Source organism: Aeromicrobium sp. WCS2018Hpa-31, from assembly GCF_031843905.1.
Lineage (GTDB): Bacteria > Actinomycetota > Actinomycetes > Propionibacteriales > Nocardioidaceae > Aeromicrobium.
This window is the reverse complement of record NZ_JAVTJF010000004.1, coordinates 114326-168416: the sequence shown is the minus strand read 5'-3', so window position 1 is coordinate 168416 and position 54091 is coordinate 114326. Positions and strand designations below refer to the sequence as shown.

Genomic DNA, 54091 nt, shown 5'->3' with positions numbered 1-54091 from the left:
GATGCCCGGGTCGGACTCGAACTCCGCGGACCACTCGACGTAGCACGTGGTGCCGGCGCCATCCTGGACCTCGATCGTCGCGCGGTGCTCGGAGATCGGGAACGGCGGCTCAGGCATCGAGTACGACAGCGTGCGGGTCTCGTCGTCCTGGCTCAGCACCGTGACGACCAGGTCGGCGTCAGCCTCCGGGCCTCCGGAGTAGATGCTGAGGCGGGGGTGCCAACGGGCGAAGTCCTGGGCGAGCTCCCACACGAGGTCGGTGGGGGCGGCGACGAAGGTCCTGCGGGAGATGCGGCTCATGCGAACTTTCCGGGCTGGGCGACGTGTGCTCGCCCCATCCAACAGGCCGGGTCCGCACCTGTCTCGCCCGGGGGGTGAGGCATTGCTCACGTCGGCGGGTCGTCAGGTCCGGGCGGTGGGTCCCGTGCCGTCGGACCGCGCGCCGGCGCGCTCCGCCACCTCGGGCGCCGAGGTGGCCGGCCGGGGGGCGAGGTGGGCTGCCGTGAGGTGCACCAGCTCCTCGACGAACATGTCGCGGGCGATGTCGGGTCGCTGGAGCACGTAGTCGACGCTGAGGTGCTCGACCATGCGCACGAGCAGCCACGCCGAGGCCGACGTCGGCAGCGGCGTGGGCGTGCGGGAGACCGTCAGGTACGCCCCGACGAGGTCGGCGACGCGACGCTCGACATGCCCGACGTGGCCGGCGACGCGGGAGAGGGGCAGCTCCTGGGTGACCAGGCGCAGGTACTCGCGGTGTTCTTCCAGCACGTCGAGCAGTCCCTCGTACGCCGCTCGGACGAGCTGGTCGGGCGGCAGGTCGAGCCGGTCGGCGAGCACGGCGGTGAGCTCCTCGCCGATCTCGGCGGAGTACCGGTCGATGACCGCCACCAGGATCGCCTGCTTGTCGGGGAAGTACTGGTAGAGAGAGCCTGGGCTGACCTCGGCACGCGAGGCGATGCGATTGGTGGTCGCGCGCTCGTACCCCTCCTCGACGAGGACCAGCCTGGCAGCCTCGAGGATCCGCTCGACCATCCGGCGCGATCGGTCCTGGCGGGGCGCCTTGCGCAGCGTCTCGGGTGGTCGGCTCATACGCGAATTGTATGCGAGCAATTGCTCGTGTCACGTTCCAGTGCATGACCTCAGCTCCGACCGGCACCGTTCCTGCCCGTCCCGCGCCCGCCGACAGCGCACCCGTGCCCACCCGGCACCGGGCCGCCCAGGCGCGAGGTGCTCGCATGGGTCGCCCCCTGCGGGTGTTCGGTCGGGTGCGTCAGGTCGACGAGTCGCTCCTGCGGTCCATCGGGGAGGGCTACCTGCGCATCGACGACCCCGGAGCGCGGCTGGCCGCGGCGTTCCGTGCGAAGGGCGCGGACCGCGTGACCCACGACCAGCTGCGTCGCGCGCTCGAGGGGGACCTGGAGGGAGCGCCACCGGTGCTCCGCGACCTCCTCGACCTCGTCTCCACGACGCCGGACTGGGTCGACTGGGACTTGTTGGAGGAGGGTGCGCGGGTCTACCGGACGTTCGGCCGCAACGCGGGCGACGTGCTGCTGCAGCTGTCGCTGATCGGTGGCTACCGCTTCGGCGGACCCACCGACCTGCTCGTCGCGACCGGTGGCCTGACGGGCGAGACGACGGTGCGGCGGCTGGCCGAGACCCAGCACTGGACGATCGCCGTCTCCCAGCCCGGCGCCATGCGCCCCGGAGCGCTCGGCTGGCGACTCACCGTGCACGTCCGGCTCATGCACGCGATCGTGAACCAGCGCTTCTCCGAGGGGGACCGCTGGGACACCGGGCACTGGGGCGCCCCGATCAACCAGACCGACCAGGCCGCGACGCTCGGGCTGTTCTCGGGAGCGCTGCTGCTGGGCGTGCGCGCGCTCGGCGTGCCGGTCTCCAAGGACGAGTCTCGAGCGGTGATGCACCTGTGGTGCTACATCGGCTGGCTGCTGGGCGTGGACGAGGCGTGGCTGTTCGACACCGAGCGCGAGCAGCACCACTTCAACTACCACGTGCTGCTGAGCCAGGACGACATCACCGACGCCGGGCGCAGGCTGACGCAGAGCATCGTCGATGCGCAGCCGCACCTGCACTACCGCCGGTTCGCCCGGTTCCATCGCTGGTACGCACCCCGACGGCTGCTCAGCATGCTCCGCCCGTTCCTCGGCACCGCGAGCATGCGCGAGCTCGGGCTGCCGCTGCGCCTGCCGTGGGCCACGGTCAACGCCCTGGTCGGCAACGCCGTGCGGTACCGCGTGCTGGGCAGGACTGAACGGGGTCGCCGCCACATTGACACGTGGTCCGCGCGCTACCGCGACGAGCAGCTGTACCGGTACTTCGGCGACGGCGTGCCCGACGTCGGTGCGCTCTGAGGTAGGGGCGCTCCGAGGTCGGGGCGCTCTGAGGTCGGATTGCGGATCGTCGGCCGGTGCGTAGCGTCGTGGCCATGACTGATCTGAGTGCAGACAAGCTCGAAGCCGTCCAGTTCGTGGTGAACCGCGTGGGCGCGTACCAGGACGGCGCCCCCGAGGGCACGGTCGAGAAGGAGCTCCGCAAGGGGCTCGACGAGGCCGACCTCTCCCTCGACGACGCCCAGGTCACCGCCCTCGCGGACGCCATCGAGGAGAACGACGGCACCGTCGACGCGTCGACGGTGCTTTCCTGACCCCGGCCCCTCCGGTCCGGAGCCCTCGCTGACCGCCGTCCACCGGACGCCGCTGCGCTCGCGCGACGACGCCGTCGACCACGCCGCAGCCGTCGAGTACGCGCTGCGGCGTGGTGTCGTCGGCGTGGGCGGTCGACTCGACGCCCCTGCCTCGGACCTGGACGAGGCGGTCCGCCGGGTCGAGCGCGAGCACGGCGAACGCGTCGCGGCCCGTCTGGAGCGCTTCGCCGCCCTGCCCGTCGGCGACTTCGTGTGGACCCGCGACGCCGACGCGGAGCTGTGGCTCGGCCGGATCGAGGGGGAGTGGCACTTCGACGCGAGTGCGCTGGGATGGGAGGCCGACCTCCAGCACGTCCGTGCCTGTCGATGGACCGACGCGCCCGTGCCTCTGCCTGAGGTGCCGGCTGGGGTGCTCGCCACGTTCGCTCGCGGCGGCCGGAACTTCCAGCGCATTCACGACGCCGAGGCCGAGGCAGCGACCTCTCGCTGGTGGGCCGAGCACGGCTCACCGTGACGTCGGACGACGCGAGCCGATCAGGTCACTCGTGCAGCCAGGGGTCGATCATCGTCATCCCGGCCACGGCCGCCTGGTCGAAGGTGGGCAGCAGGGCGGCCGCAGCCTGAAGGCCGATGGTGCGCTCCACCAGCAGGTCGGGGCGCAGTCGTCCACTCGCCACCAGCTCCATCATCGGCGGATAGTCGACGGCGGCCATGCCGTGGCTGCCGAGGACGTCGAGCTCCCAGGCGATGGCCCGCTCCAGCGGGACGCGCGGATGTCCCGCGACTCCGGGCAGCAGACCGACCTGCACCATCCGGCCCCGACGGCGCAGGCTCAGCAGCGACGTCGCACTCGTCTGCTCGCTCCCCACCGCGTCCATGGCGACGTGGGACCCGCCGCCGGTCAGGTCGGCGACCAGCGCGGGCACGTGGTCGTCGGCCGTCACGGTGTGCTCGGCGCCCAGACGGGCGGCGACGGCCAGGGCCTCGGGGTTGCGGTCGACGGCCACGACGCGCGCACCCAGGGCGTGCGCGACCATGACGGCGCTCAGCCCGACGCCGCCGGCACCGACCACCGTGACCCACTCGCCCTCGCGCAGGCGCGCCCGGGCGACGAGGGCCCGGTAGGCGGTCGCGAACCGGCAGCCCAGGGCGGCGGCGGTCGCGAACTCGACGCCGTCGGGCACGGCGACGAGGTTCGTGTCGGCCGCGTGCAGGGCGACGTGCTGGGCGAACGACCCCCAGTGCGTGAAGCCGGGCTGCTGCTGGTCGGGGCACACCTGCGCATCGCCTGCTCGGCACCAGTCGCAGCGGCCGCACCCGCACACGAAGGGCGTGGTGACGCGGTCGCCGACCGCCCAGCCGACCACGCCGGTCCCGACCTCGCTCACGACACCGGCGAACTCGTGCCCCGGGACGTGGGGGAACGCGAGGTCCTCGTGCCCGGCCCAGGCGTGCCAGTCGCTGCGGCACAGCCCGGTGGCCCGGACCTCGACGACGACCCCGCCGTCGGGCGCGACGGGCCGCGGGACGTCCCGCACGTCGGGAACCGCTCTGACCGCGTCGAGGACCATGGCACGCACCGTCCCATCCTTTCATTCCCGGAAGATCGCTCCGGATGCGTGCCAGGCCGCCCGGTCCTACGTTGACGGGAACGATCGGTCCAACGCGGACCGACCGGGAAGGAGCACCATCATGTGGGACACCATCTTGTGGATCGCCGCCGTGGTCATCGGCATCATCGGCGTGCTGCGCATCGTGCGCGGTGACATCCTCTGGGGCGCGGTGCTGATCGTCGTGGCGCTGCTCGTCGGACCCGGCGGCGTGAGCCTGCTGACCTGACGGTCGTCGGGCGGTGGGGGTTTCGCGGTCCCCGAGAACGGGTAGGTCATGGGCAGTCTGCGAAAGGACATCCATGAGCACCATCACCGAGACCATCGACGTCGACGTGGACGTCACCACCGCCTACGACCAGTGGACGCAGTTCGAGGACTTCCCTCAGTTCATGGAGGGCGTCGAGCGGATCGACCAGCGGGACGACACGCACCTGCACTGGGTGATCAAGGTCGGGCCCGTCACGCGGGAGTTCGACGCGACCGTCACCGAGCAGCACCCCGACGAGCGGGTCGCCTGGCGCTCCGACGACGGACCCGAGCACGCGGGCGTCGTGACGTTCCACCGCCTCGGCGACACCAGCACCCGTGTGACGGTGCAGATGGACGTCGACCCCGAGGGCTTCGTGGAGCAGGTGGCCGACAAGGCCGGCATCCTCGAGCGCCGCACGCAGGGCGACCTGCGCAACTTCAAGAAGTTCATCGAGTCCCGGGGCGGCCAGGAGACCGGCGCCTGGCGGGGCGACGTCGAGCACCCGTGAGCGAGCACGTCCGGTCCTGACCTCCGGTCACGACCAGCAGCCGAGCCGCCCGTCCGATCACTCGGACGGGCGGCTCTTCTGCGCGATCTCGGCGAGGTCCCGCGCGAAGCCGCGGGCGGCCTCGGTCTTGGACTCCAGCTCCTCGAGCCGCTCGACCACCGTCGCCCGGACCTCGTCGAGCCGGTCGAGGGCAGGCTGCGTCTGCTCGGTCGTGGCAGCCGGTTCCTGGAGCAGGTCGAGGATGCCGAGCACCTCGCCGATCTCCTCGACCGAGAAGCCCAGCGGCTTCATCTTCTTGATGAGCTCGAGCCGGGCCACGGCGGCCTCGGAGTACAGCCGGAAGCCGCCGGTGCTGCGCGCGTCGGGGATGACGAGCCCGGCCTCCTCGTAGAAGCGGATGGTGCGCAGGCTCAGGCCGACGCGCTCGGCGATCTCGCCGATCTGCATCTGCACGGCGCTCATCCCTCCGTGGCCTCGCCGTCGGTCATTCCTCGACGACGATGGCGTGGATGATCGGCTCGCGTCGGTAGGTGCGACGCATCCACGAGGCCGCGGTGCGCTCGATGGACTCCTCGGCGTCGGCCGGCGTCTTCCCGTTCGCCTTCTTCAGGCCCGACGCCAGCTGCTGGGTGAGCGGCTCGAAGTCGCGCAGGTCCTCCATGAGGCCGTGCATCACGTACTCCGGCGGCTCGGCGAACGTGCCACGCTCGACGTCGACGATCGCGATGATCGTGAGCATGCCCTCGTTGGCGAGGGTGCGCCGCTCTTCGAGCGTGTGCTCGGTCGTGCGACCGACCACCATGTTCTCGACGTACACGTGCTCGTTCGGCAGGTGTCCGCTGACCCGGGCGTGGCCGTCGACGAGGTCGACGACGTCGCCGTCGGTGCACAGCAGAACCGAGGAGTGGGGGATGCCGGTGCGCTCGGCGATGGCGCCGTTGGCGTGCAGGTGACGCCACTCGCCGTGGACCGGCAGCACGTGCTTGGGTCGCACGATGTTGTAGCAGTACGCGAGCTCGCCGGCGCTGGCGTGGCCCGACACGTGGACCTTCGCGTTGCCGGAGTGCACCACGTTGGCGCCACGGAACGCGAGGCCGTTGATGAGCCGGAAGACCGCGTTCTCGTTGCCGGGGATGAGCGAGCTGGCCAGCAGCACGGTGTCGCCCTCGCCGACGTCGATCTGGTGGGTGCCGTCGGCCATGCGGGCCAGCGCGGCCATGGGCTCGCCCTGGGAGCCGGTGCACACGAGCACGACCTGGTTGGGGGCGAGGTTGTTCGCGGCCTTGAGGTCCACCAGCAGCCCCTTGGGGACCTTGAGGTAGCCGAGCTCCTGGGCGAGGGCCATGTTGCGCACCATCGACCGGCCGACGAACACGACCTTGCGCCGGCTGGCGTGCGCGGCGTCGAGCACCTGCTGGATGCGGTGCACGTGGCTGGCGAAGCTGGAGACGATGATGCGGCGCGGGGCCGTGCGGAACACGGTCTCGATGGCCGGCTGCAGCTCGCGCTCGGAGGTCGTGAAGCCCGGCACCTCGGCGTTGGTCGAGTCGGTCAGGAACAGGTCGACACCCTCCTCGCCGAGCCGCGCGAACGCGCGCAGGTCGGTGATGCGGTCGTCGAGCGGGAACTGGTCCATCTTGAAGTCGCCGGTGTGCAGCACGAGGCCGGCGGACGTGCGGATGGCTACGGCGAGGCCGTCGGGGATGGAGTGGTTGACGGCGATGAACTCCAGCTCGAACGGGCCGAGCTTCATCACGTCGCCGGCTGCCACGGTCTCCAGGGGCGGGTCGACGGTGTGCTCGCGGAACTTGGCGCTCACGAACGCGAGGGTGAGCTTGCTGCCGATCACCGGGATGTCGCCCCGCTCGCGCAGCAGGTACGGCGTGGCGCCGATGTGGTCCTCGTGGCCGTGGGTGAGCACGAGGCCCACCACGTCGTCGAGGCGCTCACGGATGGCCGAGAAGTCCGGCAGGATCACGTCGATGCCCGGCTGGTGCTCCTCGGGGAACAGCAGGCCGCAGTCGACGAGCAGGATCTTGCCTTCGTGCTCGAAGGCCGTCATGTTGCGGCCGACCTCGCCGAGGCCGCCGAGCGGCATGACCCGCAGGCCGCCCTTCGGCAGGCGGGACGGTGCCTGGCGCCTCGGCTTCGTGGCGGAGCGGTTGTTCTTGTTGTTGTTCCCGTTTCCGTTGCGGTTGCGGTTGTTGGTGCGGTTGCCGTTGTTGTTGGCCATGGGGTTCCTCAGGAGGTGGGAGTGCGGTCGTCGACGTCGGCTGAGAGCGACTCGAAGGTGATGTCTGGGTGGTTGCGGGCGACGAACTGCAGCCGCCAGCGGTCGGAGAAGACCGCCAGGGCAGCGCCGTCGCTGCGTTCGAACGTCTCCACGCCGTTGGTGCCGGCGAGGGTCTCGCGGTCGGCCGGCTCGATGCGCCGGGCGACGGTGTAGGGGAGGGGCTCGAGCCTGGTCTCGGCGTTGAACTCGCGGGCCAGGCGGTCGGTCACGACCTCGAACTGCATGGGGCCGACGGCCGCCAGGACCGGGGCCTGGTCGCCGCGGAAGTCGGAGCGGAGCACCTGCACGACGCCCTCACGGTCGAGCTGCTCGATGCCGCGGCGGAACTGCTTGAAGCGCGAGGTGTCGCGCGCCGTGATGGTCGCGAAGTGCTCGGGCGCGAACTTGGGGATCGGCGGGTACACGACGGTCGGACCGAGGTGCAGGGTGTCGCCGATGGCGAGCTGGGAGGCGTTGACCAGCCCGATCACGTCGCCGGGGTAGGCGAGGTCGGTCGTCTCGCGGTCGCGTCCGAACAGGTTCTGCGCGTACTTGGTGGCGAACGGCCGCCCGCTCTGGGCGTGGGTGACGACCTCGCCGCGCTCGAACACGCCCGAGCAGATCCGCGCGAAGGCCACGTGGTCGCGGTGGGCGGTGTTCATGCCCGCCTGGATCTTGAACACGAAGGCGCTGAAGGGGGAGTCGACAGGGCGCGGGTCGCCCTTCGCGTCCAGGCGCGCACGAGGCGCGGGCGCCAGCTCGAGCATGACCTCGAGAAGCTGGGTGATGCCGAAGTTGAGGGCCGCCGCTGCGAACAGCACGGGCGTGGTGCGACCGGCCAGGAAGGACTCGGGGTCGTGGTCGGCGCCGTCCGCGCTCAGGAGCTCGACGCCGCTGACGGCCTCCTGCCACAGGTCGCCGAAGACCTCGTCGGCGCGCTCGGGTGCGTGGACCGTCTCGCCCGCGCGGGTGGCGCCGCCGGAGGTGCGCTCGTACTCGACGGCGTGGCCGTGCCGGCGGTCGAGCACGCCGCGGAAGTCGCCGGCGATGCCGATCGGCCAGGTGATCGGCGTGGGTCGGATGTCGATCCGCTGCTGGATCTGGTCGAGCAGCTCCAGGGGGTCGAGTCCCGGTCGGTCCCACTTGTTGATGACGGTGATGACGGGGATGCCGCTGCGGTGGCAGACGTCGAACAGCTTGAGCGTCTGGGGCTCCAGGCCCTTGGCGCCGTCCAGCAGCATCACCGCGAAGTCGACGGCCGAGAGCACGCGGTAGGTGTCCTCGGAGAAGTCGGCGTGACCCGGGGTGTCGACCAGGTTGATGACGTGACCCTCGTGCTCGAACTGCAGCGCCGTCGAGGAGATCGAGATGCCGCGGGCCTTCTCCATCTCCATCCAGTCCGAGACGGTGGCCCTGCGCCCGGCCTTGCCGTGCGTGGCGCCGGCCTCCGAGATCACCCGGGCATGCAGGGCCAGGGCCTCGGTGAGCGTCGACTTGCCGGCGTCGGGGTGCGAGATCACCGCGAAGGTCCGGCGGCGCGCCGCCTCGGCGAGCAGGGAAGTGGGGGAGGGCATCGACCCGACTCTAACGGCGCGGCAGTGTGCACGGACCGGCAGCGCCGTCCTGCGGGTCGCGCCACGTCGCACCGACGGGGGTCCCGACCAACTCTTCCGTTGCGGTAGGGTTGGCCGAGAACGCCCTGAGCGCCGGGTCACGTACCCGGCCGAGCGGTGCGGCAGCACACCCGCAGCACCCGCTCAGCGGCCCCCGTCGCGCCTCGTGCGCTCCCCAGTCCTCTTCCTCCGCTCGGCTCGTCCGAGCCTGCTCGTGAACGGAGCCCACCGTGGCGCTCGACGCTGTCCGTCCCCCTGAGGTCGACGCACGACACACCGTCCGTGGTGCGCTGTCGTCGCCGAAGCTGCTGCGCACCGAGGTCCTGGCCGGCCTCGTCGTCGCGCTGGCCCTCATCCCCGAGGCGATCTCGTTCTCGATCATCGCCGGCGTCGACCCGCGGGTAGGGCTGTTCGCCTCGTTCACGATGGCCGTCTCCATCGCGTTCCTCGGCGGGCGACCCGCCATGATCTCCGCGGCCACGGGTGCGGTCGCTCTCGTCATCGCACCGGTCATGCGCGACCACGGGCTCGACTACCTGATCGCCACGGTCATCCTGGCCGGCATCATCCAGGTGCTGCTCGCGGTCGCCGGCGTGGCCCGGCTGATGCGCTTCATCCCTCGCTCGGTCATGGTCGGGTTCGTCAACGCGCTCGCGATCCTCATCTTCCTGGCGCAGGTGCCCTACATGGTCGACGTGCCCTGGATCGTCTACCCGATGATCGTGGCGGGCCTGGCGATCATGGTGCTGCTGCCCCGGATCACCAGCGTGGTCCCGGCGCCGCTGGTCGCGATCGTCGTCCTGACCGGCGTCACGGTGGCGGCGAGCCTGACCCTGCCCGACGTCGGCGACGAGGGCGACCTGCCCGAGAGCCTGCCGTCGCTGTTCTTCCCGAACGTGCCGCTGAACCTCGAGACGCTGCAGATCATCGCGCCCTACGCGCTCGCCGTGGCACTCGTCGGCCTCATGGAGTCGCTCATGACGGCCAAGCTGGTCGACGACATCACCGACACGCACTCGAACAAGTCGCGCGAGGCCTGGGGCCAGGGCGCGGCCAACGTCGTCACCGGCTTCTTCGGCGGCATGGGCGGCTGCGCCATGATCGGCCAGACGATGATCAACGTGAAGGCCTCGGGGGCGCGGACCCGCATCTCGACCTTCCTGGCGGGTGTCTTCCTGCTGGCCCTCGTCGTCGGCGCGGGCGACCTGGTCGCCATCATCCCGATGGCCGCGCTCGTGGCCGTCATGATCATCGTCGCCGTGTCCACGTTCGACTGGCACAGCATCCAGCCGGGGACGCTGCGCCGGATGCCGAAGAGCGAGACCACCGTGATGGTCGCGACCGTGGCCGTCGTGGTCGCGACGCACAACCTCGCGATCGGCGTCGTCGTCGGCGTGGTCGTGGCGATGGTGATGTTCGCCCGTCGCGTCGCGCACTTCACGCAGGTGATCGACGTGGCCCACCCCGACGAGGACACCCGCGTGTATAAGGTGGTGGGGGAGCTCTTCTTCGCCTCCAGCAACGACCTGGTCTACCAGTTCGACTACGTGGGCGATCCGAACAACATCGTCATCGACCTGTCCGACTCCCACATCTGGGACGCCTCCACCGTGGCTGCGCTCGACGCGATCGAGAACAAGTACCGCAGCAAGGGCAAGACGGTCGAGATCCAGGGCCTCAACGAGGCGAGCCGGCAGCGGCACGGCCGCCTCGCCGGCCACCTCGGCGGCGAGCACTGACCGAGGCTCCGGCCTCGCGATTCCCATCACCTGATGGGAATCGCGAGCTCACCTGGGTTTCCTGCCACTCACCCTGGCGTGCGCGCCATGGTGAGTGGGGGAGAACCGAGGTGAGTGCGGGTGGTCGCCGACGCACGATCGCCTCGCCCGGCGTCCGCTACGGTGCAGGCCGGGACGCGTCCGAAGGAGGGGTTCGATGGTGAGGTTCGAGGAGCTCGACTGGGCCGAGACCCCGTGGGGCCTCATCGTGCTGCGGCGACGGTTCGACCTCGCCACCCAGCGCGACGTGCACGAGGTCAAGCTGGGCGACGACTACCTCATGTCGAGCCAGTTCACCGTCAGCGAGCGGGCGCTCGCGACCCTGGGCCTCGACGCCGCCGACGGTGAGGACCTGCGTGTCCTGGTCGGTGGGCTCGGGCTCGGCTACACCGCCTTCGAGGCGCTGCGCGACGACCGCGTCGCCGAGCTGGTCGTCGTGGACGCGCTGGCTCCCGTCATCTCCTGGCACCGTGACGAGCTGTTCGACGACACTCGCGGTCTCGCCACGGACCCGCGCACCAGCCTCGTGCAGGACGACTTCTTCGACCTCGTGCGTGCCGAACGGCTCGAGCGGCCGGTCGACGTGCTGCTCGTCGACATCGACCACGCGCCCGACCGCGTGCTGCGCACCGACCACGGCGACTTCTACACCGTCGAGGGCCAGCAGGCGGCCGCGCGCATGCTCACGCCGGGCGGGGTCTTCGCGCTCTGGTCCGACGAGCCGCCGGACACCGAGTTCGTCGCCGTGATGCGCGCGGCGTTCGCCCAGGCCGAGGCGCACGTCGTCACCTTCGACAACCCGCTGACCGGGGGACGTCCACCGCGACGATCTACGTGGCCCGGCGCGACGCCGCCTGAGCGTCGCGCCTGGTCAGTCGGCGCTGGTCAGTCGGGCGTCGCCTCGTGGTGGCGGCGGCCGTGCGTGCGCCGGTCCTCCTTCATCTCGGCCTCGAAGAGGTGCGGCTTGCCCTCCGCGAGGTCGTCGCGGGCGGTGCGCTCGAGGTCGCGGAAGGTGGCGTAGTAGCCCTCGTCGTACTCCTCCACGAGCTGGAAGGTCCACCGGCCCTCGATGACGTTGCGGCCGATGAGCTCGGTCTCGACCCGGTCGGCCAGCTCGGTGTGGCCGGCGTCGCGAAGCATGTCGGCTGCCTCGCCGGCCTGAAGGTCCGCGTGGCCGGAGAGGCGGTGGAACGCGTACAGCGAGCCGCGGGCCTCCTCGACGGCCTCGAGCGCCTCGCTCAGCTTGCCGAGCGCCTCGACCGTGGCGTCGGTGACGCTGTCGGGTCGACGGTGGCGGTCGGTGGGACGGTCCTGCTGCTCGGCGGTCATGGCTCCACCGTCGCACCATCGGACGCACGCGGCATCCGCTGCGAGGTCCGGCAGACCTGCAGACCTTGGCGGGGTCGGCGAGACTCGAGGCATGAGGCTTCTCGGACTGGGACTGGCGGCCGTGCTCGTGGCGGGCTGCTCCAGCGACACCGACCGCACCGACGACGCCGAGGCCTCGCCGGGCTCGTCGCCGGCGTCGAGCGCGAGCGGCAACCCGCCGTTCGAGGTGGAGGAGATCGACTCCTTCGACGCCCCGTGGGCCATGACGTTCCTGCCCGGAAGCGGTGACCTGCTCGTGACCGAGCGCACCGGCACCCTGCACCTGCGCGACGCCGAGACCGGCGACCGCGTCGAGGTCGAGGGCGTTCCCGACGTCGCGGTGGCCGGCCAGGGCGGTCTGGGCGACGTGGTGGTCGGCCCGACGTTCGAGGACGACCAGCAGGTGTTCCTCAGCTGGGTGGAGTCCGGCTCCGGGGGCAGTGGCGCCGTCGTCGGCCGCGCGACGCTCGAGACGTCCGGCGACGAGGCGTCGCTCGCCGACCTCGAGGTCATCTGGCGCCAGACGCCCAAGGTCTCGGGCAACGGTCACTTCTCGCACCGCATCGCCGTGGACCCCGACGGCGAGCACCTGTTCGTGTCGTCGGGCGACCGGCAGAAGAAGACGCCCGCGCAGGACACGTCGAACACGCTGGGCACGATCGTGCGGCTCACGCTCGACGGCGAGCCGGCCGAGGGCAACCCCCTGGCCGACGAGGGCGGCGCCTCGGCCGAGATCTGGAGCTACGGGCACCGCAACCCGCTGGGCCTGGAGTTCGCTCCGGACGGCACGCTCTGGTCCAGCGAGATGGGTCCCGAGGGCGGCGACGAGCTGAACGTGATCGAGAAGGGCGCCAACTACGGCTGGCCCGAGGCGTCCAACGGCAGCGACTACGGCGGTGGCGAGATCCCCGACCACGCCGACGGCGACGGCTTCGAGGCGCCGAAGGCCGGCTGGACGCCGTCGATCTCCCCGGGCAGCCTGATGATCTACACCGGCGACCTGTTCCCGGAGTGGACGGGCGACGCGTTCCTGGGCGCTCTCTCCGGCGAGGCGCTCGTGCGGGTCGACGTCGACGGCACCACCGCCGGCGACGACGAGACGCTCTGGGACGGCGAGCGTGTCCGCGCCGTCGAGCAGGCCCCCGACGGCTCCATCTGGATCCTGGAGGACGAGGGCTCCGGCCGGCTGCTCCGCCTCGCCCCCGCCTGACGGCGGTCGCAGATTCCCAGGTCGACCTGGGAATCTTCGAGCGGTCTGACGCGGCCGGCCCTTCGCTCGCTGCTGCGCTGCTCGGTCGGGCTTCAAGGTGCTGCTGCGACGCTCCGGCCGTCCTTCCACGTGCTGCTGCGTCGCTGTGAGTCCGAGTGGGTGTGGTCTCCGACAGGCCTCGACCGGAGCAGGGGGTCTGGGCTCGGGTGGGTCTGCGGGGCGCGGCCACGATTCTCCCTCTGCGCGTGGATCCTCCACGATTCTTCCTTAACGTGGACCGTGCCACGCGAAGGAAGCATCGAGGCGACGAAAAGGGCCCCGTACGGGCAGGGATTCTCCCTTCTCGTGGAACGGTCCGCGTCAAGGGAGAATCCCTGCCCACCCGCCGCACGAGACGCCCCCGGCGGACGCACGATTCTGCCTTCGCGCGCACAAACCCGAAGGATGCTGCGTTCACGACGGGATCCCGTAGCGAACGCAGCATCCTTCTACCCCTCACGCACGAACGCAGAATCTTGCGTCACCCCAGGCCGCGCTCCGAGAGCCCGGCCGACCCCGGACCCGTCCGCCGGTCGAGGCCCTTTCGGAGCGCAGGTCGACTCGCAGCCACAGCGACGCAGCAGCAAGCGAAGACCCAGCCACAGCGACGCAGCAATGAGCAGGACCCAGCCGAAGCAGCTCAGCAGCGTGCGAAGCCCCAGCCGAGGTAACCGCGCAGCAAGCGAAGGTCCAGCCGAGCGACGCAGCAGCAGTCGAGACCCCAGCCACGACGACGCCCCAGCCGGCGAGAGCCCTTCGACGCTCAGCGCACGGGGTGACCGGCCTCGGCCAGCAGCTCGACCGACCGGTCCCAGAGGGCGCGGGCCGCGTCGGGGTCGAGGGCGTAGGCCCGGACGCCGTGCACGCCGTCGACGATCTGGTCGACGACCTCGGCCTCGTGGCAGTCCTCGAAGTAGCGACCACCCGAACCGACCACGTCGGGATGGACGGCGAGCAGCACCGACGTCGCCGCTCCCTGCTCGGGGGTCTTCACGACGCCCGAACCGGCCGTCTGCCGCTTGAGGTCCTCCAGGTGCGAGGGGTCCCAGTGCTTCTGCAGACCCGTCCAGATGCCGCCGGGCATGAGAGCGTCCGCGGTGATCCCCGCGTCGGCCCACCGGCGGGTCAGCTCGACGGCGAAGAGCACGTTGGCCGTCTTCGACTGGCCGTAGGCGAGTCCCGGGTCGTAGGCGCGCCGCTCGAACATCAGGTCGTCGAGCACGACGGGGGAGGACCCGTGGCCGCTGGAGGAGACGACGACCACTCGAGCTGCGTCGGCGGCGGCGAGCGCGTCGTGCAGACCGAGCGTCAGGGCGAAGTGGCCGAGGTGGTTGGTCGCGAGCTGGAGCTCCCAGCCGTGCTTCGTCGTGCGGTGCGGGGTGTCCATGACGCCGGCGTTGTTCACGAGCACGTCGAGCGGGCCCTCCCAGGCCGCGACGAACGCGTCGACGGAGTCGAGGTCGGTGAGGTCGAGGCGCGCACCGCGCACCAGCGCGTTCCCCGTGGTGCCGGCGACGTCGGCGGCCGCCCGCTCGGCGGCTTCCAGGTCGCGGGTCGCGATCGTCACGGACGCACCGGCCGACGCGAGCGCACGCGCCGTCTCGATGCCGATGCCGGACGCACCCCCGGTCACGACGACGGTGCGCCCGGTGAGGTCGATCCCGTCGACGACCTCGAGGGCCGTGCTGTGGGCGCCGAGGTCGGCGAGTGGGGTGGTCATCGGTGGACTCCCTTGCGCCAGGCGCTGTACGAGGTGAGACGTTGCGAGGTCGGTCGCTCCAGCCACCGCCACGGGTGCACCGCGGCGAGGTCGAGGTGCGCCGCCCGGTTCGTGAACCACGGCACCGGTGCGAAGGTGGCGGCGAGCGGTCGGCCGGCCAGCTCCTCGCCGACGTCGCCGAGCCGCACCTCGACGTCGCGACGGGACGCGAGGTCGGCCAGGCACTCGGCGAGGAACACGAGCCGCTTGCCGGACAGGCGCAGCTCGCGCAGCTTCGGCTCGTCGAAGACGTAGACCACCGGGAGGTCGGGGTGGGCCACGAGGGCGGGGTCGGCGTCGCCGAGCGACTCGGGCGTGAGCCAGACGGCCTCGGGCGTCGCCTCGAGGACCGGTGCGTCCGGACCCGGGCCGGGTGCGCCGGCGGCGTGCCCGACGCGGACGGGAGCGTGCTCGACGTCGGGCCCGGGCGTGGCGTCCGGCCACCCCTGGATCGGACACGCGTCGCGGAGGGCGCACCCCCGACACAGCTCGGGGGCTCGCTTCTCGACCTGCCAACGGCTGAAGCCGTAGGGCTTGCCGGTGCCCGCGCCGACGGTCCACTGCCAGCCGAGCCGATTGGCGGCGCGCGACCCGTCGAGCAGGTGCCGGTAGAAGTGGTCCTCGCCGTCGCGCCAGTCGCGTCCGTGTCGGACGGTCCAGTGGGAGGCGAACCACATGCGCGTCTGGTTCACGAGCCAGCCGTCGGTCTCCAGCGAGCTCTGCACCCAGTCGATGCAGGCCATTTGCTCGTCCCAGTCGGGGTCGACGTCCGGGTGCGGCGGCTCCCGGCGCAGTGGCTCGCGCATCGCGGGTCCGAGCCGGGCGTAGACGTGGCGGGCGTACTCCTGCCAGAGCAGCTCGTCGCGGTAGCGGCGGCGGTCCGCCGCGGGTGCCTCTGCCACGGCGTCCCACATCGTCGGCAGGTCCAGCAGGCCGTGGGTGACGTACGGCGACATCCGACTGGCACCACGCCGCGACTCCGGCAGGACCGTCGAGCGCGAGCGTGCGTACCCCGCGACGTCGAGGCCGGCGAGGGCGACGTCGGCCGCGGTCTGCCCACCTCGGTGTCCGCCTGGGCGCACGCCGTCGGGCCCCTCGAGCGTCAGGCTGCCGAGGTGCTCGGCCACCCACGCCACCACCGCGTCGGTGTCGTCGACCGGCGGCAGCGGGGGGAGTGCGGGCACCTAGCCAGCGTGCCACCGGCCGTGCCGCCCGACGACTCGAAACCCGGCGAATCGGGACGCTCTTCCCAGAGGCGCACCCCGCCGGGCTGTCCTAACCTGGCCTGATGGCCGAACGCTTGAACGACCGCTACGAGCTGGGCGAGGTGCTGGGCTCCGGCGGCATGGGTCAGGTGTACCGCGCCCGTGACCTGCGCCTCGGTCGCGACGTGGCCGTCAAGGTCTTGCGAGGCGACCGCGTCGGCGACGACGCCGCTCGGGCGAGGTTCATGGCGGAGGCCCGGACGTCCGGCCTGCTGAACCACCCCGGCATCGCGACCGTGCACGACGTCGGCGAGGACGACGCGGGCCCCGATGGCGACCCCTTCATCGTCATGCAGCTGGTCGAGGGCGTCCCGCTGTCGGACGTGCTGCGACGGCGCGGTGCGCTGGGCGTCGAGGCCGTCGAGCGGCTCCTCGGTGGTGTCGGCGACGCGCTCGCGGCGGCGCACGAGGCCGGTGTGGTGCACCGCGACGTCAAGCCCGCCAACATCGTCCTTTCCACCGACTCGCGGCCGGTGCTCGTGGACTTCGGCATCGCGCTGGGGGTGTCGCCGGAGCCGCTCACCGAGACCGGTGCCGTGCTCGGGACGGTCGAGTACATCAGCCCGGAGCAGGCACGCGGACGGACCGCCACGGGGGCGTCCGACGTCTACTCGCTCGGTCTGGTCGCCTACCAGTGCCTCACCGGCACGTCCCCCTTCCGCCGCGAGACGTCGGTGGCCGCGGCGCTGGCCCAGGTGAGCGAGGAGCTCCCGGCGCTGCCCGCGTCGGTGCCGGACGAGCTGGCGCGCCTGGTCGTGGCGATGACGGCCAAGGACCCGGCGCTGCGTCCGACGGCTGCGCAGGTCCGCGACACCGTGGAGCGCAGCACCGGCGGAGCGACGTCGGTGATCCCCGCGCTGACCGACGCGCCGACCGGCCCGATGACGGTCGCGCACACCGGCCCGGCGACCGTCGTCTCGCCGGCACCTCTGGCGGCTGCCGGGGCTGCGTCGGCGCAGGTGCCGGCGCAGGACGACGAGCGGCGGCGCGGTTCCACCCGGACGCGGGTCTTCGCCGGTGTGGCCGCCCTGGCCGTCGTCGCGCTGCTGATCGGCATGGGCGGCGGGCTGTTCGGCGGCGTGTTCGGTGGGGACGACCCCACCGTGCCCGACGTCGTCGGCCGGTCGGTCGACGACGCCACCGACGAGGTCGAGGGCGCGGGCGGGCGCGTGCGCATCACGGAGGTCGACGCCCCGGACGGCGAGAAGGGCGTCGTGGTGGCGCAGAGTCCTCGAGCCGGCGGGCCGCTCGCCGACGGTGACGTGGTGACCCTCGAGGTCGCCTCGGGCTTCGTCTCGGTGCCCGACGACCTGGTGGGCGAGTCGGTCGACGACGCCACCGATGCGCTCGAGAAGCTCGGCTTCGACGTGGAGACCACCCCGGTCGCGTCGGCTGAGCCGGCGGGCACGGTGCTGGCGCTCGACCGCACGGGTCGCCAGGAGGTGGGCGCGACCGTCACGTTGTCGGTCTCGTCGGGCTCCGGGTCGGGCACGTCGGGCGGGGAGGACCCGGCCGAGCCCAAGGAGAAGAAGCCCGAGGAGCCGAAGGGCGAGGAGAAGAAGGAGCCCAAGGAGGAGAAGCCGGCGAAGCCGAAGGACGAAAAGCCCTCCGAGACCGTCGAGCCGATCGAGGAGACCGCCGAGCAGGCGGACGCGGCAGTCGGGAAGGGCAAGGGCCAGGGCCGGCCCTGACCGATCGGGGGCGTCGCGGTCAGTCGGTGCTCGAGGACGACAGGCGCAGCACGGGCCAGCCGATCTCGGTGCGCCAGGCGCTCGGGTCAGGCGTGTCGCGCGGGCCGACCAAGTACGTCTCGTGCACCACGTCGCCGATGGTGAGGGCATGCTCGCCGACCCAGGAGCCCAGCTGGGCGTAGGACTCGTCGATGGTCCCGTGGTCGCCCTCGTGCACGACCACGGCCAGCTCGACGGCCGGCAGCTCGAGCACCTCGACGCCCGCCAGGGGGTTCACCCTGGCGTCGTGACCGACGGTGTACTCGAGGCTGACCGAACCCGTGCCGTCGGCGAAGAGCGCATTGGCGTACCGCCCCGACAGCGGGCCGCGGCGCGACGCGGGCGGCACGGCGGCGTCGAGGACCGCGACGGCGCTGTCGTACCAGTCGAGGACGTCGGCGTGGTCCACGCTCGCGCGCACGGAGGCGACGTGACGAGCGGGCAGGGTGCGCAGCTCGACGACGGGGTCGGGCTCGGGCTGCAGCAGTCGGTGCAGGGCGGTCACGGCCGAACGCGTGCGGGCGAGCTCGGCCTCGAGCCGCTGGAGGTGCTCGGCGATGATCGACGACCGCTGGGCCGGGTCGTCGGTGGCCATGATCGTCTTCACCTGGGGGAGCGGCAGGTCGAGCTCACGCAGGCGGTGGATGACGCGCGCCGTGGCGATCTGCTCGTGGGTGTAGCGGCGGTACCCGCTGGAGGGGTCCACCTCGGCCGGCTCGAGCACGCCGGCCTGGTGGTAGTGGCGCAGCGTGCGGATCGACAGGTGCGTGAGGGCGGCGAAGTCGCCGATCGTCATGGCCCCACCCGTGCCCGCCCCGTTCGTGCCCATGCTGCTCATGCCCACACTCTGCACCCTCTCCCCGCTGGAGGGTCCAGTGCTTGACCCTCCAGCAGGGAGAGGGTCCACGGTCGTGCCATGAGCACCTACGAGAACCAGACCGTCACCCTGTCCCTCGACGCGCTGCCGAGCGCCGTGCGCACCTTCGTCACGGCGCACCAGGCCCACGACCGCGAGACCGAGCTGTCGTGCTTCGCCGAGGACGCGACCGTGACCGACGAGGGCCGCACCTACACCGGCCTCGCCCAGCTGCGCGCGTGGCTCGGCAAGGCGGAGAGCGAGTACGCCTACACGACCGAGGTCACGGGCGCCTCGAGCGCGGGCACCGACCGCTACGACGTCGTGCACCACCTCGAGGGCGACTTCCCCGGAGGCGTCGTGGACCTGCACTTCCGGTTCTCCCTCGACGCCGCCGGTCGGATCGCCTCGCTCGTGATCGAGCCGTGAGCTACCCCAGGAGGGGGTAGTCCGGCTCGTCGCTGGGCAGACGGCCGGTGGCGCGGAGCACCTCGTCCGCGCCGTCGGCCGGCAGAGGGCGTCCACGCAGCTTCGCGAGCACGCGCGCGGTGTGCTCCAGCGCGTCGGCCGGGGGAGTGCCGTGCGCGTCGAGCAGGTGCACCGTGGCCTCGACGACCAGCGTCGAGCACAGGTTCTCGACCGTCAGGGAGTGCCCTTGCGTGCTGACCAGAGCCGACGTCGGGCTCGACGCCGCGTGCACGACGGCTGCCGACGTGCCGCGCCACTCCTCGACCAGCTGCTCCTGGTCGTACGCCGCGGCGCACGCGACGACGAACCGGGCGTGAGCGGCACCGCCGTCACCCTCGTCGGGACGGAACGGTCGCCAGTAGGTGATCTCGTCGACGTCCGGCTCGCCGTCCGCAGGCGTGGCGAGCGCGACCAGTGCGCGGCGGGCGTCGAGGAGCTGGTGGAGCAGGAGCTCCTTCACGGTCCACGCCGCGGCCCTCGAAGGACGAGCCAGGCGCTCCGACGTCGACTCGGCGACGTGCGCGGTCCAGGCGGAGTACACGGATGCGAGCGGGTGTGTCACCGATCCATCGTCACACCGGTTCGCGACGGCGTCGCCCCGGTCCACGGACCCGGTCACTGTTGACAGTCGGCGGTCCTCGGAGGTGGATGGACCCATGACGCAGCTGCCCCGACTCGACCACATCAACGTCACCGTTGCCGACCTCGACGCCACGATCGCCTTCTTCACCGGGCTCGGGCTGGAGCTCGACGCGCGGATGACGATCGAGGGGGAGTTCCTCGACACCGTCGTCGGGATGGAGGACGCGAGCACCGAGACCGTCTGGCTGCGCCCGCCGGGCGGCGGGGGAGCGCTGGAGGTCTCGCGCTACGACCGCCCCGGCACGGTGGCCACAGAGGCGGCAGCGCCGAACGTCGTGGGCCTGCGGGCGGTGTGCCTGGAGATCACCGACCTGCGGACCACCGTCGAGCGACTCGTGTCCGAGGGGTACGGGCTCGTCGGCGAGGTGGGCGAGCACGAGGGCACCTGGCTCATGGCCTACGTGCGCGGGCCCGAGGGGATCATCGTGTCCCTGACCGAGCGCATCGGCTGACGCGTCAGCGGCAGGCCGGCGTCTTCGCCGAGGCGAACGCGTCGTCGAGGCGATCGGCGAGGTCGGGGTGGTCGCCCCGGAACGGGTCCAGGTAGCGGTCGTCCGCGAGGCCGCTCCGGGCGAGGGCGACGTTGAGGGAGCGCCCCTCGCCGTCGAGGACCTCGGCCACGACCCGCCCGTAGTCGTCCTCGTCGTAGGCGTCGGCCGTGAAGCCGCCGGCCAGGAAGTCCCGGGTGAAGGCCTCGGCCTCGTCGAAGCACCGCTCGTCGGGCTCGGGGGTGTTCACCATGCCGAGTCGGTACTCGCGGCCGTCGGAGGCCTCGAAGGAGTCGCCGTCCTTCAGGTCGGTCACCGTGAGGCGCCCGGTCGTGCTCGTGCTGGTGGTCGGGGGCTTCGCGGTGCCGCCGTCGTCGGATCTCTCGTCCAGCTCCGAGAAGGCCAGCCACACCAGGGCGAGGATGCCGACGACCCAGACCAGCCGACGGGCGCGGAAGGGGGCGGAGCTCACCGGCCCAGCATGGCAGCGGTCGCGTGCTCGGCGGGTGCAACGACACGGAGCGGCCCCGAGCGCGTGGCTCGGGACCGCTCCGTCAGGTGGTGCTGATCCGCCAGGCAGGTGCTACCGGACGGCGTCGAGGGCGTCGACCATGCCGTTGCCGGCGTAGCTGTTGTTCGCCGCCGACCCCTTGCACGGGGCGCCACCGGCGCCGATCGCCTGCTCGGGCGCGCAGGGCCGCTGGTCGGCCTGCTTGGCCAGCTGCTTCGTCATCTTCGCCGGACCCCACGTGGGGTGCTGCGACTTCATCAGCGCCGCCACACCCGCCACGTGCGGCGACGCCATGGACGTGCCGCTCTTGAGGCCGTAGCCGTTGCCCGCGACGATCGTCGACAGGATCGACGAGCCGGGAGCGGCGACGTCGATGATGTTCAGACCGCGGTTGGAGAAGTACGACAGCTGCGTCTCGTTGGTCGCACCGATCCGCGCGTACGACGACACCGTGACGACGTCGGGCAGCTCGGTCGGGATGTCGAGGCACCCGTTGTTGATGGTGCGCTCGATCGGCGTGCTGTCGTTCGGGCTGGTGTCGTTGGTCGTGTTGTTCGTCAGGTCGGTGCCGGAGTTGCCGGCTGCCGCCACGTGCAGCGCGCCCTGCTTGGTCGACCACTTCACGGCACGGCCCACGGCGTCGAGCACGGCGCCCTGGTCGGCCTGGTCCTTGCACCAGTACTCGAACGGGTCGATGTAGTAGCTGTTGTTGGTGACGTCCATGCCCTTGAGGCCGGCCCACATGAAGCCGCAGATGGCGTACTCGGGGTAGATGAACCCGTCGTCGTTGACGACCTTGACCGAGGCCATGCGCACGTTGGGCGCGACGCCGGTGATGCCGACGCCGTTGCGGTCGGCGCCGATGGTGCCGGCCACGTGGGTGCCGTGGTCGCTGGTGGTCGGCTGCCAGCCGGTGGCCGAGCGGTCGACCGTGCCGGCGTCGGTGCAGTTGACCGAGTTCTTCACGTCGATGTTGGCGGCCAGGTCGGGGTGGTCGGCGTCGATGCCGCTGTCGAGCACGCCGACCAGCACCTTCTTCGACCCGTCGGTGATCTCGTGCGCGTGGTCGGCCTTGATGTGCGCCATGTCCCACTGCTCGCCCTCACGCGGGTCGGGCTTCACGTACTCGTCGGCGGTGTTGGCGAACTCCTCCTTGACCACGCCCTGGCTCTTGCGCAGCGTGGTGGCCTCGGTGCGCTCGCTGACCGGGACGGTGCGGGTGGCGCCGACCGACGCGACGCTCTTGCGACCGAGGCGGTAGACGTCGGCGCGGAAGTCGGCGTGGGTGGAGTGCGCCACGATCACGCCGATCTGCGGCCACTGCTGGATGACCGTGCCGCCGGCCTTCTTCACGATGGCGCGTGCGTCGGCGGTGCCGGTGGCGTTGGCCTTCTTGGCGTTGACCACGTAGCTGCTGACTTGGCCCTCGGGCGTGGCGATCGGCACCGGCGTGGACTTCGCGGTGGTGGCGGCGCCGGCGCTGGTGAGCGTGGTGGCGACGACCCCGAGGGCCAGAGTGACGGCCCCGATGGTGAGCCCGCGTAGGGCTCGAGACATACCTGTGTTCACGTGTTGTCCCCCCTAGGAACTGCCGGCGGCCGCGAGAACGCGACGCAGAGACCGGCCTGTTCACCTCACCACACGGCACGGACAGCGTCCAGGTTCCGGCGGTTGCGACTTGGTTTCGACACGCACCGGTCGTGTGGTGCCGAGCGTCGACGGGGGTCGGGTTCAGCGTCGGCGCAGGCGCAGGTAGGTGACCGCATCGAGCCGTCCCTCGTCGACGAGCTCGAGATCGAGGTCCGCGTCGTCGGGGAAGGCCCGCAGTCCGCCGCCCACGACCTTCGGCACGACGTAGAGGCGGAACTCGTCGACGAGGCCCGCGCGGATGGCGGGGGCGGCCGTGGTGGGGCCGAAGATCTCGACGTCGCCGGGTGCGTCGCGCACGATCTGCTCCAGCTCGTCGAGCTCGAGGTGCGGCACGAGGCGGGCACCCTTCGAGAGCTCGTCCTGCGACAACGTGGACGAGGCGACGATCTTCTCGGTGCCGGCCCACAGGCGAGCCCACTCGTGCTCGGCGGGGCCCCACGCGCCGGGCTCCGGCTCGGCGTCCCAGTAGGCCATCAGCAGGTGGGTCCTGCGTCCGTGCACCTCGGTGGACACCTGGGACAACCGGTCGATGTGCGCGGCAAACACGGCGTCGCCGGGCCCGGCCCACTGGAAGTCGCCGTCGGCGTCGGCCACGTATCCGTCGACGGACATGGTGGCGGTGAACGTCAGGGTGCCCATGGGGCAGCGTACGTCGGCCCACGGTCGGCGGGCACGGGTCCGAGACTCCGCGTCAGGGAGCAGTCGACGGCTCGGGCTCGGTCGCAGGTGTCGAGGCGGAGGTCGTGGGCGTCGGCTCGGGGTCGGGGTTGGTCCCGCACTCGGGGTAGGTGCCGGGCGGCTCGGCGCACGGCCAGAAGATGAGCGTGACGGTCACGCGCACCGTCTCGCCCGGTTCGACGGTGACCACCTTCGCCTGGGACCGGTCGCCCTCGACGGGGTTGGTCTGCCCGTAGTAGGCCGACTCCCAGTCGTCGTCGTCCGACCCCGCGCTCACGACGTAGCGGCCTGGCTTGACCCCCTTCAGGGTCCACGACGGACGGTCGTCACCCATGCCGCTGTGGTAGCCCCGGCCGGTGTCGACGTTCCTGGCAGCCACGCCGCTCTCGATCGGACGTTCGCCGGTGGACGTGGCGACGGTGACCACGATCGTGCCGGTCGACGCGCCACCGGTGCTGGCCGGGCCCACGCCGGAAGGGTCGTCGGAGGCATCGACGTCGTCGGTCGGGCTCGCCGAAGCCGTGGGTGTGGTCGACGTGGTCGGGGCCGCCGTCGTGTCCTTCTCGTCCGACCCGCCCGAGGAGAGCGCGAAGGCCGTCCCGGTGCCGAGCACGAGCACGAGGACCGCACCGACCACGGCGCCCACCCGGGCCCGCCTGCTCAGCTGGTTCCACCACGTCATCGTTCGTCCCCCCTCGCGCGGACGGTGTCGTCGACAGCACCGAGTCCACCACCACATGGGAAGAATGTCCAGGAACTTCGTGCGCCTTGTCGGGGCCCGGGTCGTCGACCACGGTGTCGGAGCCACCTGGCACCGTTCACGGCATGAGTGATCCCGACCAGGCCGGCACCTACGCCGCCGAAGACCTCGTGGCCGAGTGGCTCGACGCCGTCTCGCCCGACGACGGCACCGTGCAGGTCCGGCTGAACCGCGGTGGCGGCACGCGGTGGGCCGTCTTCACGCCCGAGCCCGAACCGCGCTTCACGCGCCCGTCGGAGGTGCAGCGGTTCGTCGACGCCGCCCTCGAGCGGCTCCGCGCGCAGACCAAGCAGTTCGGTTCGGGGTACCGCGGGCGCGAGGCCAAGGAGGTGCGCGTCGTCGCGCACTCGGGCAAGGGACGCGCGTCGTACCGCGACGGCACCATCTGGCTGCCGCAGCGCGAGCGCGGGGGAGCGTGGGCGCTGCGCGGCATGGTCGTGGCGCACGAGCTGGCGCACCACCTCAACACCGGCCTCGACGGCGCGATCATCGACGAGCACGGAGCCGGTTTCCGCGCCACGTTCGTCCAGCTGCTCGAGGACCTCGGGTGGAGCGAGGTCGCGGCCATGCTCCGCGCCGCGTACACCGAGGTCGGCGTCGACCGTCCCGAGGGCGTCGACGACGGCATGGTCGCCAAGGTGGGCAAGCTGTTGCGCCACGCGGAGGGCGCCTCCACCGAGGCCGAGCGCGACGCCTTCCTCGCGAAGGCTCAGGAGCTGGCCACGACCCACTCCATCGGGCTGACGCTCGCGCGCGCCGGGGCCCGCGAGGGTGAGGCGGCGGCGCAGCCGACCTTCGAGGCGGTGCGTCTTGGGCACAGCGGTCAGCGCTCGAACGTCCGGTACGTGAGCCTGATGATCGCGGTGTCCCGCGCCAACGACCTGCGCTGCACGATCCGCGGCGACAACACCGGCGTCACCCTGTTCGGCTTCGCCACCGACATCGAGGTGGCCAAGACGCTCTACGCCTCGCTCGTCATCCAGATGGTCACCGACGGCGACGCCTACCTCCGCTCCGGCGCCCACAAGCCGGTGCACGGCAGCACCGCCCGGGCGGCGTTCTACGCAGGCTGGACCGAGCGCATCGGCGAGCGTCTGCACGAAGCGCAGTCCCGCGCGCAGCTCGAGGCCGGTGCGGCCACGCAGCGCGTCGACGACGCCACGGGCGAGGTCTCGCTCGCCAAGGTCCCGGCGCTCATCGCGAAGGATGTCGAGGTCGAGGACTACTACGGCTACATGCTCCGCCAGCACGGTGTGCGCGGCACCTGGCGCGGCGGCTCGCAGGTCCGTGACGTCGGCTCCGTCGTCCGCGGGATGAGAGCGGCCGACCGCGCCCGCCTGGGAAGGGCGGGGGAGATCTCCGCCTGACCACGTGCCGGTCTAAGCCCGTCTCGAACGGATCGACGACGTACAGACCGTGCCGATGAGCTAGGCAGCGAGCCTCAGGAGGTCGCGCCACGCCGTCACGTCGGGTCGCCGGCGCAGCATCTGCCGCCGCTCGCGCTCCGTGGCGCCTCCCCAGACGCCCCACTCGATGCGGTTGTCGAGTGCCTCGGCCAGGCACGCCGCCTTCACGTCACACCCGTTGCAGATTCGTTTGGCGATGTTCTGCTCCGCGCCCTTGACGAACAGATCGTCCGTCGCTGTGCAGGCGGCTCGCGTCGCCCAGTTCTCGTCCCACATCTTCGTACCCCCCGATCGGCCTTCTGACGGGGATGAGACGCGCGGCATTCCGGGACGTGACGCGATGGCGGACTCATTGTTCTGTCGCGATGAGCTGTCGAGCCGGGGCCGTCTTGCGGCGGGGTGCCAGCTGTCCGCACACGCAACGACCCCTGCCCGCGCAACGCGTCTCCGCGCCGCAGGACAGGGGTCGTTGTCGACCGTCGAGAGGTGGCTCAGTCGTGCTCAGCCACCCCGTCGATCAGATGTCGTAGTACAGCTCGAACTCGTGCGGGTGCGGACGCAGCTGGACCGGGAGGATCTCCTCGGTGCGCTTGTAGTCGATCCACGTCTCGATGAGGTCGGGCGTGAACACGTCGCCCTGGGTCAGGAACTCGTGGTCCTGCTCCAGGTTGTCGAGCACCGCGTTGAGCGACGTCGGGACCATGTCGATCTCGTTGTACTCCTCCGGCGGCAGCTCGTAGATGTTCTTGTCGATCGGGGCCGGCGGCTCGATCTTGTTCTTGATGCCGTCGATGCCGGCCATCATCAGGGCCGAGAACGCCAGGTACGGGTTGCTCGACGGGTCGGGGCAGCGGAACTCGATGCGCTTCGCCTTCGGGTTCGAGCCGGTGATCGGGATGCGGACGCAGGCCGAACGGTTGCGGGCCGAGTAGACCAGCGCGATCGGGGCCTCGAAGCCCGGGACCAGACGGTGGTAGCTGTTCACCGAGGGGTTGGTGAACGCCAGCAGCGACGGGGCGTGCTTCAGGATGCCGCCGATGTAGTGACGCGCCAGGTCGGACAGTCCGCCGTAGCCGGCCTCGTCGTAGAACAGCGGCGAGCCGTCCTTCCAGATGGACTGGTGCACGTGCATGCCCGAGCCGTTGTCGCCGAAGATCGGCTTCGGCATGAAGGTCACCGTCTTGTCCGCGGCCCAGGCCGTGTTGCGGACGATGTACTTGAACTTCATGACGTCGTCGGCTGCCTTGAGCAGCGTGTCGAACTTGTAGTTGATCTCGCCCTGGCCGGCGGTGCCGACCTCGTGGTGGCCACGCTCGAGGACGAGGCCCGCGTCGGCGAGGTTCGACATCATGTCGTTGCGCAGGTCGGCCGTCTGGTCGGTCGGCGCGACGGGGAAGTAGCCGCCCTTGTAGCGGACCTTGTAGCCACGGTTGTCCGTCAGGTCCTCGCCGGTGGACCAGGCCGACTCCAGCGACGTGATCTCGTAGAACGACTTGTTGGCGCTCGTGCCGTAGTTGACGCGGTCGAAGATGTAGAACTCGGCCTCGGGGGCGAAGAAGGCGGTGTCGCCGATGCCGGTGGTGGCCAGGTACGCCTCGGCCTTGCGGGCGATGTTGCGCGGGTCGCGCGAGTACGCCTCACCCGTGATCGGGTCGTGGACGAAGAACTCCATCGCGAGCGTCTTGCGCGCCTTGAACGGGTCGAGGTAGGCCGTGCCGAAGTCGGGGAACAGCACCATGTCGGACTGGTCGATGCTCTGGAAGCCGCGGATCGACGAGCCGTCGAAGGCCACACCGTTCTCGGCGGCGTCGGCGTCGAACGTCCACGCCGGCAGCGTCACCTGCTGCTGGATGCCGGGCAGGTCGGTGAAGCGGACGTCGAGGTACTCGACGCCTTCGTCCTTGACGTACTTGAAGAACTCGTCGGCATTGCCGAACATGGGGCCTCCTCGGCCACGCGTGGGTGGCCAGATCGTCGATGTGGCGGGAGCGGCGCCTCGGCGTCCGCGTCACCGACGCTAGGCAGCGGCAGTTTCCCGGTCGTCACTCCATTGTTTCCGGCATGTTACAAGTCCCTGTGACACGTGAACCAGCGGTGACGGCCCCAGTGGCTCGGGCCGGGCCGATAGGCTCACCGACGTGTACGACGTCTCGTTCGGCCGCCGCCTGGTCTCGCTCCTCATCGACTGGGCCGTCGCGACGCTGAGCGTCGTGGCCGTCACCCGCACGCCGCTGGCGGGGGAGGGGGCGGTCAGCTCGTTCTACACACTCGGCGTGTTCTTCCTCGAGGTCACCCTGCTCACCGGCACGCTCGGCTTCTCGATCGGCAAGCGGATCATGAGCATCGGCGTCGTCGGCCCCGACGGGCGCCCCATCGGGGTGCCGAGGGCCGCGCTGCGCACCGCGCTGCTGTGCCTCGTGGTCCCGGCGCTCATCCAGAACGAGGACCAGCGCGGGCTGCACGAGATCGTGTCGGGCTCGCGGGTCGCGCGTCGCACCCCGCCGTCCGCGTCGCGCACCTGAGTGTGCGCGCGTGACCTACTGGTCGAGGTCGGCGCGGTTGCGCTCGACGGAGACCGCGCGGTCGCCCTCGAAGCAGAAGCGCGCCACGCCGCGGTAGGAGTCGCGGTACGACGTCTTGGCGTACAGGCACTGGGCGCCGGACGGCTCGGGCGCGCCGCCCTCGTCGACGAAGGTCTGCGCGAGCGTCTCGTCGTCCGTGGCGCCCCGGTCCTTCGCCGTCTCCGGCGTCAGCTGGTCGCCGCGCGCCTCGAGCGAGCGGTACGTCTGCGCCGACATCTCACCGGGGGTCGCACTGCCCCCGCACCCGGCCAGCACGGCCGCGGCCGCGAGAGCGGCGGCCAGGCCCCGCCAGCGCGTCGAGCGGTACATCAACCGCGCATCGCCCGGCGCGCACCCTTCATGCTCGTGGGCACGGGCCCACGCGGCATGGGTGCGGTCGGACGCATGGCGTCGAGCGCCTTGAGCTTGTTGATGATCGCCGTCTGCTCGGCCGGCTTGACCGACTTCGGCATCTTGCGCAGGTGCTTGACCAGCTTGGGCAGCGGCACCTCGCCGTCGCCACGGCCCACGACGACCTCGATGACCGGGACGTCGTCGCCGACGATGCGCACGTGCTTCTTGCGCTCCGCCGCGAGCAGGCTGCGCACGCGCGAGCCGTTGCCCTCACCCACGAGGACGATGCCGGGGCGACCGATCACGCGGTGCATGACGTCCTGGTTCTTGGTGAACCCGGCAGCAGGCTTGACGTTCCAGCCGCGCTTCATCATCTGCAGCGCACCGGCGGCGGCACCGGGCTGGCCCTCCACCTGGGCGTAGGCGGCCTTCTCGGCGCGGCGGCCGAAGACCGCCAGCAGCGCGAGGATGCCGATGAGGATCGAGAAGACGACCGTGATGATCGTCCCGAACAGGCCCGTGCCCAGCACGAGCACACCGAGGATCGCTGTCACACCGGCGCCGATCAGGAACGTCAGCAGCAGGATCAACCCGATGTTGCGGTCGTTCTGCTTGGTGATCGTGTACGCCTGGCGCAGCTGGGCCAGGCGTCCCTTCGGTGGCGCGGCGGGGTTGGACATGACCCCATCCTACGATGCGGCTACGCGACGCCGTCCGTGTGGCGCAGCACGACCTCGCCCGTGGTCTGACGCTTCTCGACGGCCTGCTGGTACAGGCGGCCGGCGCGGTACGACGAGCGCACGAGCGGGCCGGACATGACGCCGGCGAAGCCGATCTCGTCGGCCTCGTCCTTGAGCTCGACGAACTCCTCGGGCTTGACCCACCGCTCCACGGGGTGGTGGCGCGGGCTGGGCCGCAGGTACTGCGTGATCGTGATCAGGTCGCAGCCGGCCTCGTGCAGGTCGCGCAGCGCCTGCGAGACCTCCTCGCGGGTCTCGCCCATGCCGAGGATCAGGTTGCTCTTGGTGACCAGCCCGTAGTCGCGCGCCTGCGTGATGACGCCGAGCGACCGCTCGTACGTGAACGCCGGACGGATCCGCTTGAAGATGCGCGGCACGGTCTCGACGTTGTGCGCGAGCACCTCGGGACGGGAGTCGAAGACCTGCTCCAGCAGGTCGGGCTTGCCGTTGAAGTCGGGGATGAGGTTCTCGACGCCGGTGCCCGGGTTCAGCTCGTGGATCTTGCGCACCGTCTCGGCGTACAGCCACGCGCCGCCGTCGGGCAGGTCGTCACGCGCCACACCGGTGATGGTGGAGTAGCGGAGCTGCATCTTCTGCACGCTCTCGGCCACGCGACGGGGCTCGTCGAGGTCCAGCGCGGACGGCTTGCCGGTGTCGATCTGGCAGAAGTCGCACCGCCGCGTGCACTGCTCGCCGCCGATGAGGAAGGTGGCCTCGCGGTCCTCCCAGCACTCGAAGATGTTGGGGCAGCCGGCCTCTTGGCAGACCGTGTGGAGCCCCTCGCCCTTCACGAGCTTCATCAGCTCGTTGTACTCCGGCCCCATCTTGGCGCGGGTCTTGATCCACTCGGGCTTCTTCTCGATGGGGGTCTGCGCGTTGCGGACCTCGAGCCTGAGCATCTTGCGGCCTTCGGGTGCGATCGTCACGCCCTCCACAGTACGCCGCCGACCCAGCTCCATCTCGTCCGCGGGGCTACGCACGCGTAGCACTGGGTAGGGTCGCGGCGTGGGGAGACTCGACCGCTCGTGGACGCGTCCGCGACCGACCCGTGCCCAGGTGCGCACCGACGTCCTGGTCGGCCTCGTCACCGCGGTCGTCAGCGTCGCGTCGGTCGAGGTCTTCGCCAGCGCGTCTGGTGCCTCGACGGGCTGGAAGGGCGTCGAGGCCTACCTGTGGTTCGGGATCTGCGGCCTCGCCCTCTGCGGTCGCCGACGCTTCCCCATCACGGTGCTGCTCGTCGTGTCGGCCGTCTTCATCGTGATCGGCGAGCGGCTTCTGGAGCTCGGGGTCGTCTTCACCGTCCAGATGACGCTCTTCGCCGCCCTCTATGCCGCGTGGGCGTGGTCGCGGCTGCCGAGGGCTCTTTGGGCGGTGACCGGGCTGGTCCTGGTCGGCATGTTCGGCTGGTTGGCGTGGTCGTTGAACAACGGGACCATGGGGCCTCTCGGCGAGCAGACCGGGCTGCTCCCTCCGAAGGTGGCGCTCGTCGTCTACAGCCTGGCCATCAACGTCGCGTACTTCTTCGGTGCCATCGCGTGGGGGCAGTCGGCCTACCTCAGCGCACGCCGCAGCGCCCTCGTCGAGGACCAGCGCGAGCGCGAGCGGGCCGTGCAAGGTATCGAGCAGCAGCAGGCGGTCCAGGCCGAGCGCGTCCGCATCGCCCGCGACCTGCACGACGTCGTGGCGCACCACGTCAGCGGTATCGGTGTCCAGGCCGCGGGGGCCGGGCGACTCCTCGAGGCCCGGCCGGAGCGGGCGCGCGAGGCGCTCACCGCCATCGAGACGTCGTCGCGGCAGGCCGTGTCCCAGATGCACCAGATCGTCGGGCTGCTGCGGTCCGCCGACGAGGCCGGTCCCGCCGACCGCGGCCCCCAGCCGGGGATCGCCGACATCGAGGCGCTCGCCGTCACGACCGAACGCCCCGCGGTCGTGGTCGACGTGGTCGGGACGCCGTTCGCCGTGCCGGACACCGTGGGCCTGTCGCTCTACCGCGTGGCCCAGGAGGCGCTCAGCAACGTGCGGCGTCACTCGGGAGCGCCGTCGGCCAGGATCGCCCTGCGCTACCTCACCGACTCGGGCGAGCGTCCCGCCGTCGAGGTCGAGGTGCTCGACGACGGACCCACCCGCACCGCCCCCGACCAGGCCTCGGGCGGCTTCGGCCTCGACGGCATCCGTGAGCGCGCCGCCATGCACGGTGGCATCGCCGACATCGGCCCACGACCCACGGGCGGGTACCGCGTCCGGGTCCGCATCCCCGTCGACCAGGAGGACGCATGAGCGACCAGACCACCCGGGTGCTGCTGGTGGACGACCAGGAGCTGATCCGCGCCGGGTTCTCGATGATCCTCGAGGTCGAGACCGACATCGAGGTCGTCGGCGAGGCGCGCGACGGAGACGAGGCGCTGCGCCAGGTCGCGGCGTTGAAGCCCGACGTCGTGCTCATGGACGTGCAGATGCCCGGCACCGACGGCATCACCGCCACAGCCCGCATCGCGCAGGACCACCCCGACACCCGGGTGCTCATCCTCACGACCTTCGACGACGACGAGTACCTGTTCGCCGCCCTGCAGGCCGGTGCCAGCGGGTTCCTGCTGAAGAACTGCCCGCCCGAGGACCTGGTGAGCGCCATCGGGCTCGCGGCCCAGGGTCACGCGCTGCTCGCCCCCGAGGTGACGCAGCGCGTCATCGCCCGCTCCACCGGCCGGTCCCGGGGCGACGCGAGCGTGCTCGACGAGCTCACCGAGCGCGAGCGCGACGTCCTGAAGGCGCTCGGACGCGGACTCAGCAACGCCGAGGTCGCGGCCGAGATGTTCGTCAGCGGCGCCACGGTGAAGTCGCACGTCTCCCGCATCCTCACCAAGCTCGGTGCCCGCGACCGCGTGCAGGCGGTCATCGTCGCGTTCGAGTCGGGGTTGATGGACGACTGAGTCGGGCCCGCGAGGCTCGGGCCGGGTCACGCAGGATTCTGCGTTCGTGAGTGCACGCCCGAAAGATGCTGCGTTCACGACGGGATCCCGTGGCGAACGCAGCATCCTTCGGCCTCGCGCACCCAGATGAAGAATCGTGCGCCGATCCCTCCCGAACGCAGAATCTTGCGTCCTCGGGCCCGCTTCCCGGGAAGAGCCGTCCGGACGACGTGACCACCCGACGACGCACCCAGGTAGCCGCGTGGGGGAGGGAGGTGTGGCCGTGCGGCCGATGTGCCGGCACCCCTCGGCTCCCTAGCGTGGACGCATGATCACCGTCGAGAAGCTCACCAGACGCTATGGGGACACCACCGTCGTCGACGACGTCTCCTTCGAGGTCCGACCGGGGCGCACCACGGGATTCGTGGGGGCCAACGGCGCGGGCAAGACCACGACCATGCGCATGATCATGGGCGTGCTCGCACCCAGCGCGGGGGAGGTGCTCTGGAACGGCGAGACCGCCACGGCCGAGGTTCGCCGCTCCTTCGGCTACATGCCCGAGGAGCGTGGCCTCTACCCACGCATGAAGCTGCGTGACCAGCTCGTCTACTTCGCCCGGCTGCACGGCATGACCGCCGACGAGGGACGCCGCCGCACCGACGAGCTGCTCGGGCACTTCGGCCTCGAGAGCCGCGCCGACGACCTGCTCGACGAGCTGTCGCTCGGCAACCAGCAGCGCATCCAGATCGCTGCCTCCCTCGTCCACCGGCCCGCAGCCCTCGTGCTCGACGAGCCGTTCAGCGGTCTCGACCCGCTCGCCGTCGACTCCATGGTCGACCTGCTCCAGCGTGAGGCGGGCGACCTTTCCCTGCTGTTCTCCAGCCACCAGCTCGACCTCGTCGAGCGCCTCTGTGACGACCTCGTCATCCTGTCCGGCGGTCGCCTCGTCGCCGCCGGCCCCGTCGAGGAGCTCCGCGGTCGCGGCGCCGACCGCTACCGCGTGGTCCTCGACGGCGAGGACGCCGCCTGGCTCCGTGACCTGCGCGGCGTCGTCGTCCGCGACGTCGACGGTCCGACCGCCCTGCTCGATCTCGACGGCCTGACCGCGCCCGAACTCGTCCGCCACGTGGGGGAGCGCAGCGCCGTCATCGAGATCGCCCGCGACCACCAGCCCCTCTCCGAGATCTTCAAGGAGTCCGTCCGATGAGCACCTCCAGCCCCCGCGGCACGCGCAACCTCTGGCGCGTCGTCGCCCAGCGTGAGATCACCACCCGTGTGTGGGAGAAGTCGTTCCTGATCACCACGGTCCTGTCCTTCGTCATCATCCTCGGCGGCATCATCGGTGCCGACTTCTTCCAGGGACGCGACCAGGACCGCACCGTCGCCGTGGTCGAACCGGCCGCCGCCGAGGTGGTCGACGCCGCGTCGGCGGTCGCGACCAACCTCGACGACCGGGTGACGATCAAGGCCGACCGGGTCGACGACGCCAGGGCGGCCGAGCGTCTGGTCGAGGACGGGGACGCCGACGCGGCGCTCCTGGCCACCAGCGACGGCTACGAGGTCGTGGGCGACCGCGACGTCGACTCCACCGTCTCCCAGGCCCTTGAGATCGCCGTGTCCTCCCAGGCGCTGGAGAGCAACGCCGCCGCGCAGGAGGTCGACCTGAGCGCCCTGCAGTCCGGGACCACCACGCAGGAGCGTCTGCTCGACCCCGCGTCGAAGGACGCCGGCCTGCGGCAGGCGGCCGCCTTCGGCTTCATCCTGCTGTTCTTCCTGACGGCGATCGGGTTCGGCATGGCCATCGCCGGCAGCGTGACGCAGGAGAAGGAGAGCCGCGTCGTCGAGATCCTCGCCGCGGCCGTCCCGATCCGTCAGCTGCTGTGGGGCAAGATCGCCGGCAGCACCGTGCTGGCGATCGGGCAGATCGTGCTGTTCGTCGCCGCGGCGGCGATCGGGCTCGCGGTCACGGGCCAACTGTCCGGGCTCGAGGTCGTGGCCCCGGCGATGATCAGCTACATCGGCTTCTTCGTGATCGGCTTCGCCGCGCTGGCGAGCCTCTGGGCCGTCGCCGGCTCCCTCGCGTCGCGCCAGCAGGACCTGCAGTCGACCACGATGCCGGCCCAGATGCTGCTGATGGTGCCGTACTTCGTGTACTTCTTCGCCGGAGACGCGGTCAAGGAGGTCCTGTCGATGGTCCCGATCATCTCCACGATGCTCATGCCGGCGCGGATGGCCGAGGGAGCGGTCCCGGCCTGGCAGATCGCGCTGGCACTCGGTGGCACGATCGTGGTCGCCGCGATCATGGTGCGCGTCGGGGCAGCGGTCTACGAGCGGACGCTGCTGCGCACCGGGGACAAGATCTCGTACCGCGAGGCGCTGGCCAGCTCCGACGCCTGAGTCGTCGGCGGCTAGCCGGGCAGGCCGAGCACGGGCACCTCCGGGGGGTGCCCGTGCTCGGCCGTCTGCAGGTCCGGCGACGGCGTGTAGGGCTCCCACGCGAGCAGGTCCACCAGGTGCGAGCGGACGGCCGCCGCGGCCTCGGGGACGGTCACGTCGCGCCCGAGCTCCTTCGACAACGTGGTGACGCCGGCGTCGGCGATGCCGCACGGGACGAACCGGTCGTACCAGTCGAGGTCCACGTCGGCGTTGAGCGAGAAGCCGTGCATCGTGACGCCACGGGTCACGCGGATGCCGATCGCCGCGACCTTGCGCTCCGGACCACGGGCGTCGGCCGAGAGCCACACGCCCGAGCGGCCCTGGACCCGGCCGGTGGCGACGCCGAGGTCGGCGACGGCACGGATGAGGGCCTCCTCCACGCGCCGGACGTAGTCGACGACGAGCACGTGCGACGGGAGCTTCGTGATCGGGTAGCCGACCAGCTGGCCCGGGCCGTGGAAGGTGATCTTGCCGCCGCGGTCGACGTCGACGACAGGGGTGCCGTCGAACGGACGCTCGTGCGGCTCGGTGCGCTTGCCGGCCGTGTAGACGGCCGGGTGCTCGAGGAAGAGCGCGGTGTCGTCGATCTCGCCGGCCACGCGCTGGGCGTGCAGCTCGCGCTGCAGCTCCCACGCCGCCTCGTAGTCCAGAGCGCGCTCGCCGTACCAGTCGTCGATGATCTCCAGGGTCACGCTTCCTACGGTAGCCCGCCTGTGGACACGCGTTCGACCCTCGTGGCTGCGCCGGGCACGCTGCGGGGATGACTGCGTGGTTCGCTGCCCTCGTCACCTGGTGGGGCACCCTGCTCGGGCCGGGCGACACCGCCGAGGAGTGCCTGCTGCTCGGTCGTCTCGACGCCGAGCGTGCGCAGGCGTTCGTGCACGCCGAGGTCGACCGGCTCGCGGCGGTCTACGCGTCCGACGCCCTGCGCGAGCGCGACGTCGAGGTGCTGGAGGACTACGCCGCCCGTTCGCTGCGGCTCGAGGGCATGGCCCAACTGCGGTCGTCGTGCCAGGCTGTCGAGCGCGACGACGACCGCGTCGTCCTCGACGTGGTCGACCGCCTCGGGCCCACGAGGGCCGTGAACGCGGGCGGGGCCGTGCCGCTGCCGACGGACGAGCCCACCCGACGTCGGGTCACCCTCGAGGAGACCGCGAGCGGCTGGCGGGTCGTGGCCTCACGCTGACGCGTCCTCGCCCACCGCGCCGTCGACCAGCTCGCGCACCACGTCGAGATGACCCACGTGCCGGGCGTACTCCTGCAGCACGTGGAAGCCGATGGCGTGCAACGTGGGCGGGTCCGCGTCGAAGCGACCACCGAGGGCTGCTCGTGCGTCGAGCGGGTGCTCGCGCAGCACGGACTCGGTGCGCGCCGCGCCCGCCTCGAGCCGTGCGAGCAGCGACTCCGACGAGTCCGTGGTCGACCAGCGTCCGTCCGGTCCCTGGTCGCCCCAGGGGTCGGGCAGCGGCTCGCCGAGGAAGCCCCACACGAACCACCGTCGCTCCATGTGCACGAGGTGCGACAGGAGCTCGAGCGGCGTCCAGCCCGACGGCAGCACGGTCGTGCGGAGCGCGTCCGGCTCGAGGCCGTCGAGCTTGCGCCGGACCTCGGCCCGGAAGAAGGCGAGGTACCGGACCAGCGAGCCAGCGGTGTCGGGGTGCGTCCCGGAGGGCTCAGGAAGCACGGTCGTCGGCGAGTGCCGACGCGAGTGCACTGCGCAGGTCGGGGTCCTCGAAGACGAACCCGGCCGCCTGCAGGGCGGCGGGCACCATGCGCAGCGAGCCCAGCAGGTCGTCGGACAGCGCTCCGAGCGCCACCTTCAGTGCGGGCGCCGGAGCGACGAGGAACGTCGGCCGGCCGAGGGCGTCGCCGAGCGCGTCGGTGAACTCCGCGTTGGTGGGGGCGTCGGGCAGGGAGAGGTTGACGGGACCGGAGAGGTCGTCGCGCTCGAGCAGGAACGCCACGGCGCGGACCCAGTCGCGCCGCGACATGACCGACATGCGCTGCGTGCCCTTGCCCAGCCGCGGACCCAGCCCGGCCTTGAACGGCAGCAGCATGGGGCCGAGCAGGCCGCCCTCGTCGTCGAGGGGCAGGCCGGTGCGTAGCAGGCAGACCCGCTGCCCGGCCTGGACGGCAGGCTCGGCGGCGGCCTCCCACGCCACGCACAGGTCGGCGAGGAAGCCGTCGCCGTGGGCAGCGCCCTCGGTGAGCGGCTCCTGACCACGGTCGGCGCCGTAGATCCCCATGGCCGAGCCCGACAGCAGCACGGTGGGGGACTCGGAGGCGGCCACGGCCTTGGCCAGCGTGGTGGTGGCGTCGACGCGCGACGACCACAGCTCCTTCTTGTAGGAGCTGGTGCGCGGCCACCGGGCGATGGACGCCCCGGACAGGTTGACGACCGCGTCGGCCCGGTCGATCAGCACCTGGTCGACCCGACCCTGGCTCGGGTCCCACAGGGAGGCGTCCGGGCCGGGGCTTCCCGACCGGACGAGGCGGGTCACCTGGTGACCCTCGTCCCGCAGGTGCGAGACGAGGGCCGAGCCCAGGAAGCCCGAGGCACCGCCGATGACGACGTGCATGTCAGCCGATCACAGCTCGCCCTCGAACGAGCCGCTCTGCAGCCGCTCCTTGACAGCGGTCAGGAACCGGCCGGCGTCGGCACCGTCGATGAGGCGGTGGTCGTAGGTGAGCGCGAGGTAGGCCATGCTGCGCACCGCGATGCTGTCGCTGCCCTGCGCGTCGGTGATGACGACCGGACGCTTGACCACGGCACCGACACCCAGGATCGCGACCTGCGGCTGGTTGATGATCGGCGTGTCGAACAGGGCGCCGTTGCTGCCCAGGTTCGTGATCGAGAACGTGCCACCGGAGAGCTCGTCAGGCGAGATCTTGTTGGTGCGCGTGCGCTCCGCGACGTCGGCGATCTTGCGGGCCAGGCCCGCGATCGAGAGGTCGCCGGCGTCCTTGATCGTCGGCACGAGCAGACCGCGCTCGGTGTCGACCGCGATCCCGAGGTGCTCACCGGACGGGTAGGTCACGGTGCCCTCATCGAGGTCGAGGGCGGCGTTGAGCGTCGGGTGGGCCTTGAGCGCCTCGACGACGGCCTTGGCGAAGAACGGCAGGAACGTCAGCTTGACGCCCTCGCGCTCGAGGAACGCGTTCTTGTGCTTGGCGCGCAGTCGCGCGATCTCGGTGACGTCGACCTCGTGCACCTGCGTGAGCTGGGCCGAGATCTGCAGCGACTCGGTGAGCCGCGAGGCGATGACCTTGCGCAGACGGCTGACCTTCTCGGTCTTGCCGCGCAGGGGCGACGGCTCGGTCGAGGCGGCGGCCGCCGCGGGTGCCGAAGCGGCCGCAGGTGCCTGTTCCGCGGGCTTGCTCTGCTCCTCGGCCTTCTTGGCCGCGTCGAGCACGTCCTGCTTGCGGATGCGACCGCCCACGCCGCTGCCGGTGACGGCGGCGAGGTCGACGCCGTGCTCCTTGGCCAGCTTGCGCACGATCGGCGTCACGTAGGTGTCGCCACCGCTCTGGGTCGAGGCGCCGGAGCTCTGCTGCGGGGCGTCCTTCGTCGGCTCGGGGCGGGCCTCGTTCTCGGGGTGGGCCTGCTTCTCGGGCTCTGCGGTCGGGGCGGGTGCGCTGGAGCCCGAGTCGGACTTCGCGACCTCGTCGGCCTTCTCCGGCTGGCTCTTCTCGGCCTCGGCGGCCTCCTCGAGCTCCTCGGCCTTCTGCGGGTCCTGGGCGGGGTCGGCGTCACCGGAGTCGGCCGGAGCCTCGTCCTGCGTCGAGCCCGAGTCGCCACCGGACGAACCGGCCGCGGAGGCGTCGCCGACGATGGCGAGCACGGCGCCCACCTCGACGGTCTCGTCCTCGTCGACCTTGATCTCGAGGATCGTGCCGGCGACGGGGGAGGGGATCTCCGTGTCGACCTTGTCGGTGGAGATCTCGAGCAGGGGCTCGTCGACCTCGACGGTGTCGCCGACGGCCTTGAGCCACGTGGTGACGGTGCCCTCGGTGACGCTCTCGCCCAGCTCGGGCAGCTTGACCTCGGTGCCCTCGCCGGTCTGGTTCGTCTCCAGGTGGGGCTCCTCGCCGTCCTGGTTGGTGGGCGTGCCGTCGGACTCGCGTGCCGGCTCCTCGCCGGGCTGCTCGGCCTGCGCCTGGTCGTCGGACGAGCCCTCGTCGTCGGAGGAACCCTCCTCGACGTCGGCGTCCTCGGTGTCCTCCGGCTCGGCGGGCGCCTCGTCGGAACCACCGTCGTCGGACGGGCTCTCGTCGGCGTCACCGATCACGGCGAGGTCGGCGCCGACCTCGACGGTCTCGTCCTCCTCGACCTTGATCTCGAGGATCGTGCCGGCGACGGGAGAGGGGATCTCCGTGTCGACCTTGTCGGTGGAGATCTCGAGCAGGGGCTCGTCGACCTCGACGGTGTCGCCGACGGCCTTGAGCCACGTGGTGACGGTGCCCTCGGTGACGCTCTCGCCGAGCTCGGGAAGGGTGACGGTCGTTGCCATGATGTCGTCCTCGTTCGGGTCAGGCGTGCGAGTGGAGGGGCTTGCCGGCCAGGGCGAGTGCAGCCTCGCCGAGAGCCTCGTTCTGCGTGGGGTGCGCGTGGATCAGCTGCGCGACGTCCTCGGGGTAGGCCTCCCAGTTGACGATCAGCGAGGCCTCACCGACCTGCTCGCCGTAGCGGGCGCCGATCATGTGCACGCCGACGATCGGGCCGTCCTTCTCGCGCACCAGCTTGATGACGCCGGCGGTGCCGAGGATCTGGCTCTTGCCGTTGCCGCCGAGGTTGTACTCGACGGTCTCGACGTTGTCGTCGCCGTACTTCTCCTTGGCCTGCGGCTCCGTGATGCCCACCGAGGCGAGCTCGGGGTCGCAGTAGGTGACGCGCGGGATGCCCGGGTCGAGCACGGGCTGGGGGTTGAGGCCGGCGATCTCCTCGGCCACGAAGATGCCGTGGGCGAAGCCGCGGTGGGCCAGCTGGAGCCCGGGCACGAGGTCACCGACGGCGTAGACGCCGTCGACGTTGGTGTGCAGGCGCTCGTCGGTGGGCACCCAGCCGCGGTCGACGGTGACGCCGACCTCCTCGAAGCCGTTGCCGTTGCCGTTCGGGCCTCGGCCGACCGCCACGAGGACGAGGTCGGTCTCGATGGTCTTGCCGTCCTCGAGGGTGACGGTCACACCGGAGTCGGTCTGCTCGACACCGGAGAACTTGGTGCCGGTCTTGAAGGCGATCTTGCGCTTGCGGAACGCGCGCTCGAGGTTCTTCGACAGCGTCGGGTCCTCGAGGGGCACGAGCGTGGGGAGGGCCTCGATGATCGTGACGTCGGCCCCGAAGGACTTCCAGACGGAGGCGAACTCGACACCGATGACGCTGCCGCCGATGATCACGACACGCTCGGGGACCTCGCTCATCGTGAGGGCCTCCTCGCTCGTGACGACGCGACCGCCGATCTCGAGACCGGGCAGGCTGCGGGCGTAGGAGCCGGTGGCCAGGACGACGTTCTTGCCGGTGTACCGCTGACCGTCGACCTCGACGGTGTCCTTGGCGACGAGCACGCCCTCACCCTCGACGACGGTGATGCCGCCGGACTTGATGAGGCCCTGCAGACCCTTGTAGAGACGGTCGATGACGCCGTCCTTGTAGGCGTTGACGGCGGCCATGTCGATGCCCTCGAACGTGGCCTTGACGCCGTAGTTCTCGCTGTGGCGGGTCTCGTCGGCGACCTCGGCCGAGTGCAGGAGCGCCTTGGTGGGGATGCAGCCGTTGTGGAGGCACGTGCCCCCGATCTTGCTCTTCTCGACCAGCGCGACGCTGAGGCCGAGCTGCACCGCGCGGAGGGCGCAGGCGTAGCCGCCGCTGCCGCCGCCCAGGATGACGATGTCGAAGGTGTTCTGGTCGCCCGGGCTGTCCGCCACAGTGTCCTCCCGCGTGGATGAGTCGTTCTCCGTCATCTTGTCACCCCCGCGTGCGACCGCACCACGGGGGGAGCGACCGGTGAGTAGGTTGCGGCGTGACCTGTCGGGCGACCGCCCGGCGGCCTGCGCGCGGGTCGCTGCGCGATTCGCCCGGCCGTCCACCAGTCGTCGGGCAGAATGTCGCCATGGCTCTGTTCGGCCGCCGACGCGGCAGCTCCGATCGTCGCGCGACGCGTGACGACATGGCCACGCTGCGCGCCTGGGCGGGGGAGCGTGACGGCGTCGAGGCGTACGTCGAGCCGCGCACCTCGTTCAACGAGCCGACGGTCGTCCTGGTGGCGTCGGACGGGGAGTCCATCCGCCGACGCGTCGAGTCGCCCAAGGCGGCCGCCGACCTCGCCCGCAAGCTGGCGATCCCCGTCTACGACGCCAACCGGGTGGGGTACCCGCAGCGCATGCGCGACTACGCGGTGCGCAAGCAGGCCCGCGACACCGGTCGGGCGCGAGCGTCCTCCCCGGGACCGCGTCGCTCCACGCCCGGTGGCTCCACAGCGCCGGCCCCGTCGGGTCCGCGTCCGCTCTCGCCGCGCGAGCGCGATGCGATCGCCACCCTCCAGGTGTCGGCCGACGTCACGGGCGACGCCACCGTCCGTCCCGACGACGAGGTGCTCCGTCGCTGGTGGAAGCAGGCGCGTGCCCGTTCCCACCCCGACCGCCGCGGTGGCGACCGCAGCGAGTGGGACGAGGTCGAGCAGGCCGCCCGCACCCTCGGCCTCGCCGGCGACTGACCCGCACGTCTCTGCGAGACGGAGAGGCTGCGTGGACCTCAGTCGGCGTGCTCGGGGGGCCACACGACGGCGAAGCGCTCGAACCGTGTCTCCACGTCGTCCACGTCCGCGTCCGGGGCCAGCCCGAGCACACGACGCAGGAAGTCGCGGTGGGCGTCGAGCCACCACGCCCGGGTGAGGTCGCCCTCTCCCTCGTCGCGCGCGAAGGCGTCGTCGACCGAGTCGAGTCGTCCCGTACGGACGTCGGTGGTCCGCAGGACGACGCGGGCCCGGTCGGAGCCGTCGAGCACGACCCAGTGGTCGCCGACCCGCACCGGGTGGTCGTCGGGAGTCACCGGCCCGGCCGTGGCGCGCTTGCCGCCCGCCACCACGAGCGCGAGGAGCGCGTCGGCCATCGCGGGGGAGTCACCGAAGGGCTCGACGGCGGGCTGCTGGTCGGAGACCTCGGGGTGCGCCGCGACGTAGGCGGCCCAGAGCGGGTCGGCGCTCACGACCATCCCGCCTCGTCGAGCCCGCCCGGGACCTCGACGTCGGGCGCCGGGTCGTACGGGGTCCGGGTGAACGCGAACGTGGCGAGGTCCAGCTGGACGGGTCGGCCGTCGGCGTCGCGGCGCACCGCGAGCCGCTCGTTCTCGTAGTAGCCCTCGAGACCGACCCACGCACCGTCGGCGGTGGGGGCGAAGCGCGCACCGCGGCCCTGCCCGGGCTCGCCCAGGACGAGCCGGTCCCCGTCGAGCCGGACGGTGTAGCGGGACGTTCCCCAGAACCAGTCGCCCACGAGGTCGAGCAGGTCGTGCTGGGCGGGCGCGCGGCGCCACGGCGGCGAGACGACCGGCTCGCGCTCGCGCACGAGGTCGAGCAGGTCGGTGCCGACGGGGCCCAGCCCCGAGGTGGTGTTGGCCAGCACCACGACGCCGTCACCGGACTCGACGTCGACGCGCAGCGAGGCCAGGAAGCCCGGCATGGACCCGCCGTGGCCGACGTACCGGCGGCCCGCGACGTTCCAGACCTGCCAGCCGAGCGCGTGGGCGCCCGTCCACGGCTGTCCGGTGACGTCGCTCACCGCGACGGGCCGGAGCATCTCGCGCAGCGTGGCGTCCTCGAGCAGCCCGGCGGTGTGGCCGGCGGCGAAGGCGGCCCACCGGGCCAGGTCCTCGGCGCTCGACCAGAGCTGGCCGGCCGGGGCCAGGGCAGCGGCGTCGTGCTCGGGCTCGACGTGCGCCAGGTCGGCGAACGGGTGGACCGCGAGTCCGGGGGCGGCGTCGTCGGTCGGCCGGTGGCTGGTGGCCGCCATGCCGAGAGGATCGAGCAGGTCCTCGTGCACGGTGTCGTGCCAGGGCCGACCGCGCAGCCGGGAGACGAGCTCACCGAGCACTCCGAAGCCGGTGTTGGAGTAGTGGAAGCGCGTGCCGGGCGTGAAGAGCAGGCGCGGTCCCGCCGCCAGCAACTCGTCCCAGGCCTCGCCAGGGGTCCGCTCCCACCACGGTCCGTTGGTCTCGGCCTGCAGGCCCGACGTGTGGCTCAGGAGCTGGGCGACGGTGACCGGGAGGTCGGTGCCGTTCGCCGCCCGGGGCCCGGCACCCCCGCCCGCGTCCCCGCCGAGCTCGGGCAGGTGGTCGCCGATCCGGTCGTTGAGGTCGAGCAGACCGGCGTCGCGCAGCTGCAGCACCTGGGTGCCGACGAACGTCTTGGTGATGGACCCGATCCGGTACTGGGTCCGCGGCGTGGCGAGCGGGGAGTCCGCCGTGCCGTCGAGGTGGCCGGCCGCACCGCTCCACACCACCGCACCCCCGCGCACGACGGCCGCGGTGACCGAGGGGACGCGGCGGCGGACCTGCTCCTCGGCGAGACGGGCGTCGAGCGCGCGCCGGGTGCCCTCCAGCAGTGGTCCGTCGTCGGTGGCGGGTCGGTCCTCAGGCACCGGCTGCGGCCAGGTCGCTCGCCAGACGCACGAGCGTGCGGACCGACACCCCGGTCCCGCCCGACGGCGTGTAGCCGTGCTCGGCACCGTCGTTGAACGACGGACCGGCGATGTCCAGATGGGCCCACGGGGTCTCGCCGACGAACTCGCGCAGGAAGGCGGCCGCGAAGAGCGTCCCGCCGTACGGCTTCGGGTTGTGCTGGCGGATGTCGGCGATCTTGGAGGACGTGACGGCGGACTTCATCTCCTCGACGATCGGCAGCGGCCACATCGACTCCCCGGTGGCCTTCGCGGCGTCGAGGACCGACTCGCTCAGCGCGTCGTCGTTGCCGAGCACGCCGCTGGTGCGCTCACCCAGCGCCACGACGCACGCACCGGTCAGCGTCGCGACGTCGATGATGCGGTCGGCGCCGGCCTCCACCGCCAGGGACAGACCGTCGGCGAGCACGAGGCGACCCTCCGCGTCGGTGTTGTGCACCTCGACGGTGGAGCCGGAGCGCATCGTGAGCACGTCGCCGGGGCGGGTGGCCGAGCCGCTGGGCATGTTCTCGGCGAGGCAGGCGAACGCCGTGACCTTGATCGGCAGCCCGAGCTCGGCGATGGCCAGGGTCGCGGCCACGACCGCGGCCGCGCCCGCCATGTCGATCTTCATCGTCTGCATGCCGGCGCCGCTCTTGATCGAGAGGCCGCCCGAGTCGAAGGTGATGCCCTTGCCCACGAGGGCGAGGTGGGTGACGGGCTTGCGGGGCTCGTAGCTGAGGCGTACGAGGCGGGGCGGCGCGTCGGACCCGGCGCCCACGCCGAGGATGCCGCCGCAGCGCTCCTTCTCGAGGCGCTTCTCGTCCCACACCGAGACCTTGACGGGGGTGCCACCGGCGCGCTCGACGATCTGCTCGGCGAAGGCCGGCGGACGCAGGTCGCCGGGCGGGGTGTTCACCCAGTCACGCGCCAGGGCCGTCGCACGGGCCACCACGGCGGCGCGCTCGACGGCGTCGACGACCGTCGACTGGCGGGCGAAGGCGGACAGCACGGTGAGGGTCCGCACGCGATCGTCGTCGGACGTCGGCTTGGTCTTGTAGGCCTCGTAGCGGTAGGCGCCGAGCAGGGCGCCCTCCGCCACGGCCGTGACCTCGTCGCCCTCGGCCGGGTGCAGGGCCAGCGCCACGGACGTGGCCTTGGTGCGGGCCGCGGCACGCACGCCGCTCGCGGCCGCACGGCGCAGCTCCTGGGCATCGGGCTCGGCGCTCAGGCCCACGGCCACGACCGTCGAGACCTTGGCGGCCTCGCCGGCAGGGACGGTGACGACCTGGCCCTTCTCGCCGGTGAAGCCCAGCAGGGCCAGCGTCGAGGCGTGGTCGCCGGCGTCGTCGTCGTTGCGCACGCCCAGCACGAGGACGTCGGCCTTGACCGACGACGGCTTGGCTGTGCTGACCGAGACGTCAGGCAGAAGGGACTCGTTCACGCGCGACGGCGTCGAAGGGGCCATGGATCCCATGTAATCACGCAGGCCGCTAGGTTGAGTCGCATGGACCTGCTCCGCTCGCCGCTGCACGACCACCACGTGGCCCTGGGGGCCAAGATGGCCGAGTTCGGCGGGTGGACGATGCCGCTGGAGTATCCCTCGGAGTCCGGCGGCGGGGTGCTCGCCGAGCACGCGGCCGTGCGCGAGGCTGCGGGCCTGTTCGACGTGAGCCACCTGGGCAAGGCCAGCGTGCGGGGGGCGGGCGCCCTCGACCACGTGAACGCCGTCCTCACCAACGACCTGCGGCGCATCGGCCCCGGCCAGGCCCAGTACACGCTCTGCTGCGACGAGACGGGTGGCACGGTCGACGACCTCATCGCCTACGTCCGCAGCGAGTTCGACGTCTTCCTCGTGCCGAACGCCGCGAACACCGCCGCCGTGGTCGCGCAGCTGCAGGCGTCGGCGCCAGAAGGGGTCGAGGTCGTCAATCGGCACCGCGAGCTCGCCGTTCTGGCGGTCCAGGGTCCGTCGAGCGAGGCCGTCCTCGAGGCGGTCGGCGTGCCAGTCGACCACGCGTACATGTCCTTCGTCGAGGCTCCCGTGGGTGGAGCCGAGGCCATCGTGTGCCGCACCGGCTACACGGGCGAGAAGGGCTACGAGCTCGTGGTCCGGGCCGACGACGCCCCCGCGGTGTGGGAGGCGCTCCTGGAGGCCGGCGCGCCGCACGGTCTGCGGCCCTGCGGCCTCGGCGCCCGCGACACGCTGCGCACCGAGATGGGGTACCCGCTGCACGGCCACGAGCTGTCCCTCGAGATCTCGCCGGTCATGGCGCGCGCGGGCTGGGCGGTGGGCTGGGACAAGCCCACGTTCGCCGGCAAGGACGCCCTGACCCGCCAGCGCGAGGAGAAGACCGTGCCGCTGGTGCGCGGCCTCGTGGCTGCAGGACGCGGCATCCCGCGTCCTGGCATGGTCGTGCGGTCCGTCGGCCCCGACGGCGAGCCCGGCGACGTGGTCGGCGAGGTCACGTCGGGGACCTTCTCGCCGACGCTGCGCCAGGGTGTCGGGCTGGCCCTCCTGGACCGGTCCGTCGGCGACGGTGACGACGTGGTCGTGGAGGTCCGCAGGCGTGCGGAGCGCTTCACGGTCACCAAGCCGCCGTTCGTCACGACCTCGACCTGACGACTCCCGACGCGACACGGGCCGTGGCCTGCGCGACGATGACCGGACCGAACGACTGCTGGACCGAACGAGGAGGACGGCGATGAGCTGGAGCTGGGTGCTGGAGACCGCCGACGGGCAGGACAAGGGCCGGTCGGAGGAGTTCGACAGCCGCGGTGACGCGGAGTCGTGGGTGGGGGAGACGTTCTCCGAGCTGATCGACCAGGGCGTCGACCAGGTCCGTCTGCTCGACGGCGACACCGAGGTCTACGGACCGATGTCGCTGCACAGCGCGTAGCGGTCCCGCACAGGCGGGGGCCGCCACACGGTCAGAGCGCCTCGGCGCCCACCCTCAGTAGCGGTCGCGCAGCGGGGCGCCGCGATCGATGGAGACGGCCGGCAGCCGGAAGCGACGCAGCTGGGTGCTGCGCAGCACCGTGTAGCCGACGGCACCCTTCGTGGGGGTGTCGGGGAAGCGCTCGCGCAGACCACGCTTGAGCCCGCGGACCAGGACGACCTCGTCGAGGATCGTGAGCAGCAGCATGACCGCCCACGCGTAGAACACGACGAGCTGGGCCCAGGGCTGGTTGATGAAGCTCAGCACCAGCACGAGCAGCAGGATCGGGAGCAGGTACTCGGCCACGTTGCGACGGCGGTCGACGAAGTCGCGGGCGAAGGCGCGGACCGGGCCACGGTCACGGGGCGGCAGGTCGGAGCCCTTGCCGGCGCGGAGCGCCTCCTGCTGCCGCTGGCGCAGCTGCGCGCGGGCGTCGCGCTCTCGACGCATCTGCTCCTTGCGCGTCAGGGGCGTCTTCATGGCCTTCTTGCGGGCGGCCTCGGCCTCCTTGCGACTGGGAGTCGCGCGGCCCTTGGCGTTGTTGCTCTGGCGGTCGTCCGGGGCGGCGTTGTCCTGCGTCACGGCGTCACCCTACACAGGACGACCTCGCCCGCCTCACCCCTGCAGGCGGTCGTCGACGTCGCGTGCGATGGTCGCCTGCTCCTGCGTCGGGACCGACGTGTCACCCGTCGCGACGAGGACCACGACGACCTCGGCGCGCCGGAACACGACCACGCGGAACCGGTTGCCGGCGCCGTCGTCGTAGTCCCAGCCCACCTGCTGGTCGCCGAGCCCGTCGAGCTCGTCCTCGGGGACGGGCTCGGTCGTGAACCCCTCCTCCTCGCACGTGGTCCGGACCGCCACCAGCGCGTCGAGCGTGTCGGTGGCGGCCTGCTCGTCGGCGACCATCCCGTACTCGAGCACGGAGCGCGGCAGCCCCTCCTGCTCGTAGTAGGAGACGCGACCCTCCTTCACGCCCTGGGGCTCGGCGGGGACGCCGCAGTAGCGGGGCTTGCCGGGGTTGCCCGAGATGCGCTCGCTGGCCGGCACACGGACCCAGCCCTTCGGCAGCCCGTCCTCCGGCAGGATCGTGAGGTCGGCGCGCTGGTCGGCGGACGTCCGCTCGGGAGCGGCGGGCTCGTCGCCGCCCGTGCAGCCGCTCACCGTCACCAGGAGGGTGACGGCGAGCAGCGACGCGACGCGGGTGAACGGGTCACGGACCATTGCGGATCGCCTCCTCGAGGATGGCGGCCATCTCCTCGTGTCCTCGGTCGTTGGGGTGGTAGCTGCCGTTCTTGTCGGGCTTGCCGTCGGCGATGCGGACCTCGATGTTGTTCATGCAGGCGTTGGAGGTGCCGATCTCGCACCCGTTGAAGGCGTCGTACATGTCGACGTACTGGAAGGCACCCGGGTTCTCCTCGTTGAGCTCGTTCACGAGGTCCTCGATCTGGCCGTCCATGTCCTCGACCAGGTCGTTGATGGCCAGGATGTCATCGGTGTCGATCTGCGTCCCGTCGCTCCACGCGCTGCCCGGGTCCTCGGGGAAGAATCGCGGGTAGCCGAGCACCAGGATCCTCGCGTTCGGGGCCTGCTCGCGGATCTGCGGCAGCAGCTCGCGCATGTTCTCGATGGCCTGGGCGATGTTCTCGTCGGCCTCGTCGCGCTCGGACTGGTTGTCGAAGCAGCTGTGGAACGGGTTCATCCCGTCCTTGATGCACTGCTCGAGCGTGTTCGCGAACTTCGCGTCGTTGCCACCGATGGTGAAGGTGACCAGGCTCGTGTCCTCGTCCAGGTTGTCCAGCTGCGCCGGTTCGTCGTCGTTCCCGCTGTTGGGCTCGGTGAAGTCCTCGGTGACGGCACCGGAGCAGGCCGCGAAGGTGTAGCCGCCGGCGAAGTCGAACGTGTCGTTGATCTGCTGGGAGTACGCGCCCTCGGACCGGTGGCACATGTTGTTGTACGGCGCCTCGGTCTGGGTGACGGGGACCTCGACGCAGCCGTACTGGTGGCAGTAGAGCTGCGGCTGGGGATTGCCGTCCTCGTCGAGGTTCTCGTAGTAGTCCTCGGCCTCGGAGGCGTAGTTCTCGTCGGTGTCGGGGTCGTACTCCGAGCCGCCCTCGCCGGAGGAGAAGGAGTCGCCGAGGGCGACGTACTCGCCGGCCTCGGCCTGCTCCTGCGGTGTGAGCGAGGGGTCGAGATAGGTCGGCACCGTCGAGTCGCCGGGCAGGGGCGCGGTGGGCTCCGGCACCTCGCCGCAGTCGCTGCCGCCGGTGATCTCGCAGATCTTGGTGCTGACGGTGGCCCTGATGGGCTCGCTGTTGGCCGTGATGGTCCAGACGATCCCGCCGACCAGGATCGCGGCGAGGACGATGACGCCCACGAGCTCGAGCGAGCCTTGGCCCCGCTCGACGCGTCGTGGTCGTCCTGTCTGCATGTCCCCATGCAAGCGAGACGGGTACCCGGGCGCCCAGGGCCCTGGGACCCAGATGCTCCGCTGCGGCGTCCGTCGGTCGTGCAGCCCCGGTCGTGCACGGTGCCCGTACTCTGGCGCCATGGGGATCGGACGCAGGATTCGCGACATCTGGCGGTCGCGGTCGCACCAGGAGCTCGACGGCGACGCGTTGCGCAGCTCGCTCGACGACACCTACCGCGGTCAGCTGGCCCACCTGCAGCGCGTGCGTCGCGGCGTCGCGGACGTCACCACGAGCCGCAAGCGCGTCGAGGTGCGGCTCCGCCAGCTCGAGCAGCAGTCCAGCACCTTCGAGGGCCAGGCGCGCGAGGCCGTCGCCCGGGGTGACGACGACGCGGCCCGCGCGGCACTCGGGCGCAAGGTCGGGCTCGAGGAGGCCCTGGCGGACCTGCGCGAGCGGCACGCCGCCCTCCAGAAGGAGGAGGCCACGATCACCGACGCGGCGACCCGCCTGGAGCAGAACATCGAGGACTTCCGGCTCCGCAAGGACACGCTCACGGCCCGCCAGTCCGCGGCCGAGGCCCGTTCGCAGCTGACCAGCGCCGACTCCGGCATCACCTCCTCGCTCAGCACCGTCAACCAGCAGATGGAGGCGGCCGAGCGGCACACCCGAGAGCTCGAGGCCAAGGCCGACGCCGTGGACGAGCTCGTCGCCGACGGGGTCGTCGCGCGGCCGGGCGAGGACACCGCCGACCTCGAGGCGCGCCGCTTCGACCGCGAGCTCGGGATCGACCCGTCCTCCACGGACACCGAGTCAGGGGAGGATGGCCGTGGCCCGCACCAGATTCAGGCCTGACGCGGGGCTCTCCCGACGGATGTTCGGGGTGAGCCTCGGGCTCGGCGCCCTCTACGTCGCCTTCGGCGCGATCCTGATCGCAAACACGAACCTCGTGTTCGGGCTCGTCATCGTCCTCGGTATGTCGTGGGGCCAGTGGTACTTCTCCGACAAGCTCGCCCTGCGGTCCATGGGCGCGAAGGTCGTGACCCCGGAGCAGGCCCCCGAGCTGCACGCCATGATCGACCGGCTGTGCGTCATGGCCGACATGCCCAAGCCGACGGTGGCCGTCGCGGTCACGGACATGCCGAACGCCTTCGCGACCGGCCGCACGCCCAGCCACTCCGCGGTGTGCGTCACGACCGGCATCATGCAGCGCCTCGACGCCGACGAGCTCGAGGGCGTGCTCGCGCACGAGCTGGCCCACGTGGCCAACCGCGACGTCTCGGTCATGACGGTCGCCTCGTCGCTCGGGCTGCTGGCCGGATTCATCACCCGCTGGGGCCTGTACTTCGGCCGGGGCGGCAGCAACCGCAACGGCAACAACCTGCCCTTCATCGCCGTGTTCCTCGTGAGCATGGTGGTGTACTTCATCAGCTTCCTGCTGACCCGGGCGCTGTCGCGGTACCGCGAGCTCAGCGCGGACCGCAGCGGCGCGTACCTCACGGGGCGTCCCTCGAAGCTGGCGTCGGCCCTCACCAAGATCTCGGGCGACATGAGCCGCATCCCCAACAAGGACCTGCGCGACTCCCAGGCCCTGAGCGCGTTCTTCTTCGCGCCGGCCATCAGCCGCGCGTCGGCCGGTGCCCTCATGGCCACCCACCCGCCGCTGGAGCAGCGCCTGGCGCAGCTGGCCAAGGTCGGCGCCGAGCTCTCGGATCCGATCTGATGGGCCCGATCTGATGGGCCCGATCTGATGGGCTGGCTCGACGGGATCCTCGGGCGCTCCAAGCCGCCGGAGGCCGACCTCGACGTGCTGTTCGGCGTGCCCCAGGCGGGGTTGTCGCTGCAGGCTGCCGGCTTCACGGCCACGGGCGCCGGAGCCGTGTGCTTCCGCGACGTCGACGGCGTCAGCGACGACCAGGTCGTGGCCGAGGTGCAGCAGGTCATCGGGACCGACGCCTCGGCGGCGGTCGAGCTGAGCGACGACGGGCGAGGCTTCCGCTGGATGCAGGTGACCCGGTCGCCGGGCGACCTCACCGGCCTGGTCACCGACCTTCACGCGGCGAACTCCTCGCTCGCCGACGCCGGGTACGGACCCCAGCTCCTGTGCTCCACGGTCCTGTTCACGGCACCTTCCGGCGGAGCGCTGGCGCTGGTCTACCTGTTCAAGCAGGGCACCTTCTACCCGTTCGCGCCGGTCGCCGGCCAGCGTCGGGACAACCCGGTCGAGATCCAGGTCCGCGCCCTCGTGGAGGGTGACGTCCCGGTCGAGCCGAAGCTCGAGCGGTGGCTCGCGCTGTGGGGTGCGCCGGGCCTGTCCGCCTAGGGCACTCGGGCGCGCACTGCGGCTGGGGCGTCCGGGTCGGCCGGTCTTGGGTAGGTTGGGACCGTGAGCCTCGACACCCTCTCGACCGCAGAGATCAGCGCCCTCCACGACGAGCAGACGGCCGCCTACGAACGCCTCAAGGCAGCCGGCCTCGCCCTCGACATCACGCGAGGCAAGCCGTCCGCGGCCCAGCTCGACCTGTCGAACGCCCTGCTCGACCTCCCGGGCCAGGACTACAAGGACGGCGCGGGCACCGACACCCGCAACTACGGCGGCATCGTGGGCAACGCCGACCTGCGCGGGATCTTCGCCGAGCTGCTGCACGTGCCGGTCGACCAGGTGGTCGCGGGCGACAACGCGAGCCTGGCGATCATGCACGACCTGGTGGTGCTCGCCATGCTCAAGGGCACGGTCGGCTCGACGCGTCCGTGGTCGCAGGAGGACGAGGTCGTCTTCCTCTGCCCCGCGCCCGGCTACGACCGCCACTTCGCGATCTGCGAGCAGTACGGCATCACCATGCGCACCATCGAGATGCACGACGACGGCCCCGACATGGCCGCCGTGCGCGAGGCCGTCACCGACCCGGCCGTCAAGGGGATCTGGATCGTCCCCACGTACGCCAACCCCACGGGCGCCGTCGTCAGCGAGGCGAAGGCCGCCGAGCTGGCCGCCCTCGAGACCGCCGCACCCGACTTCCGCATCTTCTGGGACAACGCGTACGCCGTGCACCACCTCACCGAGGAGCGGACCAAGACCGCCGACATCGTCGGCCTGTGCGCCGCCTCCGGGCACCCGGACCGTCCCTTCGTGCTCGCGTCGACCTCCAAGATCACCTTCGCCGGGTCCGGCGTCAGCTTCTTCGCCTCGTCGCCGGAGAACGTCGCCTGGTACACCGGCCTCATCGGCAAGCGGACGATCGGTCCCGACAAGGTCAACCAGCTGCGCCACCTGCGGCACCTCGTCGACGTCGACGGCGTGCACGCGCTCATGGACCGGCACCGCGAGATCCTCGCCCCGAAGTTCGCGGTGGTGCTCGAGGTCCTGTCCGAGCGACTCGGCGGACACGACGTGGCCACGTGGACCGAGCCCAAGGGTGGCTACTTCGTGAGCCTCGACGTCCCGGACGGCTGCGCGACCAGGGTCGTGCAGCTGGCCAAGGAGGCCGGCATCGCCCTCACGCCGGCCGGTGCCTCGTTCCCGTACGGCAAGGACCCGCGCGACCGCAACATCCGCATCGCGCCGTCGTTCCCGCCGATCGAGGAGCTGCGGACGGCCATGGAGGGGCTCGCCACGTGCGTGCTCCTCGCGGCCACCGAGCAACGACTGGCCTGACGGCCGTGCGGGTGCTCGTGGCGCCGGACACGTTCGCCGGGACGCTGGGCGCCCCCGAGGCGGCCAGGGCGATCGCGCGCGGCTGGGCCCGTGCGGCCCCCCACGACGAGATCGTGCGGCTGCCCATGGCCGACGGTGGCCCCGGCTTCGTCGACGCGCTGCACGACGCCCTCGGCGGACGCCTGCACGTCGTGACGGTGACCGGGTCGACCGGGGTCGACGTCCCGATGACGGTCCTCGTCGTCGACGACGTCGCGTACCTGGAATCGGCACAGGCCTGCGGGCTCCAGCTCGGACCGCCGTCGGCGAGGTCGGCGAGCACGTGGGGCGTGGGTCAGGCGATCGCGGCCGCGGTGGAGCTCGGCGTCGAGTCGGTGGTCGTCGGTCTGGGCGGCAGCGCCACCAACGACGGGGGCGCCGGACTCCTGGGCGCGCTCGGAGCGGTGGCCGACCGCCCGCTCGACGCCGGGCCCGACGGGCTCAGCGGCATCACACGGGTCGACCTCGAGCCGGCCCGCGCGGCGGTCGGCCAGGTGCGCCTCGTGGCGGCGAGCGACGTCGACGTTCCCCTGCTCGGGATGTTCGGTGCGACCAAGACCTTCGGCCCGCAGAAGGGCCTCTCCGACGCCGACGTGGTCGAGGTCGACGGACTGCTCGACCGGTTCGTCGAGGCGGCCTGCGGCTCGACCCCGGCGGAACGGCGGGTCGCGGACTCGCCGGGCGCCGGCGCTGCGGGCGGTCTCGGGCTCGCGCTCCTCCTCCTGGGCGCGGAACGCCGGCCCGGTGTCGCGGTCGTGGCCGACGCCGTGGGTCTGGACGCCGCGTGCGCCGCGGCCGACCTGGTGGTCTCAGGGGAGGGTGCCTACGACCACACGTCGCGCAGCGGCAAGGTCGTGCACGGTGTGGCGCAGGTGGCAGCACGCCACGCCCGTCCGTGCGTGGCGATCGCCGGCCAGGTCACGGTGGGCGCGCGCGAGATGCGCGCCATGGGCGTGGAGTCGGCGTACGCGGTGCTCGACGTCGTGGGGGAGGAGCGTGCGTTCGCCGATCCGGTCGGCTCACTGAGCGAGGTGGCCGAGCGGGTCGCCCGCACCTGGTCCAGGTGAGACCGCGCCGGAGCACGTGGTGATTGCCTCCAGGTCGAGCACGTACGATGGAACAGAACCGGCCTCCTCCTGGTTTGCACCAGGGAGACCACCCGAGACCGACGGAGATGACATGAGCGTCGACAGCAGCACGACCCCCGACACGGCCACCACCGCCACCGACGGCGTCACCGCGCCCGCCGAGGGCGTGACGTTGTCCGCCAACGCCGCCGACAAGGTCCGGAGCCTGCTCGCGCAGGAGGGTCGCGACGACCTCGCCCTGCGGATCGCCGTGCAGCCCGGTGGCTGCTCCGGCCTGCGCTACCAGCTCTTCTTCGACGAGCGCACGCTCGACGGCGACGAGGTCCGCGACTTCGACGGCGTCAACGTCGTCGTCGACCGCATGAGCCTGCCCTACCTGGGCGGCGCCACCATCGACTTCGTCGACACGATCGAGAAGCAGGGCTTCACCATCGACAACCCGATGGCCACCGGTTCCTGCGCCTGCGGCGACTCGTTCCACTGACCTTCCGAGGGGTCGCCCACGAGCGGCGGCGCCCGAGGTCACGCACGACCTCCTCACACGACGGCCTCCTGCGCACGCAGGGGGCCGTCGTCTAGTCTCGTCGGGTGCATCTCGCGATCGCCGGTTCCGTGGCCACCGACCACCTGCAGGTCTTCACGGGAAGGTTCTCGGACTCCCTGGTCCCCGACCAGCTGGACAAGCTGTCCGTCTCCTTCCTCGTCGAGGACCTCGACATCCGTCGAGGAGGGTGTGCGGCGAACATCTCCTTCGCCCTGGCCGCACTCGGCCACCGACCGACGCTCG

The 54091-nt window shown here is 71.5% G+C and carries 58 protein-coding genes (2 of these 58 cut by a window edge); 27 read left to right on the top strand and 31 right to left on the bottom strand.

Going from position 1 to position 54091, the window contains the following annotated elements; translation table 11 throughout:
* Positions 1–300: the 5' portion of an SRPBCC family protein gene (locus RQG84_RS06425; protein ID WP_311209341.1), read on the bottom strand. It extends 105 nt beyond the left edge of the window; only the first 300 of its 405 coding nucleotides appear in the window; it begins with the start codon at positions 298–300; its stop codon lies beyond the left edge, outside the window.
* A 102-nt stretch (positions 301–402) separates the two neighbouring features.
* Positions 403–1089 (bottom strand): TetR/AcrR family transcriptional regulator, encoded by a 687-nt coding sequence (locus RQG84_RS06420; RefSeq protein ID WP_311209340.1) that lies wholly within the window; start codon positions 1087–1089, stop codon positions 403–405.
* A 44-nt stretch (positions 1090–1133) separates the two neighbouring features.
* Between RQG84_RS06420 and RQG84_RS06415 the strand changes: the two genes are divergently transcribed.
* The 3 genes from RQG84_RS06415 to RQG84_RS06405 all read left to right on the top strand — a co-directional run bounded on the left by RQG84_RS06415 (position 1134) and on the right by RQG84_RS06405 (position 3179).
* The gene (locus tag RQG84_RS06415) at positions 1134–2372 is read left to right on the top strand and encodes an oxygenase MpaB family protein (protein ID WP_311209339.1); all 1239 of its coding nucleotides are present in this window, start codon (positions 1134–1136) and stop codon (positions 2370–2372) included.
* Between the two features lie 74 nt (positions 2373–2446).
* Complete coding sequence (locus RQG84_RS06410; protein ID WP_311209338.1) at positions 2447–2665, top strand: hypothetical protein; 219 nt, start codon at positions 2447–2449, stop codon at positions 2663–2665.
* A gap of 124 nt (positions 2666–2789) precedes the next feature.
* A complete protein-coding gene (locus RQG84_RS06405; RefSeq protein ID WP_311209337.1) occupies positions 2790–3179 on the top strand; it encodes a GAF domain-containing protein in 390 nt (129 codons plus the stop codon).
* Between the two features lie 25 nt (positions 3180–3204).
* Here RQG84_RS06405 and RQG84_RS06400 read toward each other — a convergent pair whose 3' ends face one another.
* Complete coding sequence (locus RQG84_RS06400; RefSeq protein ID WP_311209469.1) at positions 3205–4236, bottom strand: zinc-binding dehydrogenase; 1032 nt, start codon at positions 4234–4236, stop codon at positions 3205–3207.
* Between the two features lie 121 nt (positions 4237–4357).
* Between RQG84_RS06400 and RQG84_RS06395 the strand changes: the two genes are divergently transcribed.
* Both RQG84_RS06395 and RQG84_RS06390 read left to right on the top strand, forming a co-directional pair.
* Positions 4358–4504 carry a GPGG-motif small membrane protein gene (locus tag RQG84_RS06395; protein ID WP_164468781.1) on the top strand — a complete coding sequence of 49 codons (147 nt, stop codon included), beginning with the start codon at positions 4358–4360 and terminating at the stop codon, positions 4502–4504.
* 73 nt (positions 4505–4577) lie between these two features.
* Complete coding sequence (locus tag RQG84_RS06390; RefSeq protein ID WP_311209336.1) at positions 4578–5036, top strand: SRPBCC family protein; 459 nt, start codon at positions 4578–4580, stop codon at positions 5034–5036.
* A gap of 57 nt (positions 5037–5093) precedes the next feature.
* On the opposite strand, the gene RQG84_RS06385 is transcribed toward RQG84_RS06390, so the two are convergent.
* From RQG84_RS06385 to RQG84_RS06375, 3 genes are all read right to left on the bottom strand, one after another.
* Positions 5094–5498 carry a MerR family transcriptional regulator gene (locus RQG84_RS06385; protein ID WP_311209335.1) on the bottom strand — a complete coding sequence of 135 codons (405 nt, stop codon included), beginning with the start codon at positions 5496–5498 and terminating at the stop codon, positions 5094–5096.
* Positions 5499–5520: 22 nt separating this feature from the next.
* Entirely contained in the window at positions 5521–7134 is a 1614-nt protein-coding gene (locus RQG84_RS06380) for a ribonuclease J (protein WP_311209468.1), read from the bottom strand.
* A gap of 143 nt (positions 7135–7277) precedes the next feature.
* Positions 7278–8882 carry a peptide chain release factor 3 gene (locus RQG84_RS06375; RefSeq protein ID WP_311209334.1) on the bottom strand — a complete coding sequence of 535 codons (1605 nt, stop codon included), beginning with the start codon at positions 8880–8882 and terminating at the stop codon, positions 7278–7280.
* 329 nt (positions 8883–9211) lie between these two features.
* Here RQG84_RS06375 and RQG84_RS06370 point away from each other — a divergent pair, with 329 nt between their 5' ends.
* Positions 9212–10660 (top strand): SulP family inorganic anion transporter, encoded by a 1449-nt coding sequence (locus RQG84_RS06370; protein WP_396135256.1) that lies wholly within the window; start codon positions 9212–9214, stop codon positions 10658–10660.
* A gap of 924 nt (positions 10661–11584) precedes the next feature.
* Here the strand turns inward: RQG84_RS06370 and RQG84_RS06365 are convergent.
* Positions 11585–12028: a hypothetical protein gene (locus RQG84_RS06365; protein ID WP_311209332.1), complete on the bottom strand. Its 444-nt coding sequence runs from the start codon at positions 12026–12028 to the stop codon at positions 11585–11587.
* Positions 12029–12119: 91 nt separating this feature from the next.
* Here RQG84_RS06365 and RQG84_RS06360 point away from each other — a divergent pair, with 91 nt between their 5' ends.
* Positions 12120–13277, top strand: a complete 1158-nt coding sequence (locus RQG84_RS06360) for a PQQ-dependent sugar dehydrogenase (protein WP_311209331.1) — start codon at positions 12120–12122, stop codon at positions 13275–13277.
* A gap of 802 nt (positions 13278–14079) precedes the next feature.
* On the opposite strand, the gene RQG84_RS06355 is transcribed toward RQG84_RS06360, so the two are convergent.
* Both RQG84_RS06355 and RQG84_RS06350 read right to left on the bottom strand, forming a co-directional pair.
* The gene (locus RQG84_RS06355) at positions 14080–15036 is read right to left on the bottom strand and encodes an SDR family NAD(P)-dependent oxidoreductase (protein ID WP_311209330.1); all 957 of its coding nucleotides are present in this window, start codon (positions 15034–15036) and stop codon (positions 14080–14082) included.
* Positions 15033–16259: an FAD-binding domain-containing protein gene (locus tag RQG84_RS06350; protein WP_311209329.1), complete on the bottom strand. Its 1227-nt coding sequence runs from the start codon at positions 16257–16259 to the stop codon at positions 15033–15035. The genes RQG84_RS06355 and RQG84_RS06350 overlap by 4 nt, the downstream gene beginning before the upstream one ends.
* 104 nt (positions 16260–16363) lie before the next feature.
* Between RQG84_RS06350 and RQG84_RS06345 the strand changes: the two genes are divergently transcribed.
* On the top strand, positions 16364–18031 hold the full coding sequence (locus RQG84_RS06345) for a protein kinase domain-containing protein (protein ID WP_311209328.1): 1668 nt from the start codon (positions 16364–16366) through the stop codon (positions 18029–18031).
* A 19-nt stretch (positions 18032–18050) separates the two neighbouring features.
* Here RQG84_RS06345 and RQG84_RS06340 read toward each other — a convergent pair whose 3' ends face one another.
* A complete protein-coding gene (locus RQG84_RS06340) occupies positions 18051–18908 on the bottom strand; it encodes a MerR family transcriptional regulator (RefSeq protein ID WP_311209327.1) in 858 nt (285 codons plus the stop codon).
* 78 nt (positions 18909–18986) lie between these two features.
* Between RQG84_RS06340 and RQG84_RS06335 the strand changes: the two genes are divergently transcribed.
* On the top strand, positions 18987–19355 hold the full coding sequence (locus tag RQG84_RS06335) for a nuclear transport factor 2 family protein (protein WP_311209326.1): 369 nt from the start codon (positions 18987–18989) through the stop codon (positions 19353–19355).
* Between the two features lies 1 nt (position 19356).
* Here the strand turns inward: RQG84_RS06335 and RQG84_RS06330 are convergent, their stop codons facing one another.
* A complete protein-coding gene (locus RQG84_RS06330; protein WP_311209325.1) occupies positions 19357–19956 on the bottom strand; it encodes a maleylpyruvate isomerase N-terminal domain-containing protein in 600 nt (199 codons plus the stop codon).
* Positions 19957–20050: 94 nt separating this feature from the next.
* On the opposite strand from RQG84_RS06330, the gene RQG84_RS06325 reads away from it, so the two are divergent.
* Complete coding sequence (locus RQG84_RS06325; protein WP_311209324.1) at positions 20051–20488, top strand: VOC family protein; 438 nt, start codon at positions 20051–20053, stop codon at positions 20486–20488.
* A gap of 4 nt (positions 20489–20492) precedes the next feature.
* Here RQG84_RS06325 and RQG84_RS06320 read toward each other — a convergent pair whose 3' ends face one another.
* The 4 genes from RQG84_RS06320 to RQG84_RS06305 all read right to left on the bottom strand — a co-directional run bounded on the left by RQG84_RS06320 (position 20493) and on the right by RQG84_RS06305 (position 24045).
* Positions 20493–20996 carry a thermonuclease family protein gene (locus RQG84_RS06320; protein ID WP_311209323.1) on the bottom strand — a complete coding sequence of 168 codons (504 nt, stop codon included), beginning with the start codon at positions 20994–20996 and terminating at the stop codon, positions 20493–20495.
* A gap of 111 nt (positions 20997–21107) precedes the next feature.
* Entirely contained in the window at positions 21108–22592 is a 1485-nt protein-coding gene (locus RQG84_RS06315; protein WP_311209322.1) for a S8 family serine peptidase, read from the bottom strand.
* 174 nt (positions 22593–22766) lie between these two features.
* The gene (locus RQG84_RS06310; RefSeq protein WP_311209321.1) at positions 22767–23324 is read right to left on the bottom strand and encodes a dihydrofolate reductase family protein; all 558 of its coding nucleotides are present in this window, start codon (positions 23322–23324) and stop codon (positions 22767–22769) included.
* 52 nt (positions 23325–23376) lie between these two features.
* The gene (locus tag RQG84_RS06305; protein ID WP_311209320.1) at positions 23377–24045 is read right to left on the bottom strand and encodes a hypothetical protein; all 669 of its coding nucleotides are present in this window, start codon (positions 24043–24045) and stop codon (positions 23377–23379) included.
* A 143-nt stretch (positions 24046–24188) separates the two neighbouring features.
* Here RQG84_RS06305 and RQG84_RS06300 point away from each other — a divergent pair, with 143 nt between their 5' ends.
* A complete protein-coding gene (locus RQG84_RS06300) occupies positions 24189–25490 on the top strand; it encodes a DUF2786 domain-containing protein (RefSeq protein ID WP_311209319.1) in 1302 nt (433 codons plus the stop codon).
* 60 nt (positions 25491–25550) lie between these two features.
* Here the strand turns inward: RQG84_RS06300 and RQG84_RS06295 are convergent, their stop codons facing one another.
* On the bottom strand, positions 25551–25805 hold the full coding sequence (locus RQG84_RS06295) for a WhiB family transcriptional regulator (RefSeq protein ID WP_055965630.1): 255 nt from the start codon (positions 25803–25805) through the stop codon (positions 25551–25553).
* Between the two features lie 241 nt (positions 25806–26046).
* A complete protein-coding gene (gene glnA, locus RQG84_RS06290) occupies positions 26047–27468 on the bottom strand; it encodes a type I glutamate--ammonia ligase (protein ID WP_311209318.1) in 1422 nt (473 codons plus the stop codon).
* A 199-nt stretch (positions 27469–27667) separates the two neighbouring features.
* Here glnA and RQG84_RS06285 point away from each other — a divergent pair, with 199 nt between their 5' ends.
* Positions 27668–28051, top strand: a complete 384-nt coding sequence (locus tag RQG84_RS06285; RefSeq protein ID WP_055965635.1) for an RDD family protein — start codon at positions 27668–27670, stop codon at positions 28049–28051.
* Between the two features lie 15 nt (positions 28052–28066).
* Here the strand turns inward: RQG84_RS06285 and RQG84_RS06280 are convergent, their stop codons facing one another.
* From RQG84_RS06280 to lipA, 3 genes are read right to left on the bottom strand one after another with little or no spacing between them, the layout of a single operon-like run.
* On the bottom strand, positions 28067–28420 hold the full coding sequence (locus RQG84_RS06280; RefSeq protein WP_311209317.1) for a hypothetical protein: 354 nt from the start codon (positions 28418–28420) through the stop codon (positions 28067–28069).
* On the bottom strand, positions 28420–29124 hold the full coding sequence (locus RQG84_RS06275; RefSeq protein ID WP_055965639.1) for a DUF4191 domain-containing protein: 705 nt from the start codon (positions 29122–29124) through the stop codon (positions 28420–28422). Before RQG84_RS06275 ends, RQG84_RS06280 begins: the two co-directional genes overlap by 1 nt.
* A 20-nt stretch (positions 29125–29144) precedes the next feature.
* Entirely contained in the window at positions 29145–30083 is a 939-nt protein-coding gene (lipA, locus tag RQG84_RS06270) for a lipoyl synthase (RefSeq protein WP_200914523.1), read from the bottom strand.
* A 106-nt stretch (positions 30084–30189) separates the two neighbouring features.
* Here lipA and RQG84_RS06265 point away from each other — a divergent pair, with 106 nt between their 5' ends.
* The 4 genes from RQG84_RS06265 (at position 30190) to RQG84_RS06250 (ending at position 34487) form a co-directional block, all read left to right on the top strand.
* Positions 30190–31461 carry a sensor histidine kinase gene (locus tag RQG84_RS06265; RefSeq protein WP_311209316.1) on the top strand — a complete coding sequence of 424 codons (1272 nt, stop codon included), beginning with the start codon at positions 30190–30192 and terminating at the stop codon, positions 31459–31461.
* Entirely contained in the window at positions 31458–32111 is a 654-nt protein-coding gene (locus RQG84_RS06260) for a response regulator transcription factor (RefSeq protein ID WP_311209315.1), read from the top strand. Before RQG84_RS06265 ends, RQG84_RS06260 begins: the two co-directional genes overlap by 4 nt.
* Positions 32112–32418: 307 nt before the next feature.
* Positions 32419–33297, top strand: coding sequence for an ATP-binding cassette domain-containing protein (locus tag RQG84_RS06255; protein ID WP_311209314.1), 879 nt, complete (start codon positions 32419–32421; stop codon positions 33295–33297).
* Positions 33294–34487, top strand: coding sequence for an ABC transporter permease (locus RQG84_RS06250; RefSeq protein ID WP_311209313.1), 1194 nt, complete (start codon positions 33294–33296; stop codon positions 34485–34487). Before RQG84_RS06255 ends, RQG84_RS06250 begins: the two co-directional genes overlap by 4 nt.
* An 11-nt stretch (positions 34488–34498) precedes the next feature.
* Here RQG84_RS06250 and lipB read toward each other — a convergent pair whose 3' ends face one another.
* Positions 34499–35218 (bottom strand): lipoyl(octanoyl) transferase LipB, encoded by a 720-nt coding sequence (gene lipB / locus RQG84_RS06245; RefSeq protein WP_311209312.1) that lies wholly within the window; start codon positions 35216–35218, stop codon positions 34499–34501.
* Between the two features lie 68 nt (positions 35219–35286).
* Here lipB and RQG84_RS06240 point away from each other — a divergent pair, with 68 nt between their 5' ends.
* Positions 35287–35712 (top strand): hypothetical protein, encoded by a 426-nt coding sequence (locus RQG84_RS06240; RefSeq protein WP_311209311.1) that lies wholly within the window; start codon positions 35287–35289, stop codon positions 35710–35712.
* On the opposite strand, the gene RQG84_RS06235 is transcribed toward RQG84_RS06240, so the two are convergent.
* From RQG84_RS06235 to lpdA, 4 genes are read right to left on the bottom strand one after another with little or no spacing between them, the layout of a single operon-like run.
* Positions 35704–36210: a DinB family protein gene (locus RQG84_RS06235; protein WP_311209310.1), complete on the bottom strand. Its 507-nt coding sequence runs from the start codon at positions 36208–36210 to the stop codon at positions 35704–35706. The two genes, RQG84_RS06240 and RQG84_RS06235, sit on opposite strands and share 9 nt — an antisense overlap.
* Positions 36200–37105, bottom strand: coding sequence for a TIGR01777 family oxidoreductase (locus tag RQG84_RS06230; RefSeq protein WP_311209309.1), 906 nt, complete (start codon positions 37103–37105; stop codon positions 36200–36202). Before RQG84_RS06230 ends, RQG84_RS06235 begins: the two co-directional genes overlap by 11 nt.
* Positions 37106–37114: 9 nt before the next feature.
* Positions 37115–39037, bottom strand: coding sequence for a 2-oxoglutarate dehydrogenase, E2 component, dihydrolipoamide succinyltransferase (gene sucB, locus RQG84_RS06225; RefSeq protein ID WP_311209308.1), 1923 nt, complete (start codon positions 39035–39037; stop codon positions 37115–37117).
* Positions 39038–39056: 19 nt separating this feature from the next.
* Positions 39057–40448 (bottom strand): dihydrolipoyl dehydrogenase, encoded by a 1392-nt coding sequence (lpdA, locus tag RQG84_RS06220; protein ID WP_311209307.1) that lies wholly within the window; start codon positions 40446–40448, stop codon positions 39057–39059.
* A 185-nt stretch (positions 40449–40633) separates the two neighbouring features.
* Between lpdA and RQG84_RS06215 the strand changes: the two genes are divergently transcribed.
* Positions 40634–41236 carry a hypothetical protein gene (locus tag RQG84_RS06215; protein WP_311209306.1) on the top strand — a complete coding sequence of 201 codons (603 nt, stop codon included), beginning with the start codon at positions 40634–40636 and terminating at the stop codon, positions 41234–41236.
* A gap of 38 nt (positions 41237–41274) precedes the next feature.
* On the opposite strand, the gene RQG84_RS06210 is transcribed toward RQG84_RS06215, so the two are convergent.
* Genes RQG84_RS06210 through RQG84_RS06200 form a run of 3 tightly spaced genes read right to left on the bottom strand, consistent with a single transcriptional unit; the run spans position 41275 to position 44619 of the window.
* Positions 41275–41727: an ASCH domain-containing protein gene (locus RQG84_RS06210; RefSeq protein WP_311209305.1), complete on the bottom strand. Its 453-nt coding sequence runs from the start codon at positions 41725–41727 to the stop codon at positions 41275–41277.
* Positions 41724–43157, bottom strand: coding sequence for a serine hydrolase domain-containing protein (locus tag RQG84_RS06205; protein WP_311209304.1), 1434 nt, complete (start codon positions 43155–43157; stop codon positions 41724–41726). Before RQG84_RS06205 ends, RQG84_RS06210 begins: the two co-directional genes overlap by 4 nt.
* Complete coding sequence (locus RQG84_RS06200) at positions 43150–44619, bottom strand: leucyl aminopeptidase (RefSeq protein WP_311209303.1); 1470 nt, start codon at positions 44617–44619, stop codon at positions 43150–43152. The genes RQG84_RS06205 and RQG84_RS06200 overlap by 8 nt, the downstream gene beginning before the upstream one ends.
* Before the next feature lie 63 nt (positions 44620–44682).
* Here RQG84_RS06200 and gcvT point away from each other — a divergent pair, with 63 nt between their 5' ends.
* Together gcvT and RQG84_RS06190 are read left to right on the top strand one after the other, a co-directional pair.
* Positions 44683–45798: a glycine cleavage system aminomethyltransferase GcvT gene (gcvT, locus tag RQG84_RS06195; protein ID WP_311209302.1), complete on the top strand. Its 1116-nt coding sequence runs from the start codon at positions 44683–44685 to the stop codon at positions 45796–45798.
* Positions 45799–45880: 82 nt separating this feature from the next.
* Positions 45881–46075 carry a hypothetical protein gene (locus RQG84_RS06190; RefSeq protein ID WP_055965659.1) on the top strand — a complete coding sequence of 65 codons (195 nt, stop codon included), beginning with the start codon at positions 45881–45883 and terminating at the stop codon, positions 46073–46075.
* Positions 46076–46129: 54 nt separating this feature from the next.
* On the opposite strand, the gene RQG84_RS06185 is transcribed toward RQG84_RS06190, so the two are convergent.
* The 3 genes from RQG84_RS06185 to RQG84_RS06175 are packed head-to-tail and all read right to left on the bottom strand — an operon-like array spanning position 46130 to position 48545.
* Positions 46130–46696: a DUF3043 domain-containing protein gene (locus RQG84_RS06185; RefSeq protein WP_311209301.1), complete on the bottom strand. Its 567-nt coding sequence runs from the start codon at positions 46694–46696 to the stop codon at positions 46130–46132.
* A gap of 33 nt (positions 46697–46729) precedes the next feature.
* The gene (locus RQG84_RS06180) at positions 46730–47338 is read right to left on the bottom strand and encodes a hypothetical protein (RefSeq protein WP_311209300.1); all 609 of its coding nucleotides are present in this window, start codon (positions 47336–47338) and stop codon (positions 46730–46732) included.
* Positions 47328–48545: an SGNH/GDSL hydrolase family protein gene (locus tag RQG84_RS06175; protein WP_311209299.1), complete on the bottom strand. Its 1218-nt coding sequence runs from the start codon at positions 48543–48545 to the stop codon at positions 47328–47330. Before RQG84_RS06175 ends, RQG84_RS06180 begins: the two co-directional genes overlap by 11 nt.
* Positions 48546–48663: 118 nt before the next feature.
* On the opposite strand from RQG84_RS06175, the gene RQG84_RS06170 reads away from it, so the two are divergent.
* From RQG84_RS06170 to RQG84_RS06140, 7 genes are all read left to right on the top strand, one after another.
* Positions 48664–49377, top strand: a complete 714-nt coding sequence (locus RQG84_RS06170) for a PspA/IM30 family protein (RefSeq protein ID WP_055965671.1) — start codon at positions 48664–48666, stop codon at positions 49375–49377.
* The gene (gene htpX, locus RQG84_RS06165) at positions 49352–50245 is read left to right on the top strand and encodes a zinc metalloprotease HtpX (RefSeq protein WP_055966468.1); all 894 of its coding nucleotides are present in this window, start codon (positions 49352–49354) and stop codon (positions 50243–50245) included. Before RQG84_RS06170 ends, htpX begins: the two co-directional genes overlap by 26 nt.
* 27 nt (positions 50246–50272) lie before the next feature.
* Positions 50273–50845 (top strand): PspA-associated protein PspAB, encoded by a 573-nt coding sequence (locus RQG84_RS06160; protein ID WP_311209298.1) that lies wholly within the window; start codon positions 50273–50275, stop codon positions 50843–50845.
* A 63-nt stretch (positions 50846–50908) separates the two neighbouring features.
* Entirely contained in the window at positions 50909–52177 is a 1269-nt protein-coding gene (locus RQG84_RS06155; protein WP_055965675.1) for an aminotransferase class I/II-fold pyridoxal phosphate-dependent enzyme, read from the top strand.
* 5 nt (positions 52178–52182) lie between these two features.
* On the top strand, positions 52183–53283 hold the full coding sequence (locus tag RQG84_RS06150; protein ID WP_311209297.1) for a glycerate kinase: 1101 nt from the start codon (positions 52183–52185) through the stop codon (positions 53281–53283).
* A gap of 112 nt (positions 53284–53395) precedes the next feature.
* Positions 53396–53788 carry an iron-sulfur cluster assembly accessory protein gene (locus RQG84_RS06145; protein WP_055965679.1) on the top strand — a complete coding sequence of 131 codons (393 nt, stop codon included), beginning with the start codon at positions 53396–53398 and terminating at the stop codon, positions 53786–53788.
* A gap of 104 nt (positions 53789–53892) precedes the next feature.
* Positions 53893–54091, top strand: the start of a protein-coding gene (locus tag RQG84_RS06140) for a carbohydrate kinase family protein (protein ID WP_311209296.1). The gene runs 785 nt beyond the window's last position; 199 of the gene's 984 nt are visible here — the first part of the coding sequence; the start codon lies at positions 53893–53895; its stop codon lies beyond the right edge, outside the window.

Excerpts from the sequence above, each read along its gene's own strand:
- RQG84_RS06420 (WP_311209340.1), bottom strand. The coding sequence starts at position 1,089 with ATGAGCCGACCACCCGAGACGCTGCGCAAGGCGCCCCGCCAGGACCGA.
- RQG84_RS06415 (WP_311209339.1), top strand. The coding sequence starts at position 1,134 with ATGACCTCAGCTCCGACCGGCACCGTTCCTGCCCGTCCCGCGCCCGCC.
- RQG84_RS06410 (WP_311209338.1), top strand. The coding sequence starts at position 2,447 with ATGACTGATCTGAGTGCAGACAAGCTCGAAGCCGTCCAGTTCGTGGTG.
- RQG84_RS06400 (WP_311209469.1), bottom strand. The coding sequence starts at position 4,236 with ATGGTCCTCGACGCGGTCAGAGCGGTTCCCGACGTGCGGGACGTCCCG.
- RQG84_RS06395 (WP_164468781.1), top strand. The coding sequence starts at position 4,358 with ATGTGGGACACCATCTTGTGGATCGCCGCCGTGGTCATCGGCATCATC.
- RQG84_RS06390 (WP_311209336.1), top strand. The coding sequence starts at position 4,578 with ATGAGCACCATCACCGAGACCATCGACGTCGACGTGGACGTCACCACC.
- RQG84_RS06385 (WP_311209335.1), bottom strand. The coding sequence starts at position 5,498 with ATGAGCGCCGTGCAGATGCAGATCGGCGAGATCGCCGAGCGCGTCGGC.
- RQG84_RS06380 (WP_311209468.1), bottom strand. The coding sequence starts at position 7,134 with ATGCCGCTCGGCGGCCTCGGCGAGGTCGGCCGCAACATGACGGCCTTC.
- RQG84_RS06375 (WP_311209334.1), bottom strand. The coding sequence starts at position 8,882 with ATGCCCTCCCCCACTTCCCTGCTCGCCGAGGCGGCGCGCCGCCGGACC.
- RQG84_RS06365 (WP_311209332.1), bottom strand. The coding sequence starts at position 12,028 with ATGACCGCCGAGCAGCAGGACCGTCCCACCGACCGCCACCGTCGACCC.
- RQG84_RS06360 (WP_311209331.1), top strand. The coding sequence starts at position 12,120 with ATGAGGCTTCTCGGACTGGGACTGGCGGCCGTGCTCGTGGCGGGCTGC.
- RQG84_RS06355 (WP_311209330.1), bottom strand. The coding sequence starts at position 15,036 with ATGACCACCCCACTCGCCGACCTCGGCGCCCACAGCACGGCCCTCGAG.
- RQG84_RS06345 (WP_311209328.1), top strand. The coding sequence starts at position 16,364 with ATGGCCGAACGCTTGAACGACCGCTACGAGCTGGGCGAGGTGCTGGGC.
- RQG84_RS06340 (WP_311209327.1), bottom strand. The coding sequence starts at position 18,908 with ATGAGCAGCATGGGCACGAACGGGGCGGGCACGGGTGGGGCCATGACG.
- RQG84_RS06335 (WP_311209326.1), top strand. The coding sequence starts at position 18,987 with ATGAGCACCTACGAGAACCAGACCGTCACCCTGTCCCTCGACGCGCTG.
- RQG84_RS06325 (WP_311209324.1), top strand. The coding sequence starts at position 20,051 with ATGACGCAGCTGCCCCGACTCGACCACATCAACGTCACCGTTGCCGAC.
- RQG84_RS06315 (WP_311209322.1), bottom strand. The coding sequence starts at position 22,592 with ATGTCTCGAGCCCTACGCGGGCTCACCATCGGGGCCGTCACTCTGGCC.
- RQG84_RS06310 (WP_311209321.1), bottom strand. The coding sequence starts at position 23,324 with ATGGGCACCCTGACGTTCACCGCCACCATGTCCGTCGACGGATACGTG.
- RQG84_RS06305 (WP_311209320.1), bottom strand. The coding sequence starts at position 24,045 with ATGACGTGGTGGAACCAGCTGAGCAGGCGGGCCCGGGTGGGCGCCGTG.
- RQG84_RS06300 (WP_311209319.1), top strand. The coding sequence starts at position 24,189 with ATGAGTGATCCCGACCAGGCCGGCACCTACGCCGCCGAAGACCTCGTG.
- RQG84_RS06295 (WP_055965630.1), bottom strand. The coding sequence starts at position 25,805 with ATGTGGGACGAGAACTGGGCGACGCGAGCCGCCTGCACAGCGACGGAC.
- glnA (WP_311209318.1), bottom strand. The coding sequence starts at position 27,468 with ATGTTCGGCAATGCCGACGAGTTCTTCAAGTACGTCAAGGACGAAGGC.
- RQG84_RS06280 (WP_311209317.1), bottom strand. The coding sequence starts at position 28,420 with ATGTACCGCTCGACGCGCTGGCGGGGCCTGGCCGCCGCTCTCGCGGCC.
- RQG84_RS06275 (WP_055965639.1), bottom strand. The coding sequence starts at position 29,124 with ATGTCCAACCCCGCCGCGCCACCGAAGGGACGCCTGGCCCAGCTGCGC.
- lipA (WP_200914523.1), bottom strand. The coding sequence starts at position 30,083 with ATGCTCAGGCTCGAGGTCCGCAACGCGCAGACCCCCATCGAGAAGAAG.
- RQG84_RS06260 (WP_311209315.1), top strand. The coding sequence starts at position 31,458 with ATGAGCGACCAGACCACCCGGGTGCTGCTGGTGGACGACCAGGAGCTG.
- RQG84_RS06255 (WP_311209314.1), top strand. The coding sequence starts at position 32,419 with ATGATCACCGTCGAGAAGCTCACCAGACGCTATGGGGACACCACCGTC.
- RQG84_RS06250 (WP_311209313.1), top strand. The coding sequence starts at position 33,294 with ATGAGCACCTCCAGCCCCCGCGGCACGCGCAACCTCTGGCGCGTCGTC.
- RQG84_RS06240 (WP_311209311.1), top strand. The coding sequence starts at position 35,287 with ATGACTGCGTGGTTCGCTGCCCTCGTCACCTGGTGGGGCACCCTGCTC.
- RQG84_RS06230 (WP_311209309.1), bottom strand. The coding sequence starts at position 37,105 with ATGCACGTCGTCATCGGCGGTGCCTCGGGCTTCCTGGGCTCGGCCCTC.
- sucB (WP_311209308.1), bottom strand. The coding sequence starts at position 39,037 with ATGGCAACGACCGTCACCCTTCCCGAGCTCGGCGAGAGCGTCACCGAG.
- RQG84_RS06215 (WP_311209306.1), top strand. The coding sequence starts at position 40,634 with ATGGCTCTGTTCGGCCGCCGACGCGGCAGCTCCGATCGTCGCGCGACG.
- gcvT (WP_311209302.1), top strand. The coding sequence starts at position 44,683 with ATGGACCTGCTCCGCTCGCCGCTGCACGACCACCACGTGGCCCTGGGG.
- RQG84_RS06190 (WP_055965659.1), top strand. The coding sequence starts at position 45,881 with ATGAGCTGGAGCTGGGTGCTGGAGACCGCCGACGGGCAGGACAAGGGC.
- RQG84_RS06180 (WP_311209300.1), bottom strand. The coding sequence starts at position 47,338 with ATGGTCCGTGACCCGTTCACCCGCGTCGCGTCGCTGCTCGCCGTCACC.
- RQG84_RS06175 (WP_311209299.1), bottom strand. The coding sequence starts at position 48,545 with ATGCAGACAGGACGACCACGACGCGTCGAGCGGGGCCAAGGCTCGCTC.
- RQG84_RS06170 (WP_055965671.1), top strand. The coding sequence starts at position 48,664 with ATGGGGATCGGACGCAGGATTCGCGACATCTGGCGGTCGCGGTCGCAC.
- RQG84_RS06160 (WP_311209298.1), top strand. The coding sequence starts at position 50,273 with ATGGGCTGGCTCGACGGGATCCTCGGGCGCTCCAAGCCGCCGGAGGCC.
- RQG84_RS06145 (WP_055965679.1), top strand. The coding sequence starts at position 53,396 with ATGAGCGTCGACAGCAGCACGACCCCCGACACGGCCACCACCGCCACC.